The organism is Pseudomonas sp. 3B-A001-10F (assembly GCF_056313565.1).
The window spans coordinates 1-57671 of record NZ_JBQYFW010000028.1; the positions used below are offsets into that span (position 1 = coordinate 1).

A 57671-nucleotide genomic window follows, 5' to 3' on the forward strand; every position below is an offset into this window, starting at 1 on the left:
GCAGTGTGACAGTCAACATTTTCGTTACTGATGAACCGCTATCGCGAGCAGGCTCACTCCTACAGGGGATCGCGGTGAATCAGAGAAATTACAGGCACAAAAAAACGGCCCGCCTCCTATAGGAAACGGGCCGTTTTCCGGTGAGCCTCAGCTCAGAACAATCACTTGTTCAAGTGGAAATCTTTTTCCGCCGCGTCGAAGCGCTGCACCATGCCTCTGGTCGGCTCGCCCATCTTGCTGACGATGTAGATGGCCAGGCTGGCGAAGATGAAGCCCGGGATGATTTCGTACAGACCCAGCAGTTCGAAATGCTTCCAGACCACCACGGTGATCGCGCCGACCAGAATACCGGCCAGTGCGCCGTCGCGAGTCATGCCTTTCCAGATAACCGAGATCAGCACAACCGGACCGAACGCAGCACCGAAACCGGCCCAAGCGTAGGACACCAGACCCAGTACGCGGTTTTCCGGGTTGGCCGCCAAGGCGATCGCGATCAGTGCCACCAACAGCACCATGGCGCGGCCGACCCAGACCAGCTCAACCTGGGAGGCGGATTTGCGCAGGAAGGCTTTATAGAAATCTTCAGTCAGGGCGCTCGAGCACACCAGTAACTGGCAGCTCAGGGTGCTCATGACGGCAGCCAGAATCGCCGACAGCAGGACACCGGCCACCCACGGATTGAAGAGGATCTTCGCCAGTTCGATGAACACGCGCTCAGGGTTCTCGGTCACGGGACCGGCCACTTCCGGGTGTGCCGAGAAATACGCGATACCGAAGAAGCCCACCGCCACGGTGCCACCCAGGCACAGGATCATCCAGGTCATGGAGATGCGACGCGCCTTAGCGATCGATTTCACCGAATCCGCCGCCATGAAACGCGCGAGGATGTGCGGCTGACCGAAGTAGCCCAGACCCCAGCCCATCAGCGAGATGATGCCGATGAAAGTGGTGCCTTTGAGCATGTCGAAGTTGCTTGGATCTTGCGCTTCGATGGCCAGGAACGTGGTGTCGACACCACCGGTGGCCAGCAGCACGATGATTGGCGTAAGGATCAGCGCGAAAATCATCAGGGTGGCTTGTACGGTGTCGGTCCAGCTCACTGCCAGGAAACCGCCGATAAAGGTGTAGGCAATTGTCGCCGCAGCACCGGCCCACAGCGCGGTCTCGTAGGACATGCCGAAGGTGCTTTCGAACAGACGGGCACCGGCCACAATGCCGGAAGCGCAGTAGATGGTGAAGAACACCAGAATCACGATCGCCGAGATGATCCGCAGCAGGCCGCTTTTGTCTTCAAAACGGCTGGCGAAGTAGTCCGGCAGGGTCAGGGCGTCGCCGTTGTGCTCGGTCTGCACGCGCAGACGGCCGGCAACGAACAGCCAGTTGAGGTAGGCACCGATGACCAGACCGATGGCGATCCAGCTTTCAGACAGACCGGACATATAGATGGCGCCCGGCAGGCCCATCAACAACCAGCCGCTCATATCGGAAGCACCGGCCGACAGTGCGGTGACGACGCTACCGAGGCTTCGACCGCCGAGGATATAGTCAGAAAGGTTGTTGGTGGAGCGATAGGCCATCAAGCCAATCAGCACCATTGCTGCGATGTAGATCACGAACGTGATCAGGGTTGGATTGCTTACGCTCATTGAGTTACGCCCTGGCTTTGTTTTTATGTAGCGGCGGTAGTGAACCGCTCGCAAACGACGACGTTTGGCAGACGATCCGGGATCCCGCGCATTTAGGACTGATGTTTCCCCAGGAAAGCCATCAGCCGGTACACCGGGTTATTCCCGGTTGCACCTAGGGCGCGAATGCTATGCAACAAATCAAATAAGGTGCAACCAGTTTCGTGAGAATAAGTTGCACCCAGTCGGATTTATCGACAATCACCCCGTTTTTGCTCCCTTTTGTGGCAGTCATGGCCCTTTGCTAGAAGCAAAAGCACCAAGCAGGAGCAGCACTTTCGTACCAGAAAATAATTCCTGACGAGTTGCCTATTATTCCGACAAAAAAAGGGTTGCACCCGGTTGCACCTCTTTCGGCGCACGGCTAATCTTGCCGCCAGCTGATGCCACGCAACTGTGGCAACCATGAGGATAAAAATATGGCTACCACCACCCTTGGGGTCAAACTCGATGACCCGACCCGCGAACGCCTGAAGGCCGCCGCAACCTCGATTGATCGCACGCCGCACTGGCTGATCAAGCAGGCAATTTTCAATTACCTGGAAAAACTCGAGGGTGGTGCAACCCTGACCGAGCTGAACGGTTTGACCGCCAAGGACGCCGATGAGGCGGGCGAAGTGCACACCGATCACGCCCACCAGTGCTTCCTTGAATTCGCCGAAAGCATCCTGCCGCAATCCGTACTGCGTGCTTCGATCACTGCCGCTTACCGTCGCCCTGAGCCGGAAGTGGTGCCGATGCTGATCGAGCAGGCTCGCCTGCCAGCGCCGATGGCAGAAGCCACCAACAAACTCGCCGCTTCCATCGCGGAAAAACTGCGTAACCAGAAAAGTGCCGGCGGTCGTGCAGGCATTGTTCAGGGTCTGCTGCAGGAATTTTCCCTGTCGTCCCAGGAAGGCGTAGCGCTGATGTGTCTGGCCGAAGCGCTGCTGCGTATCCCGGACAAAGGCACTCGCGACGCACTGATCCGCGACAAGATCAGCACCGGCAACTGGCATCCGCATTTGGGCAACAGCCCGTCGCTGTTCGTCAACGCCGCCACTTGGGGCCTGCTGTTGACCGGCAAACTGGTGTCCACCCACAACGAAGCTGGCCTGACGTCGTCCTTGAGCCGCATCATCGGCAAGAGCGGCGAGCCGATGATCCGCAAGGGCGTCGACATGGCCATGCGCCTGATGGGCGAGCAGTTCGTCACCGGCGAAACCATCGCCGAAGCCTTGGCCAACGCGAGCAAGTTCGAAGCCAAGGGCTTCCGTTATTCCTACGACATGCTCGGTGAAGCGGCCCTCACCGAACACGACGCGCAGAAGTACCTGGCGTCGTACGAACAAGCCATTCACTCGATCGGCAAAGCGTCCCACGGCCGTGGGATTTATGAAGGCCCGGGCATCTCCATCAAGTTGTCGGCACTGCACCCGCGTTACAGCCGTGCACAGTACGAGCGTGTGATGGACGAGCTGTACCCGCGCCTGCTGTCGCTGACCTTGCTGGCCAAGCAATACGACATCGGCCTGAACATCGACGCCGAAGAAGCCGACCGTCTCGAACTGTCGCTGGATCTGCTTGAGCGCCTGTGCTTCGAGCCGCAACTGACCGGCTGGAACGGCATCGGTTTCGTCATCCAGGCTTACCAGAAGCGTTGCCCGTACGTGATCGACTACGTGATCGATCTGGCCCGTCGCAGCCGTCATCGCCTGATGATCCGCCTGGTAAAAGGCGCGTACTGGGACAGCGAAATCAAGCGCGCCCAGGTCGAAGGCCTGGAAGGCTATCCGGTCTACACCCGCAAGGTGTACACCGACGTTTCCTACATCGCTTGCGCACGCAAACTGCTGTCGGTGCCGGAAGTCATCTACCCGCAGTTCGCCACGCACAACGCCCACACCCTGTCGGCCATTTATCACATTGCCGGTCAGAACTATTACCCGGGCCAGTACGAATTCCAATGCCTGCATGGCATGGGCGAACCGCTCTACGAACAAGTTGTAGGCAAGGTTTCCGAAGGCAAGCTGAACCGTCCGTGCCGCGTGTACGCTCCGGTCGGTACTCACGAAACCCTTCTGGCGTACCTCGTACGTCGCTTGCTGGAAAACGGCGCGAACACCTCGTTCGTCAACCGCATCGCCGACCAGTCGATTTCGATTCAGGAACTGGTGGCCGATCCGGTGGCGCAGATCGAGCAGATGGCGACCGTGGAAGGTGGTTTCGGCCTGCCGCACCCGCGCATTCCGCTGCCGCGTGATCTGTATGGTGCCGAGCGTGCCAACTCCAGCGGCATCGACATGGCCAACGAACATCGTCTGGCCTCATTGTCCTGCGCCTTGCTCGCCACTGCGCACAATGACTGGAAAGCCGCGCCGATGCTCGGTTGCGCTTCCAGCAACGAAACGCCGGCAGCGGTTCTGAACCCGGCTGATCACCGTGATGTGGTCGGTCATGTTCAAGAAGCCACGGTTGAAGACGTCGACAACGCCATCCAATGCGCACTGAACGCCGCACCGATCTGGCAGGCTACCCCGCCGGCCGAACGTGCGGCGATTCTGGAACGTGCCGCTGACTTGATGGAAGGCGAGATTCAGCCACTGATGGGCCTGTTGGCTCGTGAAGCCGGCAAGACCTACGCCAACGCCATCGCCGAAGTCCGCGAAGCGGTCGACTTCCTGCGTTATTACGCGGTGCAGGCTCGCAACGATTTCAGTAATGACGCCCACCGCCCACTGGGTCCGGTGGTGTGCATCAGCCCGTGGAACTTCCCGCTGGCAATCTTCAGCGGCCAGGTCGCTGCTGCACTGGCTGCCGGTAACCCGGTACTGGCCAAACCGGCCGAACAAACCCCACTGGTGGCGGCTCAGGCTGTTCGCCTGATGCTTGAGGCCGGCATCCCGGAAGGCGTGCTGCAACTGCTGCCGGGTCGCGGTGAAACCGTCGGCGCCGGTCTGGTCGGCGATGAGCGCGTCAAAGGCGTGATGTTCACCGGTTCCACCGAAGTCGCGCGCCTGCTGCAACGCAACATTGCCGGTCGCCTCGACAACCAGGGCCGTCCGATTCCGCTGATCGCCGAAACCGGTGGCCAGAACGCGATGATCGTCGACTCCTCGGCTCTGACCGAACAAGTCGTGATCGACGTAGTTTCGTCGGCCTTCGACAGCGCCGGTCAGCGTTGCTCGGCGCTGCGCGTACTGTGCCTGCAGGAAGATTCCGCCGATCGCGTCATCGAGATGCTCAAAGGTGCCATGGCGGAAAGCCGTCTCGGCAACCCAGAGCGCCTGTCCGTGGACATCGGCCCGGTGATCGACGCCGAAGCCAAGGCGGGCATCGACAAGCACATCCAGGGCATGCGCGACAAAGGTCGCAACGTCTACCAAGTGGCGATTGCCGACACCGAAGAAGTCAAACGCGGCACCTTCGTCATGCCGACCCTGATCGAACTGGAAAGCTTCGACGAACTGCAACGCGAGATCTTCGGCCCGGTGCTGCACGTGGTTCGCTACAAGCGCAAAGAGATCGATCAACTGATCGGCCAGATCAACGCTTCCGGTTATGGCCTGACGCTGGGCGTGCACACGCGCATCGACGAGACCATCGCCAAGGTGATCGACAACGTCAACGCCGGTAACGTCTACGTCAACCGCAACATCGTTGGCGCTGTGGTCGGCGTGCAGCCATTCGGCGGCGAAGGCTTGTCGGGTACCGGTCCGAAAGCCGGTGGCCCGCTGTACTTGTACCGCTTGCTGTCGACGCGCCCTACTGATGCCATCGAACAATCCTTCGCTCGCGGTGATGCTGCCGTGGCACCGGACGTTCGTCTGCGCGACGCCATGAGCAAACCGCTGACCGCGCTGAAAGCCTGGGCCGACAGCAACAAGTTTGCCGACCTGAGCACTCTATGCGTGCAGTACGCTGCGCAATCGCAGAGCGGCATCACCCGCGTGCTGGCCGGCCCGACCGGTGAGAAAAACAGCTACGCGATCCTGCCGCGTGAGCACGTGTTGTGCCTGGCCGAGGTTGAAGGTGATTTGCTGACGCAACTGGCGGCGGTGCTGGCGGTAGGCGGTTCGGCGGTATGGCCGGAGTCCGACATCAGCAAGGCCTTGTTCGCACGCCTGCCGAAGGAGATTCAGGCGCGGATCAAGCTGGTTGCCGACTGGAATAAAGACGACGTGGTGTTTGATGCGGTTCTGCATCACGGCCATTCCGACCAGTTGCGCGGCGTTTGCCAGCAGATTGCCAAGCGTGCCGGTGCGATCGTTGGGGTTCAGGGCTTGTCCCAGGGCGAGACCAACATTGCGCTCGAGCGCCTGGTGATTGAGCGGGCGTTGAGTGTTAACACCGCTGCGGCGGGGGGTAATGCCAGCTTGATGACTATCGGCTAAACCGGTCTAAATCCAGGCGACCGCAATAGTCGCCTGGAATGCAATTCCTTGTAGGAGTGAGCCTGCTCGCGATAGCGATCTATCAGACACATTTATTTGACTGACAGACCGCTATCGCGAGCAGGCTCACTCCTACATTTGATTAGTGTCGCCCTCACCTCTGCATCACTCTCATCAATCATCCTATCCAGCCTCTATTCCCCCACCTTAGACTCGGCCCAACCCCAACTTCAGGTAGGCCGCCATGTCCGAGACGCTGCTCAGTTCCCGCAATCTGGCTTTCGAGCTGTATGAAGTCCTTGATGCCGAGGGCCTGACCCGGCGTGAGCGCTTTGCCGAGCACAATCGCGAAACCTTCGACGCCGCCATTGGCACCGCGCGCAATATTGCCGAGAAGTACTTCGCACCGCACAACCGCAAGGGCGACGAGAACGAGCCGCGCTACGAGGACGGTAAGGCGATTCTGATTCCTGAAGTGAAACCGGCTGTGGATGCTTTCCTCGAAGCCGGATTCCTCAATGCCGCGCGCAGCTTCGACGCTGGCGGCATGCAACTGCCGACGCTGCTGTCCCAAGCCTGCTTCGCCCATTTTCAGTCGGCCAACGCTGCGTCGACTTCGTACCCGTTCCTGACCATGGGCGCGGCGAACCTGATCGAGAGCTTTGGCACTGAGGAGCAGAAACAACGCTTCCTGCAGCCCATGATCGATGGTCGCTTCTTCGGCACCATGGCGCTGACCGAACCGCATGCAGGTTCATCGCTGTCGGATATTCGTACGCGCGCCGAGCCGGCGTCCGACGGCACTTATCGCCTGAAGGGCAACAAAATCTTCATCTCCGGCGGCGATCACCCGCTCTCGGAAAACATCGTGCACATGGTCCTGGCCAAACTGCCGGACGCACCTGCGGGCGTTAAAGGCATTTCGCTGTTTATCGTACCGAAGTTTCTGGTTAACGATGACGGCAGCCTCGGCCCACGCAATGACGTGCTGCTGGCCGGGCTGTTCCACAAGATGGGCTGGCGCGGCACCACCTCCACGGCGCTGAACTTCGGCGATAACGGTGAGTGCGTCGGTTATCTGGTCGGTGAGCCGCATCGCGGTTTGAGCTACATGTTCCAGATGATGAACGAGGCGCGGATCGGCGTCGGCATGGGCGCAGTGATGCTCGGTTATGCCGGTTATCTGTATTCGCTGGAGTACGCCCGCGAACGCCCGCAAGGCCGGGTGCCGGACAGCAAGGATCCGACCACAGCGCCGGTGGCGATCATTCAGCACGCCGATGTACGACGCATGCTGTTGACGCAAAAGTCCTACGTTGAAGGTGCATTTGACCTCGGCTTGTATGCCGCACGCTTATTCGACGACACCACCACGCTTGAATCTGAAACCGAGCGCAAACAGGCGCATGAGTTGCTGGATCTGCTGACGCCGATCGTCAAATCCTGGCCGTCGGAGTTCTGCTTGAAGGCAAATGAACTGGCGATCCAGATCCTTGGTGGCCACGGTTATACCCGCGAGTATCCGGTAGAGCAGTATTACCGCGACAACCGCTTGAATCCGATTCACGAAGGCACCCACGGCATTCAGTCGCTGGACTTGCTCGGGCGTAAATTGGCGCAGAACGGTGGCGCTGGACTGAAGCAATTGATTCGACTGATCGCCACCACCGCTGAACGCGCTACAGCATACGAATCACTGACCGCACTGCGTGAGCCTTTAGAGAAACTTGTAGCTCGCCTGCAAACGGTGACCATCGGCCTGCTGACCGATCTGGCACAGGGCAAGGTCAATAGCAGTCTGGCGAATTCGGCGCTGTACCTGAAGGTGTTCGGCCACACGGTGATTGGCTGGCGCTGGCTGGAGCAGGCGATTCGAGCCGAGGAAGGGCTGGCCAAAGGGAATGCAGCGGATGCCGACTTCTATAAGGGCAAGTTGCAGGCGGCGCGGTATTTCCTGACGTGGGAAGTACCGGGCTGCCACCATGAGCTGGCGTTGCTGGAAGCGCGGGATGATACGTGCCTGGCGATGCAGGATGCGTGGTTCTGAAGCGCAACCCTCACCCCAGCCCTCCCGAAACGTCGGACCGCCCAGAGGGAGAGGGGGCCGACCGAGGTGTCTGGCGCTATACATCGGCCTGAAAAACCGTGTCGATTATGGATTCGGTAAAGCACTTTCAGGTCGGCGTACTTCTCAAGCATCCCACATTCAGTCCCCTCTCCCTCCGGGAGAGGGCTAGGGTGAGGGGCTTTTCTGGTTTAACACTCAGCTGAGTTTGAACCCACCCATCTGCCGCGCCAGATCGTCCGCCAACCTCTGCAACATCTGACAATCCTCACGACACGCCCGAACCTCCCCAGCCGTCGCCCGCGCCAAATCAGAAATCCCCTGCACGTTACGATTGATCTCTTCCGTCACCGCCGACTGCTCTTCCGTCGCCGTCGCCACTTGATGGTTCATGTCACTGATGCGCTCGACCTGACCAGTAATCGCGGTCAACGATGCCCCGGTGCGCTGACTCGATTCAACGCCAGTCCCGGTCGCGGCCTGACCGGTGCGCATCGACGACACGGCGTTTTCCGCGCCCTGCTTGAGGCTGCCGATCATCTGCTGAATTTCATCGGTAGATGCCTGAGTGCGGCGCGCCAAAGTGCGTACTTCATCAGCGACTACTGCAAAGCCGCGCCCCATATCACCGGCGCGCGCCGCCTCGATGGCGGCATTAAGTGCCAGCAGGTTGGTCTGCTCGGAAACTCCGCGAATCACCGCCAGCACCGAATCAATCGACGCCACTTGATGCGCCAGCTCGCCGACCGCACCCGCCGCTACGCCAATCTCATCGGACATGCTTTCAATATGCTTGATCGAGCCGCCGACCACTTCCCGCGCCTGCATCGCTTCATCTCGCGCGGTTTGCGAGGCCAACGCAGCATTACCAGCGTTCTGCGCAATCTCCTGCACGGTCAGGCCCATCTCGTGAACCGCAGTTGCGACCATGTCGGTCATTTCCTGCTGACGGCCGGAACGTTCAGCGGTGTTCTCGACGACTTTCGCCACTTGCCCCACAGCAGTGCGCAAACGCTCGCTGGTGGTCAGTACCTCAGCGATCATCCCGCGCTGACTGTCGAGGAAACGATTGAAGCCCCGGGCAAGGTCACCCAACTCATCAGCACGACTGGAATCTAACCGTTGGGTCAAATCTCCACCGCCGCTACCAATCGCTACCAGCGCCGCTGTTACCTGGCGGATCGGCCGCACCAGACCTTGCGCCAGCCACACCACCAAGGCCAGGCACACCAGCGCCACCGCAAGGCCGATGCCGCCGCTCATCCACATGGCTTTGCGCGCCTCGGCATAGATCTGCGATTGCGGCACTTCGGCCACCAAGGTCCAGCCCAGATCACGCAGAGGCAGGCTGAAGGCGAGAAAGTCTTCGTTGTCTCTTTTGAAGCTGCTGCTGACAGCGTTTTTTTGACCCATGACGGACTGCGCCGCATTGGCGCCAATCTGCTCGCTCAAGGTGCGTTTGCCGCTGAACTGCGCCTCCGGATGCACCTGGATCAAACCGTCGGAACGCACCAGATAGACCTTGCCGCGCTCACCAAAGCTGAAGTTGTGAATCAGCTCCGACAGCTCTTTCATACTCAAACCGAGCCCGGCCACACCGACCACCTTACCGGCCTGCTCGACCTTCAAATCGATAAACAGCGCCAATTCTCCGGTCGCACCGTCGTTGTCGATATTGAGGGTGCGCGGCTGGTTGCTGTCGAGGAAGGAATAGAACCAGGCATCGGCCGGTTTGGCACGACTGAGGGTGCGGTCCAGGCCTTTTTCGGTGATGTAGTGATTGGATTCGGTGCCGATGATCAAAGCAGTGAAGGCTTTATGTTCGGCGCGGATGCCTTCCAGATACTGCGCGAAGCCCGCTGTTTTGCTGCTGTCTTCGCCCGAGGCGAGCCAGTCGCGCACCATCGTGTTGCTGGCAATATCCTTGGCCGCCGTCAGCGGTTGCACAAGGATGCGTTCGATATCGTTGCGCGTCGCTTCAATGCTCGACGGCAGGGCTTGTTCGACCAGATAGCTCTGGGCGAGGCGGTTGACCACCAGGGTATAAATGCCAACCACGATCAGGATGCTGACCAGCAGGGCGGTGCCCATGCTGAGAATCAGCTGCCATTGAATACTGCGTCGCCACAACTGCATGGAGCACCCCCAAAGAATAAGTGGCCGAAACAATGCAACAGCCGTGCCGATTGTATACAACCAAGTCGACAATCTATTCTTTGGTTGTGCGCACCTCCATCAACCCTGATTGATGGTCTTGGCGATGGTGTCGACCGTGGCGCTGACTTGCTCTTGGTAACGGTCGAGTTCTTCTTTGTGCTGCTTCTTCATTTCAATCTGCTGCGAGCACAGATTCATCGCCGCCAGCACCAGCAAACGGTCACCGATCAATGTCGGGTATTTGCGCTTGGTGTCATCCAGCGCTGCCTTGAGCATCATGGCCGCGTCCAGCAGGGTCTGTTCTTCCCCGGCCGGTGCCTTGATCGAATAGTCCTCCCCGAGAATGGAGACGACTTTTACCCCTGCTGTATGGTGGTTCATGCGCTGACAGGACCTGCGTTGACGCGATCAACCAGGGCTTGAATGCGTGCAGCGGTGGCGCCGTGCTTTTCTTCCTGCTCCATCAGGTTCAGTTGCAGGCTTTCGTTTTCATCCTTGGCCTGAGCCAGTTCCGTGGACAGGGTCTGGTTGGTTTGCGCGAGGGTCTGGTTCTGTTGCACCAGGTCGCTGACGAGCTGTTCCAATTGGCTGAGGGATGCTTCCAACATTTTGATCTTCCAAGCGTTTTTCAAAGGGCGCGTACGATAAAGAAAAGTCATCACGGATGCCAGGGTTAAACCGGCGCAAAGCCTTGATTTTCCTGGTGGCCGACCGTTCTCGCGAGTTTTAAAGACTGTGATCTGCCGATCTGGTTCCTGCACTTCGTCGCCCAGGCCCTTCTGCGACAAATACGCACAGTGCCTCAAGACTTTAGTCGCATGACCGATAAGTCATCCATACAGCAGTCTCAGCCCGCATGGATGCGGCCCTCTCTTGGTATCCGCCCCATGTCCCTTCGCAATATGAATATCGCCCCACGGGCGTTTACCGGCTTTGCCCTGATCGGCGGCCTGATGCTGATTCTGGGCGTGTTCGCCCTGAACCAGATGAGCAAAATCCGCTCAGCGGGCGAGGACATCGCGACGGCCAGCGTGCCGTCGATCAAGGCCCTCGATGAATTCACTCAACTGACGCTGCGCCTGCGAGTGCTGTCGTATCGGTTGCTGATCAACCGCGAACCGGACGTGCAGCAAAAAACCATCGAGCTGTTCGACATGCGCAACCGCCAGATCACCGAGGCGCAGCGTGCCTACGAGCCGCTGATTTCAAGCCCCGACGAACGTACGGCGTACGATCAGTACGTACAACTGCTGGCGCAATACCGTCAGCTCGAAGAACGCATGAAAACCCTGTCGCGCAACAACCAGATCGACGAATTGCGGCAGATGCTCAACAGCGATCTGCTGAGCAACTCTGAAGCGGTAAACACCGCCCTGGCGCGCTTGCTGGAGATCAACACCCAGCAAATCGCCGAGACCGATCAAGGCGCCAAAGATCAGTATTCGATGTCGTTCGATCTGGTGGTCACCCTGCTGGTGATCGCCAGCGGCTTGACCCTGCTGTTCGCCTGGCTGCTGACCGTCAGCATCACCAAGCCGATTTCCAAAGCACTGGACGCTGCGGAAACCATCGCCGAAGGCAACCTGACCCAGCCGATCCACGTTGACGGTGAAGACGAGGCAGGACGTCTGCTGGCAGCGATGGCGAAGATGCAATCGAAACTGCGTGACACCCTGCAACGCATTTCCGGCTCGGCCACTCAGTTGGCTTCAGCGGCTGAAGAGTTGAACAGCGTCACCGACGAAAGCGCGCGCGGCCTGACCCAGCAGAACAACGAGATCGAACAAGCGGCCACTGCGGTCAACGAAATGACCAGCGCCGTAGAAGAAGTCGCCCGCAATGCGGTGAGCACCTCCGAAGCCTCGAAGAACGCCACCACTTCGGCTGGCGACGGTCGTGACCTGGTCCAGGAAACGGTCAGCGCGATTGAACGCATGAGTGCCGATGTACAGAGCACTGCCAGCCTGATCGGCGATCTGGCCAATGAATCCCGTGACATCGGCAAGGTGCTCGACGTGATTCGTGGCTTGGCCGACCAAACCAATCTGCTGGCACTGAACGCGGCGATTGAAGCGGCGCGTGCCGGTGAAGCCGGGCGTGGTTTTGCCGTGGTAGCGGATGAAGTGCGTGCCCTGGCGCACCGTACTCAGCAGTCGACCAGCGAAATCGAGCGGATGATCGGCAGCATTCAGAGCGGCACCGAACACGCCGTGGATTCGATGCGTAACAGCACCGAGCGTGCCGAGTCGACGCTGAACATTGCCCGTGGTGCCGGCATGTCGCTGGACACCATCAACACCGCCATCGTCGAGATCAACGAGCGCAACCTGGTGATCGCCAGCGCCGCCGAAGAGCAGGCACAAGTGGCGCGGGAAGTGGATCGTAATCTGGTGAATATTCGTGATCTGTCGGTGCAATCGGCGACAGGCGCGAATCAGACCAGTGCGGCGAGCAATGAGCTGTCGCGGTTGGCGCTGGACCTGAACAACATGGTTGGGCGGTTTAGCCTGTAAATTTTGAGATCAAGATCAAAAGCCCCTCACCCCAGCCCTCTCCCAGAGGGAGAGGGGGAAAGGGAGCAGATCTTCATGCCTTTCAAAACCTGCGCTCGACTCGGAATTTCAGGTCGGTGCAACTTGAACAAACACCGCGCTCGGTCCCCCTCTCACCCCGGGAGAGGGGGAAAGGGAGCAGATCTTCATGCTTTTCAAAACCTGCGCTCGACTCGGAATTTCAGGTCGGTGCAACTTGAACAAACACCGCGCTCGGTCCCCCTCTCACCCCGGGAGAGGGGAAAGGGGGCAGATCTTCGTGTTTTCAAAACCTGAGTTCGACTCAGGATTTTCAGGTCGATGTACCTTGCACAAACACTGCGATCAGTCCCCTCTCCCTCCGGGAGAGGGCTAGGGTGAGGGCAGCAACCGACAGTCGAACCCAAACCTCGAATCCCCCAGCGCAAAAACCTTTTTGACAGCATCACATTTCAACAGGTTAGAATCGCTGGCACGCAGACTGCATGGTCAGTTTGTGCCCGTCTTTACGCTTCTGGAGTACTGCCTTTGAATGCGACGACCATCAACAGCCTGTTCTTGATCGGCGCGTTGCTGGTAGGTGCAAGCATTCTCGTCAGCTCACTCTCTTCCCGCCTCGGCATCCCGATTCTGGTCATTATTCTTGCGGTCGGCATGGCCGCCGGGGTTGATGGCGGCGGGATCATCTTCGATAACTACCCCACGGCCTATCTGGTCGGCAACCTCGCCCTGGCGGTGATCCTCCTCGACGGTGGTTTGCGCACGCGGGTGTCGAGTTTCCGCGTGGCGTTATGGCCGGCGTTGTCGCTGGCCACGGTCGGGGTGTTGATCACCACCGGGCTGACCGGCATGGCCGCCGCGTGGCTGTTCGATCTCAATCTGATTCAAGGCCTGCTGATCGGTGCCATCGTTGGCTCGACCGACGCCGCAGCGGTGTTCTCGCTGCTCGGCGGCAAAGGCCTGAACGAGCGGGTGACCGCCAGTCTGGAAATCGAATCCGGCAGCAACGACCCGATGGCGGTGTTTCTCACCGTGACCCTGATCGACATGCTCGCCAGCGGCCAGACCGGTTTGCACTGGAGCCTGCTGACCCACCTGATCCGCGAGTTCGGCATCGGTGGCGTGATCGGTCTCGGTGGCGGTTGGTTGATGTTGCAACTGGTCAACCGGATCAATCTGGCGGCGGGCCTGTATCCGATTCTGGTGATCGCTGGCGGTCTGGTGGTATTCGCCCTGACCAACGCCCTGCATGGCAGCGGCTTCCTCGCGGTTTATTTGTGCGGGCTGGTGATCGGCAACCGTCCGGTGCGCAGCCGTCACGGCATTCTGCATATGCTCGACGGCATGGCGTGGCTGGCGCAGATCGGTATGTTCCTGGTGCTGGGGCTGCTGGTGACGCCGCATGATTTGCTGCCGATCGCCCTGCCCGCTCTCGGTCTGGCGCTGTGGATGATTCTGTTTGCGCGACCGCTGTCGGTGATGGTCGGCCTGCTGCCGTTCAAAGCGTTCCATGGGCGTGAAAAAGCCTTTATTTCCTGGGTTGGCCTGCGCGGCGCGGTGCCGATCATTCTCGCGGTGTTCCCGCTGATGGCCGGGCTGCCGAATGCGCAGCTGTACTTCAACCTCGCCTTCTTCATCGTGCTGGTGTCACTGCTGGTGCAAGGTACGAGCCTGCCGTGGGTCGCCAAGCTGTTGAAGGTGACCGTGCCGCCAGAGCCGGCGCCGATTTCCCGCGCAGCGCTGGAAGTCCACGTCACCAGCGAGTGGGAGCTGTTCGTGTACAAGCTGGGCGCGGAGAAATGGTGCATCGGTTCGCCCCTGCGCGAACTGAAAATGCCCGAAGGTACACGTATCGCTGCGCTGTTTCGTGGCCAGCAACTGCTCCATCCGTCGGGTAGTACAGTGCTGGAAGTCGATGATTTACTGTGCGTTATCGGCCATGAACACAACCTTGGCGCCCTCGGAAAACTGTTCAGCCAGGCGCCGCAACGCGGCCTCGATCTGCGTTTCTTCGGCGATTTCGTACTCGAAGGAGACGCCCAGCTTAAAGCGGTTGCAGCGCTGTATGGCCTGCCGGCCGAGGGCATCGATCCGGACATGACCCTGGGCGCGTTCATTGCCCACAAGGTCGGTGGTGCACCGATCGTTGGTGACCAAGTGGAGTGGAACAACACTCACTGGACGGTTGCGGTCATGGACGGGAACAAGATCGGCAAAGTGGGCGTCAGATTCCCCGAAGGAAGTCGCCCGGGCCCCGGGCTCTTCCTCTAAACTGCGTCCACTATCACTTGCTTGACCGGTCTCTATGCCTACCCTGCGCTCCTTTTTCGTCGCGGCCCTGCTGGGCCTGAGTCTCACTGTCGGCCCGCTTTACGCCGCCGAACCGCCGTCCAGCGACGCCGTGCAGGCCAGCCTGGACAAACTCGCCGACAGCAAACTGCCGGATGCCGATAAAAAGACCCTGCAGACCGTCCTGCAGAACACGCTCAATCAGTTGAACAATCAGCGTGATTACGAACAGAAACTGATCGATCTCAAGCAGCAACTGGCGACCGCCCCCAAGCAGACCATTGAAAACACCCGCGAGCTGGCCCGCCTCAAAGCCAATGCGGTGGTGTCGGTGGCGCAGCGTTTTCCCAAGGAGTCGATTCAGCAACTGGAGCAAATCCTCACCGATCGCTCGACTCAGCAAAGTGACCTGCAAAAAGCCCTCGCCGACGCTAACAGCCTGATCATCACTGCGCAGACTCGCCCCGAGCGCGCGCAAGCGGAGATATCCGCCAGCCAGACGCGCATCCAGCAGATCAACAACATCCTCAAATCCGGCAAGGACGCGGGTAAAACCGTCACCGCCGAGCAGCGCGACCAGTTGAACGCCGAACTGGCGGCGCTGAATGCGCTGATTCCGCTGCGTCGTCAGGAGCTGGCCGGCAACAGCCAGTTGCAGGATCTGGGCAATGCTCAGCATGACTTGCTATCGGAGAAGTCCGACCGCCTCGACCGCGAGATCCAGGAACTGCAAACCCTGATCAACCAGAAGCGTCTGGCGCAGTCGCAGGAAACCGTTACCCAACAGTCGATCGAAGCGCAGAAGGCGGGGAGCAGCAGTCTGCTGGCCATCGAAAGCACGGCGAACCTCAAGCTCTCCGACTATCTGCTCAAAAGCACTGACCGCCTCAACGAAGTCACCCAGCAGAATCTGCAGACCAAACAACAGCTCGACAGCCTGACCCAAAGCGATTCAGCGCTGGACGAGCAGATCAGCGTGCTCAAGGGCAGCCTGCTGCTGTCGAAGATTCTCTATAAGCAGAAACAAGCCCTGCCGCGCCTCAAGGTCGACCGCGATCTGGCCGATCAGATCGCCGACATTCGCTTGTGGCAATTCGACGTCAGCCAGCAGCGTGAGCAACTGAGTAATCCCGTCGCCTATGTCGACAACCTGCTATCGACGCAGCCGCCGGAGCAGGTCACCCCGCAATTGCGCAAAAACCTGCTGGATCTGGCCAACACCCGCGCCGATCTGCTGGAGCGGCTGAACCGCGAACTGAGCGCCATGCTCAACGAGTCGATCACCCTGCAACTCAATCAGAAACAATTGCTGAGCACCGCGCAGGGTCTGCGTGCGACGCTCGATGAGCAGATGTTCTGGATTCCAAGCAACAAGCCGCTGGATCTGGAATGGATGCGCGCGGTGCCGGAGCGCCTGAAACGTCAGGTCGACACCTTGCCATGGGCATCCAGCCTCAGTGAACTGACTGACGGCCTGACTCAGCGACCGTTGCTGTTCCTGCCCTTGGCCTTGTTGATCGGCGCCCTGCTGTGGCGGCGCAAGAATCTGTACGCGCGGCTTAACAAGGTTCACCAGGACATCGGTCACTTCAAGCGTGACAGCCAATGGCACACCCCGCAGGCGATCCTGATCAATATTCTGCTGGCGATGCCGGTGGCGCTGGGCTTGGCGCTCTGCGGTCTGGCGTTGCAAATCGATGCCCGTGGACAGAACGCCAATATGGGCGCGGCTTTGCTGCAAATGGGTCAGGCGTGGCTGGTGTTCTACACCGCTTACCGGATTCTGGCGCCGGGCGGCGTGGCGGAACTGCACTTCCGTTGGGAAAAGCCGCAGGTCGAGTTCCTGCAAGGCTGGATCCGTCGACTAGGCCTGGTGGTCATGGCGCTGGTGACCATTGTTGCCGTCGCCGAATTGCAGCCGGCCGCACTGGCAGACGACGTGCTCGGCATGCCGGTGGTGCTGACCTGCTATGCCCTGATGGCCTGGCTGCTGAGCCGCCTGCTGATCAGCAGCCCGGCCCACGAAAACACTTCGCTGTTCCGCAAAGCCGTCGGCGTGATGTTCACCTTGCTGCCGATCGCGTTGTTCGTGGCGGTGTGCTTCGGCTACTACTACACCGCGCTGAAGCTCAGCGACCGCTTGATCAACACCCTGTACCTGCTGATGTTCTGGCTGGTGATCGAAGCCACCTTCGTGCGCGGTCTGAGCGTTGCCGCGCGACGTCTGGCCTACCAGCGTGCCCTGGCCAAACGGCAAGCGGCGAAAGAGGCCGGCGACGGCGAAGCGGTGATCGAAGAGCCGACGCTGGACATCGAAAAGGTCAACGAACAGTCCCTGCGCCTGATCCGTCTGGCCCTGCTCGGCGGCTTCATCGCGGCGCTGTACTGGGTCTGGTCGGACCTGATTTCGGTGTTCTCGTACCTCGACAACATCACCCTCTACGAATACACCAGCGGCACCGGCGCCAACATGAGCATGGTGCCGATCAGCATCGGCGACATGCTCGGCGCGCTGATCATCATCGGCATCACTTTCGCCCTCGCGCGCAACTTGCCCGGTCTGCTCGAAGTATTCGTGCTGTCCAAGCTCAATCTGGCTCAGGGCAGTGCCTACGCAACCACGACGTTGCTGTCGTATGTGATCGCCGGTGTCGGCTTCGTCTCGACCCTGTCGACCCTCGGCGTCAGCTGGGACAAGTTGCAATGGCTGGTGGCGGCGCTGTCGGTGGGCCTCGGTTTCGGTATGCAGGAGATCTTTGCGAACTTCATCTCCGGCATCATGATTCTGTTCGAACGCCCGGTGCGGATCGGTGACACCATCACCATCGGCAACCTGTCGGGCACGGTGAGCAAGATCCGCATCCGCGCCACGACCATCACCGACTTCGACCGCAAGGACATCATTGTCCCGAACAAGACGTTCATTACCGGGCAACTGATCAACTGGTCGCTGACCGACACCATCACCCGCGTGACGCTGAAACTTGGCGTCGACTACGGCTCCGATCTGGATCTGGTCAAGGAGCTGCTGCTCAAGGCTGCCCGCGAGAACCCGCGTGTACTCAAAGAGCCTGAGCCGCACGTGTACTTCCTCAACTTCGGCGAAAGCACCCTCGACCACGAGTTGCGCATGCACGTGCGCGACCTCGGTGACCGCAACCCGGTGCTTGATGAGGTCAACCGCTTCATCAACCGTGAGTTCAAGAAGCAGCACATCAACATCTCGTTCCGCCAGATGGAGGTTTACCTGAAGAACCTTCACGGTCAGGAATACAAGATGGTGCCGATCGAGCCGGAAACCAAAACCATCGTGCCGATCGCCGACGATCAGAAACCGCTGCAAGAGCCACCGCCGGCCAAACTCGACTAACCGGTTTATTCCCAGCAGAATGCTCGGACATTCTGCTGGAGCCGGCCCTTGAAAGCCCTCGACGAACTGACCTTCGACAATCGCTTCGCCCGCCTGGGCGATGCGTTCTCCGCCCATGTGCTGCCTGAGCCGATCGATAATCCACGTCTGGTCGCCGCCAGCCCGGCGGCCCTGGCCTTACTCGATCTCGATCCGGCCGCAGCCGAAACTCAGGAATTTGCCGAACTGTTTGGCGGCCACAAGCTGTGGGCTGATGCCGAACCGCGGGCAATGGTCTATTCCGGACATCAGTTCGGCGGCTACACGCCGCAACTGGGCGATGGCCGTGGTCTGTTGTTGGGCGAGGTGTACAACGCGGCCGGCGAGCATTGGGACCTGCACCTGAAGGGCGCCGGGCAAACGCCGTTTTCGCGCATGGGCGATGGCCGAGCGGTACTCCGTTCGTCGATCCGTGAATTCCTTGCTTCCGAAGCCTTGTACGCGTTGAACATTCCTTCGTCGCGCGCGGCTTGTGTGATTGGCTCCGACACCCCGGTCTGGCGCGAAAAGCAGGAACGCGCGGCGATGGTCCTGCGTCTGGCGCCGAGCCATATCCGCTTCGGTCATTTCGAATACCTCTATTACACCAAGCGCCCCGAGCAGCAGAAGCAGCTAGGCGAACACGTTCTGGCGATGCATTTCCCTGAGTGCCTGGAACAGCCGGAACCGTATCTGGCGATGTTCCGCGAGATCGTCGAGCGCAACGCCGAGCTGATCGCCAAGTGGCAGGCCTACGGCTTCTGCCACGGCGTAATGAACACCGACAACATGTCGATCCTCGGCATCACCTTCGACTTCGGCCCGTTCGCCTTTCTCGACGATTTCGACACCAACTTCATCTGCAACCATTCGGATGATCAGGGCCGTTACTCGTTCAGCAATCAGGTGCCGGTCGGACAGTGGAACCTCAGCGCGCTGGCTCAGGCACTGACGCCGTTCATTAGTGTTGAAGCCCTGCGTGAAACCCTCGGCTTGTATCTGCCGCTGTTTCAGGCGCATTACCTCGACCTGATGCGCCGCCGTTTAGGCCTCACCACAGCTGAAGATGACGACCAAACACTGGTGGAAAACCTGCTGCAATTGATGCAGAACAGCGGCGTTGATTACACGCTGTTCTTCCGCCGACTCGGTGCAGAGTCCGCCGTAGAAGCCGTCGCCCGTTTGCGCGACGACTTCGTCGACATCAAGGGCTTTGACGCCTGGGGCGAACGCTACATCGCCCGCGTTGCCCGCGATGGCGACGCCGATCAGGAACAGCGCCGCACCCGCATGCACGCGGTCAATCCGCTGTACATCCTGCGCAACTATCTGGCGCAAAAGGCCATTGATGCGGCAGAGCAAGGGGATTACTCGGAGGTACGCCGGCTGCATGCAGTGCTGAGCAAACCGTTTGAAGAGCAGCCGGGGATGGAGGCTTATGCCGAGCGGCCACCGGAGTGGGGCAAGCATTTGGAGATCAGTTGTTCGTCTTGAACCAGCATCAGGTAAACACATCGATTGGCACATTGAAGCGCTCTGCCAACCAACGAATCTGGCGCAAGTTAAGCTTGCGCTTGCCGTTCAAAATCTCCGAAACAACCGACTGAGTACCAACACCCGGCAAGTCGCTCTGAGTCAGGCCGTGCTCACGCATCATGTAACCGAGAACCTCTTCGCCACTTGCCTGGGCCATGGGGTGATGGGTGTGATCCCATTCTTCGATCCAGTCACCGATGATGTCGACCAAGCTCATCAACGGGTGCGACTCATCATCGCCGGTAATTTCCAGCAGTTCGTCGACTGCCAATACCAAAGCATCGTAGTCGTCTTCGTTTTTCGGTTTCCGAACCACTGGAGAGACAAATTCCCAGTGCTCGACAACCGTTTTAATCAAAGCATTCATACCCTACCCTCCTTCCATTTACCGCGGTCATATTCGCGGTGATCCATCACATGCTTTATGTAGAGTCTCTGAGAGCGGTAACTGACAAAAGCAATCAGTCTCAATTTATTGCCACCGATATCGAAGACATGAAACTCGCCAACCTTGTCGGTCGCAGGAAATATCGATTTCATCGCAGAAAAATCCTTTGGATAAATTCTGCTCGCCAAACGAAACCACTGCGCCAGAGCACTTGCTGCTTGTGGCCATTGCTCCTTGGCCTGTCGAATGGGTTTTTCACTGAACACATGCATGCAACATCCTTATCGCATTCTGCTATGGGGAGTTAATCACAAACCAAAAATATCGCAAGTTGCGATAACACTAGGCAGACCGATGGATTGGCCTGCTGCGTCTTCAGCCTAGGCACAACGCGAGAGCCTGCACGATTGAAAATATGAGCAAACGTCTCCAACTAGGTGTTATCAGCTCAATTCCGGATTTCGCTCATGACCACCCCACTCCTCATCCCCTGCCCCTCCTGCAACGGCCTCAACCGCATCCCCGCAGAGCGCCTCGCCGACCAGCCCAAGTGCGGACGCTGCAAATCCGCCGTGCTGCTGAAAAAACCCTTCGAACTCAAGCAAGGCGATTACGCCAGTCAGATCAAGGGTGATCTGCCGTTGCTGGTGGATGTCTGGGCGGACTGGTGTGGGCCGTGCAAGTCGTTTGCGCCGGTGTTCGAGCAAGCGGCGGCGCAGTTGGCGGGTAAGTGCCGCTTGGCCAAGCTTGATAGCGAAGCGAATCAGCAGTTGTCGGCGCAGTTGGGGATTCGCTCGATTCCGAGTCTGATTCTGTTCAAGAACGGCAAAGAGATGGCGCGGCAGAGTGGCGCGTTGCCGTTGCCGCAGTTGATGGCGTGGCTGCGTAGCCAAGGCATCTGACACACCGTAAAGCAATGTAGGAGTGAGCCTGCTCGCGATAGCGTCCTGTCAGCCAACACTTGAGTGACTGAAAGGGTGCTATCGCGAGCAGGCTCACTCCTACAGGGTTCTGCGTAGCTCAGAAGATCAGTGATCTTCGAGCAAGTTGTGCAGTTCGACGAATTGCTGGGTCAGCTTATGGCGCGGGTCGAGGTGGATCAGCGGCATGCTGGCCTGATGCGATTCGCGCATGCGCACCGAACTGGTCAGGTACACCGGCAGCACCGGTAGACCTTCGGCAATCAGCTCATCGAGAATTTGCTGTGGCAGGCTCGCCCGGGCCTGGAACTGGTTGACCACAATGCCTTCGACTTCCAGGCCTTCGTTGTGGTCGTCCTTCAACTCCTCGATCTCCGCGATCAGCCCGTACAGCGCCTGACGGGAAAAGCTGTCGCAATCGAAAGGGATCAGCACGCGATCGGCAGCAATCAACGCCGATACTGCATAAAAATTCAGCGCCGGCGGCGTATCAAGGTAAATCCGGTCGTAATCCTCGGACAGCTCATCAAGCAACTTCCGTAGCTTGTTGATCTTGTGTTTGGCCTCAAGCTTGGGCTGCAGGTCGGCCAGCTCCGCCGTGGCGGTGATGATGTGGAGGTTGTCGAACGGCGTTTCGTAGATGTCCGCCTGATTCTTCTTCGAGAACGGCCCGGAAGACAGGGTCTGCTTGAAGAAGTCGGCAATACCCATCGGAATGTCGTCGCCGGTGAGCCCGGTCAGATACTGAGTGGAGTTGGCCTGGGCATCGAGATCGACCAACAGCGTGCGATAACCCTCGCTGGCGCTGACCGCCGCCAGATTGCAGGCAATGCTGGACTTGCCTACCCCACCTTTCTGATTGAACACCACGCGCCGCATGACAAAACCTCCGTGTATCAAAGAATGACCGAGTGTAGATGCGCGCGACCTCGCTTCGCTACCTTCATGGACATGGACTACAGAGTCAGGTGCAAATATCCGCGGACAGATAGCGCAATAACCGCCATTGATCGCCGAGATCCCCGACAGACAAACCGCTGGGAATCTGGATAATGGCAAATTGACAGCTCTCTTGCGAACCGTTCGGTACATTTCGTTGCGCAAAATGTAACCAGCATTTGCTACACACTCGTCGCACCGGGATAATGCGCGCCACCCGGCGCCAAGCGCCACGTCAAGCCTGCTGCGGCTTTGGCGATTCAACGCGTCAACAAAAGCCTGCAGGGGCGGGATGAATGTCCGTGATCAACTTCAACATCGCCCAATGGCGCGCGTGGGCCCCTGGCCTCGACAGCGTGGACGCCTGGCAGGCCTGGAGCCGACAACCGGTCGTGCTCCAGCGCAGTGATGCCGCGCCCGATGTGTCGTTTTTGCCGGCCATGCAGCGCCGCCGCCTCAGTCGTCTGGCACGCATGGCGTTCAGCGTTGGCTGGCCCCTGGCCGACGGGCGGGACAGCCTGCCGCTGGTGTTCGTCTCGCGCCACGGTGAAACCCCACGGACTTACGACATCCTCAGTGATCTGGCGACCGAACAGCCGCTGTCGCCGACCCAGTTCAGCCTGTCCGTACATAACGCGATCATCGGTCTGTGGTCGATCATGCGTGGCGAAACCAGTGAGATGACCGCCCTCGCCGCGGCCGGCGACGGCCTTGAGCACGGCATGCTCGAAGCAGCGGCGCTACTCAATGAAGGCGCCCCGGCGGTGCTGTTGGTAATCACCGAAGAACAACCGCCCGAAGCCTATTCAGCGTGGATCGATGACGTGCCGTTTCCCTACGCACTCGGCCTTTTGCTCACCCCCGGTACCGACTGGCGGCTGACCCTGAACAGCACCACAGAAACACGGTCAAAAGCTCACTGGCCCCACGCGCTCAATCTGTTGCAAACCCTGCTCGGCCAGCAAACCCATTGCCAACATGCCTGGAAAAATCGTGTATGGACCTGGCAACGCAACCCGTGACCGAAAAAAACCGCGATGCCTATTACTGGCGCCTGCTGGCCACCGCCGCAAGCTTCGCCCTGTTCGGGCTTGGCGGGCTGTGCCTGCGTGTGCTGGTGTTTCCGCTGTTGGCTTGCCTGCCCGGTGACGCCGTTGCGCATCGCCAACGCGCGCGGCAGACCGTCAGCCGGCTGTTCTGGTTTTTCGTCCGGTTCATGGCCCGCACCGGTGTGCTGACCTATGACATCCAGGGCGCCGAACGTCTCGGGCGACCCGGACAGATGATCATCGCCAATCACCCGTCGCTGATCGACGTGGTGTTCCTCATCGGTCTGGTGCGCCAGGCCAATTGCGTGGTGAAGAAAAGCCTGTGGGAAAACCCCTTCACCCGTGGCCCGTTGCGCAGCACTGAATACATCAGCAACGACGGCAGCATGGACATGCTCGATGCTGCCGCCCAATCCCTGCAAAACGGCCAGACCCTGATCATTTTCCCGGAAGGCACGCGCACCCAGCCCGGTCAGGCGCCGGCCTTTCATCGGGGCGCTGCGGCGATTGCCCTGCGCGGTGCGAAAATCCTCACGCCGGTGATTATCAAGGTCAGCCCGACCACGTTGACCAAAGCCGAACCCTGGTACCGGATCCCCAGCCGCCGCGTGCACTTCAGTTTTCGCGTCGGGGCCGATATAGACCCACAAGCCTTCGCCGCGCAAGGCCCTGCACCACAAGCCTCGCGCAAGCTCAACGATTATTTGCACACCTACTTCATTAAGGAGCTCGCCGAAGATGAGCGATCTGAATCGTGACATCAAACTGCTGATCATCGACGCCCTCGGCCTCGAAGACATCAGCGTCGACGACATCGAAGACGAGCAAACACTGTTCGGCGAAGGCCTGGGCCTGGATTCCGTCGACGCGCTGGAACTGGGTCTGGCCATCCAGAAAAAATACGGCATCAAGATCGATGCCGACGCCAAAGACACCCGTAACCATTTCACCAACGTGGCGAGCCTTGCGGCGTTCGTCACGGCAAAACAGGCAGCTTGAGACCGGACCATGCAAACTCGTGACGATATTTTCAACACCCTGCGCGATGCCTTGGTCGAGCTGTTCGAACTGGATCCGGCCCGTGTTAGCCTGGACTCCAACCTGTATCAGGATCTGGAAATCGACAGCATCGACGCGGTCGATCTGATCGATCACATCAAACGCCAGACCGGCAAGAAAATCGCCGCCGAAGAATTCAAATCGGTGCGCACTGTCGGTGACGTGGTCGAGGCGGTTTACCGTCTGGTTCAACCGGCCGCATGAGCCGATTGATCGGCCTCGGGCTGCTGCTGGCCGGTCTGCTGTACCCCTTTGCGGTGTATTTCGGCATGGAGCATTTTGCCCCGTGGCAGTTCGGTCTGCTGCTGGGCAGCCTGTGGCTGGCGCGGGCACTGACCGGCGAGCGCAATCCCGGCAGCCTGTGGATGGCCTGTGTGGCGATCGCCTTTTGCCTGCTGCTGGCGCTGTTCGACAGTCCGCTGTTGCTGCGTTGGTACCCGGTGCTGATCAGCGGCTTCATGCTGGTGCTGTTCAGCCTGAGCCTGAAATACGGCCCGCCGATGGTCGAGCGCCTGGCGCGCTTGCGTGAGCCAGAACTACCGGATATTGCGATTCGCTATACGCGCAAGGTCACCGTGGCCTGGAGCGTGTTTTTCTTCTGCAACGGTTTATGCGCCGCCCTGCTGACCCTGTGGGCGCCGCTGAATTGGTGGATGTTGTACACCGGCCTGATCTCCTATGGATTGATCGGCCTGATGTTTGCCATTGAATGGCTGATACGACAACGGGTAAGAGGCCGTACATGAACTGGATAAAACTTGAGCAGCTGTTGCTCAAGCCTGTGCCGGCGCGGGCCATCAGCCACGCACCGGCCCTCGAACATGCGCAACTGTGCGAGCAGGCGCTGAGCGTTGCCGCCGGTCTGCAAGCGCAAGGCGTGAAACGTCTGGCTGTGCACCTGGAAGATGCCGCCGAACTGGCCATCGCATTGCTAGGTGCATGGCGTGCAGGTGTGAGTGTTCTGCTGCCCTCGGACCTGCAAGCGCAAACCCGCCAGCGCTGGTCGGCTGAGGTCGACCTGTGGCTGACGGATCAAACCGATGACACGCAACTGAGCGATGTTCAGCAGCCGCCGCTAGCAGGCGCCGCACTGGACCTCGACCAGTGCCGCCTCAGCCTGTGCACGTCCGGCTCCAGCGGCGAGCCGAAGCGCATCGACAAAACCCTGCGCCAACTGGCCAACGAGGTCGAAGCACTGGAACAGTTGTGGGGCGCGGATCTCGGTGAGGCCTGCATCATCGGCAGCGTCGCCACCCAGCATATTTACGGTTTGCTGTTTCGCGTGCTGTGGCCGCTGTGTGCCGGGCGCCCGTTTGTGCGCAAGCAACTGGCGTTCCCCGAAGACTTGCAGCGTGCCAGCCGCGAACATCCGGCCTTTGCGTGGGTGGCCAGCCCGGCGTTGCTCAAACGCATGGGCGATAACCTCGACTGGCCGGCCCTGAGCGCCGTGCGCCGGGTGTTTTCCTCCGGCGGTGCGTTGCCGTTCGACGCTGCGCAAAGTCTGCAGCAACGCTTGCAGCAATGGCCGACGGAAATCCTCGGCAGCTCGGAAACCGGCGGCATTGCCTGGCGTCAGGGCCAACTACTGTGGCAACCGTTCGCCGGTGTCCAACTGAGCCAGGACAGCGACGGCGCGCTACTGATCGCTTCAACTTACCTGCCTGCCGGACACGTCGAGCACACCGCTGATGCAGCACGCATCGCCGCCGATGGTCGTTTTGAACTGTTGGGGCGGCTGGACCGGATCGTCAAACTCGAAGAAAAACGCATTTCTCTGCCCATGCTCGAACAAGCGCTGGTGACCCATGACTGGATCGCCGAAGCACGTCTCGGCGTAGTGCAGGAAAACCGCGCCTCACTGGGTGCTCTGTTGGTCCTCAGCGAGTCGGGCCTGTTTGCCTTGCGTGAGCACGGCCGCCGCAGTCTGACCGAAACCCTGCGCCAGCATTTGCGCCAACACTGCGAAGCCCTGGCGCTGCCCCGACGCTGGCGACTGGTGCGGCAATTGCCGTTGAATAGCCAAGGCAAGCTGCCGCAGGCCGATATCGAAGCGCTGCTGATGGCCCCGCGAGCGAAAGCGCCGGAAGTGCTGTCGCAGCTCGAGACCGAGGGCGAATGGAGTCTGCAACTGAGCGTGCCACCGGATCTGGCTTATTTCAGTGGTCACTTCCCTAAAGCCCCCGTATTGCCCGGCGTGGTGCAGGTGGAATGGGCGCTGAACCTCGGTCGCCAACTGCTCAATCTGACCGGTCCGTTTGCCGGGATGGAAGTGCTGAAGTTCCAGCAACTGGTGCGCCCGGGGGATGAAATTCAGCTGCATCTGCGCTTTGATGCGGAGCGCAGCAAGTTGTATTTCGCTTATCGCAATGACACGGCGACCTGTTCCAGTGGGCGGATTCTTGTGGGTGTAGAGCATGATTGACCTTGGTGAGTGCTGCGCACTCAATCGCGAGCAGGCTCACTCCTACAGGGATCGCGGTCTTCCAGTGGAGAAAACGTATGCATAACCCTTGCGCCGTGATCCCGGTCTACAACCACGAAACTGCGATCGGCACCGTGGTCGACGCCCTGCTCGCGCAAGGCCTGCCGTGCATTCTGGTGGACGACGCCAGCACGCTCTCTTGTGCCAGAGTGCTCGACGCACTGGCCGAGCGCGACAACGTGCATCTGGTACGCCTGACCGCGAACCAGGGCAAGGGCGGCGCGGTAATGACCGGTTTGCGCGAAGCCTCGCTGTTGGGCTTCAGCCATGCGCTACAGGTTGATGCCGACGGCCAGCACGACTTGCACGATGTGGAGCGTTTTGTCGCCGAGTCCCGCGCTCATCCCGAGGCGATGATCTGCGGTTATCCGCTGTTCGACGAGAGCGTGCCGAAAGGTCGTTTGTACGCGCGCTACCTGACCCACGTGATGGTCTGGATCAACACGCTGTCGCTGCAGATCCGCGATTCAATGTGTGGTTTCCGCGTTTATCCGCTCGCCCCGACGCTGGCGGTGATTGATTCGGCGAAAGTCGGCAAGCGCATGGATTTCGACTCGGACATTCTCGTGCGCCTGTCGTGGCGCAATCAGCCGATGCGCTGGCTGCAAACCAGCGTGCATTATCCGCTGGACGGTGTGTCGCACTTCCGTCTGTTCCATGACAACGCACTGATTTCCAGCATGCACACACGGCTGTTTCTCGGCATGTTGCTGCGCTTCCCGGTGATCCTCTGGCGGCGGTGGCGAACATGACCGGCGAAGCCGACAAAAAGCACTGGGCTGACCGCGAAGAGCGCGGCAGCTTCCTGCTGATGAAATTCACCGCGTTCGCCGCCAAGGTCCTGGGCCGACGCCTGCTCAGTCCGTTGCTGTACGGCATCGTCCTGTACTTTTTCCTGTTTGGCCGCACCGCACGGCGCAGTGCTTGGCAATACCAGCAACGCCTGGCCGCATGGAGTCAGCGCGACGTGTTGCGCCCGACGCATTGGCGGGTGTTCGGCCAGTTCATGGCATTCGCCGATTCGATGCTCGACAAGCTCGACGTATGGAACGGCAAGCTGCGCATCGAACAGATCGAAATCATCGACCCGGCCCTGCTGCGCAATCAGCTGCGCGGCAGTCGCGGACAACTGCTGGTCGGCGCGCACCTGGGCAATCTGGAAGTCTGTCGCGCATTGGCGGAGATCGGCGAAAAGGTCACCATGAACGTGCTGGTGCACACCAAGCACGCCGAACAATTCAACCGTTTGCTGGGTGAGGCTGGGGCGACCAATCTGCGCCTGATTCAAGTCAGCGAACTGGACCCGGTGATCATGCTGCAACTGCACGAACGCCTGGAGCGCGGTGAGTGGCTGGCGATTGCCGGCGACCGCGTCCCCCTGCATGGCGGGCGCAGCGTAACCGTGGACTTTCTCGGCCATCCGGCGCCGTTCCCGCAAGGCCCGTGGCTGCTCGCCGGCCTGCTCAAATGCCCGGTCAATCTGCTGATGTGCCTCAAGCAACCGGACGGTCACTATCGCCTGACTCTCGAGCCCTTCGCCGACGCCGTGGTGTGGAAGCGCAGCGAGCGCGAGCAGGTCATTCATCAGTGGGCCACCCGCTATGCGCAGCGCCTGAGTCACTATTGCCTCGAAGCGCCGCAACAATGGTTCAACTTTTACCCTTTCTGGAAGACCGATGACGACGCCAACCCATGAGCCGGTAACCTTCGGCGAACGCCCTTTGCGCATCGAAGACGTGCTGGCCCTGGCCAACCGTCAGGCGCCCGTGCAGTTGCAGAGCGACGCCGACTATCGCGAGCGCATCGCCAAGGGCGCGCGGTTCCTCGATTCGCTGCTGGACAAGGAAGGCGTGATCTACGGCGTAACCACCGGTTACGGCGACTCCTGCGTGGTCGCGGTGCCGCTGCATCACGTAGAGGCGCTGCCGCGTCACCTCTACACCTTCCACGGTTGCGGGCTGGGTAAACTGCTCGACGCGCAAGCCACCCGCGCGGTGTTGGCGGCGCGTCTGCAGTCGTTGTGTCACGGCGTCTCCGGGGTGCGCGTGGAATTGCTGGAGCGTCTGCACGCGTTCCTCGAATACGACATCCTGCCGCTGATCCCTGAAGAAGGCTCGGTCGGCGCCAGCGGTGATCTGACGCCGCTGTCCTACGTCGCTGCAACGCTGTCCGGTGAACGTGAAGTAATGTTCCGTAGCGAACGTCGCCAGTCTGCCGATGTGCATCGTGAACTCGGCTGGACACCGCTGGTACTGCGCCCGAAAGAAGCGCTGGCGCTGATGAACGGCACCGCCGTAATGACCGGTCTCGCCTGCCTCGCTTTCGCCCGTGCCGACTATCTGTTGCAACTGGCCACGCGCATCACCGCGCTCAATGTGGTCGCGCTGCAAGGCAACCCGGAGCACTTCGACGAACGTCTGTTCGCCGCCAAACCACATCCAGGGCAAATGCAGGTCGCCGCGTGGCTGCGCAAGGATCTGGCGATCGACGCGCCGACCGCACCGCTGCATCGCCTGCAGGATCGCTATTCGCTGCGCTGCGCACCGCACGTGCTCGGCGTGTTGGCCGACAGCCTGAACTGGCTGCGTTCGTTCATCGAAACCGAGCTGAACAGCGCCAACGACAACCCGATTATCGACGCCGAAGCCGAGCGCGTTTTGCACGGCGGGCACTTCTACGGCGGCCACATCGCGTTCGCCATGGACAGCCTGAAAAACCTCGTGGCCAACGTCGCTGACCTGCTGGACCGCCAGCTCGCGCTGCTGGTCGACGAGCGTTACAACCACGGCCTGCCGAGCAACCTGTCCGGTGCTCCGGCGGATCGAGCGATGATCAACCATGGCTTCAAAGCCGTGCAGATCGGCACCAGCGCGTGGACCGCCGAAGCGCTGAAAAACACCATGCCGGCCAGCGTGTTCTCGCGCTCCACCGAGTGCCATAACCAGGACAAAGTCAGCATGGGCACCATCGCTGCTCGCGATGCGATCCGCGTGCTGGAGCTGACCGAACAGGTCGCTGCCGCGACATTGCTCGCCGCCAACCAGGGCGTGTGGCTGCGTGCTCAAGCCGAAGATGCCCGGCCGTTGCCGCCATCCCTGGCGGCGATGCACGCAGAACTGGCCAAGGATTTCCCGCCGGTCATCGAAGACCGCGCCCTGGAAGGCGAACTGCGTCTGTGCCTGCAACGCATCGCCGCACAACACTGGAGGCTGCATGCGTAGCGCCGGAGTGCTTCACGCCGACACGGAAATCCTCGTACCGTTTTTCGACGTCGACACCATGCACGTCGTCTGGCACGGCCATTACGTCAAATACCTCGAAGTGGCGCGTTGCGCGCTGCTCGACAAGATCGGCCACAACTACACGCACATGGTCGAGGCCGGTTATGCCTGGCCGATCATCGACCTGCAACTGCGCTACGTGCGTGGCGCGGTGTTCGGTCAGCGCCTGAATGTGCGCGCCAGTCTGGTCGAATGGGAAAACCGTCTGAAGATCAATTACCTGATCACCGACCTGCACAGCGGCGAACGCCTCACCCGTGCCAGCTCGGTGCAGGTTGCCGTCGAAGTGAGCAGCCGCGAGATGCAGTTGGCTTCACCGAAGGTCTTCACCGATGCCGTGGAAAGGATGCTGCAATGAATGTTTTTGTTAAAGGCTTGAGTGTACTGGCGCTGCTGGTGATGTCCTCTCTGGCCAACGCCTTCGACCTGCAACAACTGAGCGAGCAACTGGCGAAACCGGACGTGATCCACGGTCAGTTCATTCAGGAAAAACACCTGCGTGCATTACCGCAGCCGCTGATCAGCAAGGGCAGTTTTGTTCTGGCGAAAAACCACGGTCTGCTCTGGCTGCTGAAGACCCCGCTGCAACAGGACTACCGCATCACCGCCAAGGGCATCGCCCGGCGTGACGGCAACGGCTGGCAACTGCTGCCGAACAAGAGCGCCGGGGCCGAGCAGAACCGCCTGTTCCTCGCCGTGCTGCAAGGTGACAGCAGTGGCCTGCAACGCGACTTCGAACTGGCCCTGAGCGGCGATGCACAGCAGTGGAAACTCACGCTGACCCCGCGCTCGCTGCTGCTCAAGCAAGTGTTCAACCAGATCAATATCGACGGCGGCGCGCTGGTGCAAACCATCGAACTGCTGGAAACCCAGGGCGACAGCACCGTGCTGCGCATGCAGGACAGCACCGCCGGGCAACCGTTGAACGACGCGGAGCAACATGACTTTGCCGAGTGAACGCAGGCTGCCCTGGCTGTTTCTGATTCTGCTGCTGGCGGTCGTCGCTCTGGCCGGTTGGCAGTGGCGTGACGGTGCGCCATTGTCGGCGAACCTGATGGAACTGGTGCCCGGCACCCACCCCGACGCCCTCGAACAGCGCGCCGAGCAGCGCATGCAGGAACCGCTCAACCGCGAAATGCTGGTGCTGGTCGGCCACGCCGATCGCCAGCACGCGGTGGCCATGGCGCAGACGCTGGGCGAGCAATGGCAGGCCAGCGGTCTGTTCGAGAAAGTGCAGTGGAACCTGCAGGCGGATCTGCCAGCGCTGCGCACGCAACTGCTGCAGGGTCGACTGGCGATGCTCTCGGAGGACGACCGGCAACTGCTGATCGAACACCCCGACGCATTCATTCAACAACGCGTGCAGGCCCTGTTCGATCCGTTCAGCGGTTTTAGTCTGGTGCCGAGTCAGGACGACTGGCTAGGCCTGACCGGGCGCATCCAGAACAGCCAACCGCAGCACGGCTCGGTGCAACTGGACATCGGCAGCGGCGCGTTGATCGCCGATGCCGACGGCAAGAGCTGGGTGCTGCTGCGTGCACGCACCACCGGCAATGCTTTCGATATGAACTTGCCGCTGCAAGTCGCGGCACTGCTGCAAGCCAGCCGCGAGCAGGCGGCGAAATCCGACGTGCAATTGCTGGCCGCCAGCGGCTTGCTCTACGCGGCCAACGGTCAGCAGCAAGCCACGCGCGAAATGACCTGGGTCGGCGGCGGTGCCACGGTCGGCATTCTCTTGCTGCTGTTGCTCGCTTTCCGCCGCTGGCGCGTGTTGCTGGCGTTCGTGCCGGTGCTGGTCGGCATGCTGTTCGGCGCGGTGGCGTGTGTGGCGCTGTTCGGCCATATGCACGTGATGACGCTGGTGCTCGGCTCCAGCCTGATCGGCGTGGCCGTGGATTACCCGCTGCACTATTTGTCGAAGAGCTGGAGCCTGAAGCCTTGGCGCAGTTGGCCGGCGTTGCGTTTGACGCTGTCCGGGCTGACCCTGAGCCTGATCACCAGCGCCATCGGTTATCTGGCACTGGCGTGGACGCCGTTCCCGGCGCTGACGCAAATCGCGGTGTTCTCCGCCGCTGGCTTGCTCGGTGCCTATTTGTCGGCGGTGTGCCTGTTGCCGGCGTTGCTGAAAAACGTCGAACTGCGCCCCGCGCAATGGCCGCTGCAGCTGGCCGAGCGCATGGTTGCGCTGCGTGAAAAACTGCTCGAGCACGTGCGCACGCCGGTGTTGCTGGCGCTGCTGATCGCCTTCTGTGTGGGTGGTCTGGTACAGCTGCAAAGCAAAAATGACATTCGCCAATGGGTCGGCGCACCGCAACATCTGACTGAAGAAGCGCAGACCATCGCGCGCATCACCGGCTATCAGCCGACCAGCCAGTTTTTCCTCGTGCGCGCCGACAATCAGCAGCAATTGCTCGAGCGGCAGGCCGCGCTGAGCGAGCGTCTGCAGCAACTGGTCAACCTCGACAAGCTGCAAGGCTATCTGGCCCTCGATCGACTGCTCAGCCCACCGAACCAGCAAGAACAGGTACGTCAGGCGCTGAACAAACTGCCGCAATACTGGCAGCCACTGCTCGACCTCGGCGTACCGCTCGCCGCGCTGCAAACCGAACTACAGCAATTGCAGGCCGTGCCCGCCGAAGACATCGACGCGGCACTGGCCGGCCCGCTCGGTGAGCCTTATCGCACGCTCTGGCTCGGCCCCAGCGAAGACGGCGTAGCGGCAATGACCAGCCTGCAAGGCCTGAACAACCCGGCATTGTTGCGCGTGCAGGCGCTGGATTTGCCGGGGGTGACGCTGGTCGATCGCCTCGGTGAGTTGAACGAGGTATTCGCCGCGACGCAGATCAGCGCCGCTGAACTGAAACTCGCTTCTTGTGCGTTGATCGTGCTGGTGCTGATGCTGCCGTTCGGTCTCGGCGGGGCGCTGCGCATCGTTGCCCTGCCGTTGCTCGCCGCGTTGTGCAGCCTCGCCAGCCTCGGCTGGCTCGGTCAGCCGCTGACCCTGTTCAGCCTGTTCGGCCTGCTGCTGGTCACAGCGATCAGCGTCGACTACGCGATTCTCATGCGCGAACAGGTCGGCGGTGCGGCGGTGAGCCTGCTCGGTACCTTGCTGGCCGCTGTGACGACATGGTTGTCGTTCGGTTTGCTGGCGGTTTCCAGCACCCCGGCGGTGAGCAACTTCGGGCTGTCGGTGAGCCTCGGTCTGGCGTTCAGTTTCCTGCTCGCACCGTGGGCCGGGCGCCACGAACACACGGCAGCCGTCGCGGAGCCAGCGGCATGATGGTCTTCGGTTTCTGGCTGCTGGTCCTGGCGTTGTTCGCCGTGGCCACGCGCATCGGGCGCCACTTCGGCCTGATCCCGATCGTCAGCCAATTGCTGCTGGCGAGCTTCGGCTTGCCGCTGCTGATGTACTTCTGGATCGAGCCGGGCTGGCAGCTCAGTGGCGCGCAACTGATTGCGCCTGACTGGCTGAAAAACCTCTACAGCCTGAGTTTTGCCCTGCTGCTCGGGCATATCCTCAGTGATGTGATCGATCTGAAACTCGATCGCCAGAGCGTGAAAATCGCCGTGCCGAGTTTCCTCGTGCCGTTTGCCTGTGGCCTGGCCGCTGCCTATTGGCTGCTGCCGGCGCAACCGTGGCTCAACTCGCTGGTCATCGGCCTGGTGTTCGCGATTACCGCGATCCCGGTGCTGTACCTGTATCTGCGCCACATCGATTATCCGCCCGCCGCCACTCGCCGGTTGGTGCAGACCGCGATCCTCATCGATCTGACCTGCTGGACGCTGTTCGGCCTCGCCCAGGGCAGTCTGCATCTGAGCAGTCTGCTGCTGCCGCTGGCTCTCGCCCTGGTGCCGTTGCTGTTGCATCTGTTGCGTGCGCGTCGACCGCTGACCTACAGCCTCGGTTTCTTTGCGCTGTTGGTAATGGCCGAGCACTACAAACTCAACGCGCTGATCTTCGGCATCGGCTACCTGCTATGCATGGCCGCGCTGAAAGTGCCGCTGGTGCTGCCATTACCGGCGCGCTGGATGAGCCGTTTGCAGACGTGGCTGGCGATCCCGCTGATCCTGACGTTCGGCATCGTCCAGATCGACGTGCACAGTGCCCTCGCAAGCCTTGGTCCGCTGCAATGGGCGGCGCTGTTGCTGTTGCCGATTGCCAGTAAACTGCTCGGCAACTGGCTCGGCCTCGGCTGGGCCGGCGCCTCGTTCGAAGGCGCCAGCCGCTGGCGCGAAAGTGTGCTGCTGAATATTCGCGGCCTGAGCGAAATCGTCTTTCTCAATTTGTTGTTGCAACAACAGCTCATCACCCCGGCGCTGTACTTCGCGCTGATGCTGATGGGCCTGATCGCGACGCTGCTACCGGCCCTGATCGGCCTGCATCGCGCGCCATTGAATCTGCAACATCCTTTACCCCGGAGCTCACGTGCCAATCGTTGAAATGGAATCCCGTCAGGTCGTGATCATCGGCGCCGGTCCCTCCGGCGCCATCGCTGCGGCGTTGCTCAAGCGCAAGGGCCACGATGTGCTGGTGATCGAGCGCCAGCATTTTCCGCGCTTTTCGATCGGTGAAAGCCTGCTCAGCCATTGCCTGGATTTCGTCGAAGAAGCCGGCATGCTCGACGCCGTCAATGCCGCCGGATTCCAGCGCAAGACCGGCGCCGCATTCGCCTGGGGCGAGCGTTACAGCGCCTTCGATTTCGGTGACACCTTTACCGGCGGCAAACCGACCACGTTTCAGGTGCAACGCGCCGATTTCGACAAACTGCTGGCCGATCAAGCGGCGCTGCAAGGCGCGGAAATCCGCTACGGCGATGCCATCGTCAGCGTCGATTTCGAGCGGACGAAACCGCAGCTGAATGTACGTCGCGAGGACGGCAGCGACTATCGCGTCGAAGCGGATTTCGTCCTTGATGCCAGCGGCTACGGCCGCGTGTTGTCGCGGCTGCTGGATCTGGAAGCGCCGTCGAACTTCCCGGTGCGCCAAGCGGTGTTCACCCACGTCGAAGATCACATCGACAACCCGGCGTTCGACCGCGAAAAAATCCTCGTCACCACCCATCCAGAGCATCGCGATGTCTGGTTCTGGACGATCCCGTTCAGTAATGGACGCTGTTCGGTGGGCGTGGTCGCCGCCGAGGAACATTTCAAGGGTCGCGACAACGATCTGGATGCCTGTCTGCGCAGCTTCATCGCCGAAACCCCGAGCCTTGCCGGCGTTCTGAACAATGCTGTGTGGGACACCCCCGCACGCACGCTCGGCGGTTACGCCGCCAATGTGAAATCCCTGCACGGGCCGGGCTTCGCCTTGCTCGGCAACGCGGCAGAATTTCTCGACCCGGTGTTCTCCTCCGGCGTGACCATCGCCATGCGCTCGGCGAGCATGGCGGCAGCGGTTTTGCACCGTCAGTTGCAGGGCGAAACCGTCGACTGGCAAAGCGAATTCGCCGAGCCGCTCAAGCGCGGCGTCGACACCTTCCGCTGCTACGTCGAGGGCTGGTACGCCGGCACCTTTCAGGACGTGATTTTTTACGAAGACAGCCAGGCGGAAATCCGTCGGATGATCTGTTCGATCCTCGCCGGCTACGCCTGGGATGAACGCAACCCGTTCGTCAGCGAAGCCCGCCGCCGCTTGAAGATGATTTCCGAACTCTGTGCAAAGGACGCCACATGAACTACTTGAGCGACAGCTACGTCGAGGAAACCCGCTTCGGTTTCTGGTTCCTGCGCAGCCACACCTGGCAGCACCACGTCTTGCGCGTGGCGATCAATGATTTGCGTGGTTTGTTCAGTGAAGCACTGCCGCCAAACCCGGTGTTGCTGGACGCCGGTTGTGGCCAGGGCAAGTCGTTCGGTCATCTGCGCCATATCTTCGCGCCACAGCGTTTGATCGGTGTTGACGCCGATCCGCACAGCCTGGAGTTGAGCGCTGAAGAAGCGACGCGTCTGGGCCTCGATGTAGAGCTGATCGGCAGTGATTGCGCGACGCTCAATGTGGCGGACGCCAGTGTCGATCTGCTGTTCTGCCATCAGACGTTCCATCATCTGGTCGAGCAGGAAAAAGCCCTCGCCGAGTTTTATCGAGTGCTGAAACCGGGTGGCTATCTACTGTTCGCCGAATCCACCGAGGCTTACATTGATACGTGGGTGATCCGCTGGTTGTTCCGTCATCCGATGCACGTGCAAAAGAGTGCGGCGCAGTATCTGCAGATGATTCGCGGGCAGGGTTTCGAATTTGGCGAAGGCAATGTTTCCTACCCGTATTTGTGGTGGAGCCGGTCGAAAGATTTTGGCTTGCTGGAACGGTTCGGGTTGCGCAAGCCGAAGCCGTTTGGTGAGCGAGAAGAGACGTTGGTCAACGTTGTCGCGCGTAAACCGCTTGAAGGTGATCGTTGATGCTACACATAACCTGTGGGAGCGAGCCTGCTCGCGAAAGCGGTGGGTCAGCCAGCCTCTTTGTTGAATGTGCCGGCGCCTTCGCGAGCAGGCTCGCTCCCACAGTGTCCGCGGTGTGGCGATTTTTTGTGGTCGGCGTGATGCTTCTGTTGAGCGCCTGCGCCAGCCAGGCGCCGTTGCCTGCGGGCAATCCAACACTCCCGCTGCCTCTGCAACTGCACATCGAACGCCAACAAGCCGAACAACGCCAGGACTGGCTGCTGGTGATCCAGCGCGAAGGCCCGGGTATCCGCTGGTCGATGATGGACCCGCTGGGCATTCCCCAAGCGCGGCAGCAACTGATCGACGGCCACTGGCAGGCCGATGGGCTGCTGCCACCGAACCCAGAAGCCCGAGAGCTGTTTGCCGCGCTGTTGTTCGCCCTGACCCCGTCCGGCGAGCTGCTGCGCAATTACCCCGCTGCACTGCAACAGGGCCAGCAACGCGCCCTGCCGGCGCGCTGGGATATCCGTTATTCACAACCGTTGAGCTTCGAATTGAACCTGCCTCAAGGCCCGCACTACCGCGTTTCTCCGTTGGGTGAACCGACGCCATGACCGCTTACCTGAATGCCCTCGGCGTGATCTGCGCGCTGGGCCGCGACAAACAAGCCGTCGCGCGCAACCTGTTCGCCGGCGACTGCTCGGGCATGCGCCGCGAGTCCGGCTGGGTGGCGGAGCGTGAGTTGCCCGTCGCGGCCGTCCAGGGCGAACTGGCGCCGATCCCGGCAGAACTCGCCGATCAGCGCAGCCGCAACAATCAGCTGTTGCTGGAAGCGGCGTTGCAGATTCGCGATGACATCGATCAAGCGATCCAGACCTTCGGCCGTGAGCGCATCGGGGTGGTCCTCGGCACCAGCACTTCGGGCATCGACGAGGCCAGCCGAGGTCTGGCGCACTACATCCGCGAGCAGCAGTTCCCGGCGGAATACGATTATCGTCAACAGGAACTCGGCGCCCCGGCCAATTTCCTCGCCGACTGGCTGCAACTGAGCGGCCCGGCCTATGTGATTTCCACGGCGTGCACCTCCAGCGCCCGGGCACTGATGAGCGCTCAGCGTTTGCTCGATCTGGGCCTGTGCGACGCGGTGCTGTGTGGCGGCGTCGACAGCCTGTGCAAACTGACCCTCAACGGTTTCTCGTCACTCGAAGCGATGTCCGACGAGTGCTGCAATCCGTTCTCGGCCAACCGCAGCGGCATCAATATCGGCGAAGCGGCGGTGCTGTTTGTCATGAGCAAACAACAGGGCAAAGGCCCGGCCATTGCCTTGCTCGGCGCCGGCGCCAGCTCCGACGCCCATCATATTTCCGCCCCTGAACCGACCGGGCGCGGCGCCCTGCAAGCGATGCAGAAAGCCTTGAGCCGCGCTCATCTGCAAGCAGCGCAGATCAACTACCTGAACCTGCACGGCACCGCCACCCAACACAACGACGCCATGGAAAGCCTGGCGGTTGCCGCGCTGTTTCCCGAAGGCGTCGCGTGCTCGTCGACCAAACCGATGACCGGCCACACCCTTGGCGCGGCCGGTGCGCTGGAAGCAGCGTTTTGCTGGTTGAGCCTGAGCACCGACAACCCCGACCACGCCTTGCCGCCACACGTCTGGGACGCTCAGCCCGATCCTGCGCTGCCACCGCTGAAGTGGGTGACCGCGAGCGAGCGCCTGACGTCCATTGCACCCCGCTACCTGATGAGCAACTCGTTTGCCTTCGGCGGCAACAACGTCAGCCTGATTATCGGAGACGCCCCATGATCCCCTGGCCGCTCGCCGAACTGCTGCCCCATGCGGGCGACATGATTCTGATCGACAGCATCTCAAGCTTTGACGAGGAGCAGATCTACACCCGTCTGACGGTCCAGCCTGATGGCCTGTTCAACCTGCCCGACGGCAGCCTGCCGGCCTGGGTCGGCATCGAACTGATGGCGCAGAGCGTCGCCGCATTTGCCGGTTGCCACGCGCGGCAGAAAGGCAATCCGGTGGAGCTGGGCTTTCTGCTCGGTACGCGCAAGTTCGAGTGCAACGTCGAAGCGTTTCCCGCCGGCAGCGAACTGACCATCCATGGTCTGCGTTCGCTGGAAGATGACAACGGCATGGGCGTCTTCGAATGCCATATCAACGGCGCCGGCATTCACGCCAGCGCACGCCTGAACGTGTTCCGTCCGCCTCAGGTCAATCAATATCTGCAACAGACACAGGAGTCGAACCATGACTGAATCCGTACTGGTCACCGGCTCCAGCCGTGGCATCGGCCGCGCCATTGCCTTGCGCCTCGCAAAGGCCGGGTACGACATCGTCCTGCACTGCCGCAGCGGCGTAGCCGAAGCGCAAGGCGTTCAGGCAGAAATCGAAGCACTGGGGCGCAAGGCGCGCACCCTGCAATTCGACGTTGCCGATCGCGAAACCTGCAAAACCATTCTGGAAGCCGACGTCGAAAGCCACGGCGCCTATTACGGCGTGGTGTTGAATGCCGGGCTGACCCGCGATGGCGCATTTCCAGCTCTGAGTGACGACGATTGGGACGTGGTGTTGCGCACTAACCTCGACGGTTTCTACAACGTCCTGCACCCGGTGATGATGCCGATGATCCGCCGCCGTGCCGCTGGTCGCATTGTCTGCATCACCTCGGTGTCGGGGCTGATCGGCAACCGTGGCCAGGTCAACTACAGCGCCTCCAAGGCCGGCGTGATTGGCGCGGCAAAGGCGTTGGCGATCGAGCTGGGCAAGCGCAAAATCACCGTTAACTGCGTCGCACCGGGCCTGATCGACACGGCGATGCTGGATGAAAACGTGCCGGTGGAAGAGTTGATGAAGATGATCCCCGCGCAACGCATGGGCACCCCGGAAGAGGTCGCCAGTGCGGTGAATTTCCTGATGTCGGCGGAAGCCTCGTACATCACCCGCCAGGTGCTGGCGGTCAACGGAGGCTTGTGCTGATGAAGCGCGTCGTCGTCACCGGCATGGCCGGCATCACCTCGCTGGGCAGCGACTGGGAGACCATCGCCGGCAACTTCGCGGCTAACCGCAGCGGCATCCGCCGGATGGACGAGTGGGATCGTTTCAGCGAACTCAACACACGCCTGGCCGGGCCGATCGATGACTTTGCAGTGCCTGCGCACTGGACGCGCAAGCAATTGCGCAGCATGGGCCGGGTGTCGCGACTGGCGGTCGGCGCAGCAGAAAAAGCCCTGGCTGACGCCGGTCTGCTCGGCGATGAATCGATCAAGGATGGGCGCATGGGCGTCGCCTGTGGTTCGTCCACCGGCAGCACCGACGAGATCAAAGCGTTCGGCAACATGCTGCTCAACTCTGTCGCCGAAGGCCTCAACGCCAACTCCTACGTGCGGATGATGCCGCACACCACCGCCGCCAACATCAGCATCTTCTTTGGTCTCACCGGGCGGCTGATCCCGACGTCCAGCGCCTGCACCAGCGGCAGCCAAGGCATCGGTTACGCCTACGAGGCGATCAAGTTCGGCCGCCTGCCGTTGATGCTCGCCGGCGGCGCCGAAGAACTGTGCCCGACCGAAGCCATGGTCTTCGACGCGCTCTACGCCACCAGCCTGAAAAACGATGCGCCGCAGACCAGTCCACGCCCGTACGACAAGGGCCGCGATGGCCTGGTGATCGGTGAAGGCGGCGGCATGCTGGTGCTTGAAGAGCTGGAGCATGCTCTGGCGCGCGGTGCGCATATCCACGCCGAGATCGTCGGTTTCGGCAGTAACGCCGACGGCCAGCACACCACACGCCCGGAACGAGTGACCATGCGCCGTGCCATGGAACTGGCGCTGGAAGACGCCGGCCTGACGCCGGAGGCCATCGGTTATGTAAATGGCCACGGCACCGCTACAGAACAGGGCGACATTGCCGAAACACTGGCAACCAGCAGTTTGTTCGGTGAACGCATGCCGATCAGTTCGCAGAAGAGTTTCCTCGGCCACACCCTCGGCGCCTGCGGTGCGCTGGAGTCGTGGTTCAGCATCGAGATGATGAACCGCGACCTGTACGTGCACACGTTCAACCTCGACGAGGTCGATCCGCACTGCGGCAAGCTCGATTACCTGCGCGGCGAATTCCGCCAGATGCATCACGACTACGTGATGAACAACAATTTCGCTTTTGGTGGCGTCAACACCTCGTTGATTTTCCGCCGCTGGCACTGACCGCAACACCTTTGGAGTGAAGGGAATGACTCAGTTTCACCGCATCGCCGCTCTGTTGGCACTGGCTCTTGTGCTCGGCGGTTGCACCAGCAAACCGGTTTACAACGCCAAGGAAGAGTTCTCGCCCAACCTAGGTTTCACCCAGCAACAGATGAGCCGCGCCATCGTCACTGCGCTGAACGATCGCCAGTGGGTCGTGCAATCGGTACGTCCGGGCATGATCAAAGCGGCGATCACCGTACGCGGTCGCCATCACGCCGAAGTCGATATTCCGTTCACCCCGACTTCGTTCGAAATCGACTACCGCAGCAGCTACGGCCTCGATGCCAAGGACGGCAAGATCCACGGCAACTACAACCGCTGGGTCAACCGCCTGCGCGACAACGTGCTCAAAGAGCTGTCGATCAACCCGGACATCGAGTTCGTCAACGACCTGGGCATCGTCAAACAAGGCGCTGACGAGCCGACTTACCTGAGCTTCCGCGAAGGCGTCAAACGCGCCACCGACGCCGGCCTGCTCGACGGCAGCGTGAAGTTCTACCTGGCTGGCGAAACCCTGCCCAAGCAAGTGCGCAAACTCGACACCGTGAGCAGCAGCCGCAAAACCAACGGCTCGAACAAATCCGACGAAGACGCCTGCTTCTGGGCCCTGCAGTCGGCCTTGGCGACTCTGCAGAACGCCGCAAAAAAAGCCGACGCCAACGCGGTGATCAACATCGCCAGCGTCGACCAGCGCGACCTGTACAAAGACACCGAAAAATTCCAGTGCCGTGCCGGGCTGGTGGTGTCGAGCGTGGCGTTGCGCGGAGATCTGGCGCACGTGGATTGATGGGATTGCAGAAACGACAAAGGGCGCCATTCGGCGCCCTTTCACAAACAGGTTGGCTTGTCATCGCCGATTACCTGTCTGGCTCTGCGATGGCTGGTCACCCAGGATCCTCAGAGTCTCACAAGCCCCTTGCGGGAACATTTTGGGGCGTTGCCCAACATCCTGAGGCGGGCACGGGCAATCGTCCCATGCACTTTGGCGATGAACCGAAGATCTCCCCCTGCTTCATCCAGGCAAATCTCAAGATAGGTCACCAAGTCCTCTTCAGTTTTCAAATAATCGATTGAGTCCCAGTTCGTGAATTTTTCGATCATGTTTTTTCTTGATGATTTCTGGCGTTAAGAAAATTAACGTCCTTAGGTTATTCACACAAGGCACTCACTTCTGAAGTTTTCGTAGGGAATGCACTGACCTTGTGTAGTCCAGATCGCAATCACCTCAAATCCGCGATCAAGCGAAGATAAATTTTCTCGCCACAAGGGCACCATTCGGCGCCCTGCTCATTTCAGCTCTACACTCGTCCGGACAGGCCGTCGCACCGCGCCTGATGGAACGGCGAGCCTATCAGCCCTGCACTCGCGGTTCTCTTTCACCGTCAAGGAGATGACTATGCAAGTGAAAGCCCTGATCGCCGCTGCGCTTTTCGCACTACTGCCCAGCGCCAGCCACGCCACCAACCTGATGTACATGCCCTTCGAAACCGTGCTGTCGGACGCGATTCGCGCCGGACGGCTGGATGGCAGTGTGAAGTTCTATCTGCTCGGCAATGGGCCGCAGGGCACTCAGCAGTTACTGCGCCGGGGGGTGGTCAGTGATTTGAAGACCAACGGGTTCAACAAGAGCGACCACAACTCCTGCGAGTGGGTGTTGCAGTCGAATCTGATCAAGCTGCAGGCCGATGCCAAACGGGTCGGGGCGAATGCGGTGGTCAATATCGTCAGTTACTACGACCAGCATGTGCGCAAGGATTTGAATACGTACGAGTGTCGGGCGGGGATTTTTGTCACGCGGGTGGCGTTGAAGGGGGATTTGGTGCGGTTGCCCTAACGGCAAGATCAAAAGATCGCAGCCTTCGGCAGCTCCTACAATGGAATTCGCGTTTCCCTGTAGGAGTTGCCGAAGGCTGCGATCTTTTAAGCGGACTCGACCTTGCGTGTGAGCAGGTCGACAAACGCCTTGGCCATCGGCGATTTCTGATCTTTGCGCTGCACCAGCCACACCGCAGACACCGCTTCCGGATCGAGCAACGGGCGGTAGACCACGCCGTCGATGCGCATCCGCTGATAGGACGCCGGCAGCACCGAAACCCCCAACCCCGCGGCGACCAGACCGATGATGGTCATCGCCTCCCCCGCCTCTTGGGCGAAGTGCGGGCTGAACCCGGCATCGCGCGCCAGGCTCAGCAATTGCGCATACAGCCCGCTGCCGTAACTGCGCGGAAAAAACACGAACGGCTCCAGCGCCAGCGCCGAGAGGAACAAGCCCTCCTCCGATCCCTGGGCCAGTGGATGCTTGGAACCGAGCACCGCAACCAACGGCTCGCGCATCAACTCGACCACGCTGAGCGAATCCGGCAAACCCAGCGGGCGCATGATGCCAACCTCTATCGACTCATCCACCAAACCCTCGGCGACTTGCGTGCTGCTCATCTCCCGCAGATTGAGGTGCACCGCCGGAAAACGCTGGCGAAAGGAAAAAATCGCCTGGGGAATGGTCGAGTTGAACGGTGCCGACGAGGTGAAGCCAATCTTCAACTCGCCCAATTCACCGAGTTGCGCACGTCGGGCAACATCCGCCGCTTTATCAACCTGCGCCAGCACCAACCGCGCCTCCTCCAGAAACAATCGCCCCGCCTCACTCAGCTCGACCCGACGATTAGTCCGTTCGAACAGTCGCGCGCCAACCTCTTGCTCCAGCGCCTGAATCTGCTGGCTCAGCGGCGGCTGAGAAATCCCCAGCACTTGTGCGGCGCGGCCAAAATGCAGCTCTTCGGCGACGGCGATGAAGTAGCGCAGATGACGCAATTCCATGGAAACCCCATTAGGTCGTTAAAGCTATCAAACAGGTCGAACAATATATTGGATAGAAACATTAGCCAGCTATATGATTTTTTCATTGCCTGCCTGGCCGTGCCCTCCGAGGTCTGAAGTGAAAATTGCTGTCGCGCCCCTAGCCCATGAAGTCCCGCCTGCTGCGGCGGACGATGTCGTCGCCGAGCTGCAAGAGATCTACATCGAAAAAGGCACGCCGATGTTCATGCGCACGGTGCTGGCGCTGTTCAGCGGCGGATTCGCGACGTTTGCCCTGCTCTACTGCGTGCAGCCGATGATGCCGCTGCTGTCCCACGAGTACGGAATCAACGCCGCGCAGAGCAGCCTGATCCTCTCGGTGGCCACCGGCATGCTCGCCATCGGCCTGCTGATCACCGGGCCGATTTCCGATCGGGTCGGGCGCAAACCGGTGATGGTGACCGCTCTGTTCGCAGCAGCGCTGTGCACCATGGCCAGTGCGATGATGCCGAGTTGGGAAGGCGTGCTGATCATGCGCGCGCTGATCGGGCTGTCGTTGAGTGGGCTGGCAGCGGTGGCAATGACCTATCTGAGTGAAGAGATCCATCCGCAACACATCGGTCTGGCGATGGGTTTGTACATCGGTGGCAACGCCATTGGCGGGATGAGCGGGCGCTTGATCACCGGAGTACTGATCGACTTTGTCAGCTGGCATACGGCAATGCTAGTGATCGGCGGTCTGGCGATGATTGCCGCAGCGGTGTTCTGGAAGATCCTTCCCGAGTCGCGCAACTTCCGTTCACGCTCGCTGCACCCGCGCAGTCTGCTCGACGGCTTCACCATGCACTTTCGCGATGCCGGTCTGCCGCTGCTGTTTCTTGAAGCGTTCGTGTTGATGGGCGCGTTTGTCACGCTGTTCAACTACATCGGTTATCGCTTGCTGGCTGCGCCGTACAACCTTGATCAGGTGTTCGTGGGCTTGCTGTCGGTGGTGTACCTGTCGGGGATCTACAGTTCGGCGAAGATCGGTTCGCTCGCCGACAAACTGGGACGGCGCAAAGTGTTGTGGGCGACCATTGCGCTGATGTTTGCCGGCCTTGCCTTGACGATGTTTACGCCGCTGTTGCTGGTGATTGTCGGCATGTTGATTTTCACCTTTGGCTTCTTTGGCGCGCATTCGGTGGCGAGCAGCTGGATCGGCCGTCGCGCGACCAAGGCCAAGGGACAGGCGTCGTCGCTGTATCTGTTCAGCTATTACGCCGGGTCGAGCATTGCCGGCACGGCAGGCGGGGTGTTCTGGCATCTCGGAGGCTGGAACGGGATTGGTTTGTTTATTGGTGCGCTGTTGCTGATCGCGCTGTTGGTGGCGTTGAAACTGGCGAAATTGCCGCCACTCAGCGGTGTCAAAGCCTGAAGCGCAACCCATGTAGGAGTGAGCCTGCTCGCGATAGCGGTGTGTCAGCCAACATATTGGGCGACTGGCTCACCGCTATCGCGAGCAGGCTCACTCCTACAATTGATCTGCGTACGACGTTGAATCGTGGAAACAAAAACGCCCGGCATTTAGCCGGGCGTTTTTTATGGTGTGGCGATCACTCGTGATACTGCGCCGACAATTCATGCACCGCCCGCAGGAACGCACCGGCATGTTCCGGATCAACCTCAGGCGTGATGCCGTGACCCAGGTTGAACACGTGCCCGCTGCCCTTGCCATAGCTGGCCAGAATGCGCCCGACTTCAGTACGGATCGCTTCCGGTTTGGCGTAGAGCACGGTTGGGTCCATGTTGCCTTGCAGTGCAACCTTGTCGCCAACGCGGGCGCGGGCGTTGCCGATGTCGCAGGTCCAGTCCAGGCCCAATGCGTCGGCACCCGCCTCGGCGATGCTTTCCAGCCACAGGCCGCCGTTTTTGGTGAAGAGGATCACCGGCACTTTGCGACCGTCGTGTTCGCGGATCAGGCCGCTGACGATTTTCTTCATGTAGGCCAGCGAGAACTCCTGATACGCCGCCGCCGACAGGTTGCCGCCCCAGGTGTCGAAGATCTGCACCGCTTGCGCGCCAGCCATGATCTGGCCGTTGAGGTACGAGGTCACCGACTGCGCCAGTTTATCCAGCAGCAGGTGCATGGCCTGCGGGTTGTCGTAGAGCATGGCTTTGGTCTTGCGGAAGTCTTTCGACGAGCCGCCTTCAACCATGTAGGTCGCCAGGGTCCACGGGCTGCCGGAGAAACCGATCAGCGGCACACGACCGTTCAGTTCGCGACGGATGGTGCTGACTGCGTCCATCACATAGCCGAGGTCTTTGTGCGGATCAGGGATTGGCAAGGCTTCGATGTCAGCGAGGGTGCTGACGACTTTCTTGAAGCGCGGACCTTCACCGGTCTCGAAGTACAGGCCTTGGCCCATCGCGTCGGGGATGGTGAGGATGTCGGAAAACAGGATCGCCGCGTCCAGTTGTGGATAGCGGTCGAGCGGTTGCATCGTGACTTCGCAGGCGAATTCCGGATTCATGCACAGGCTCATGAAATCACCGGCGTGGGCACGGCTGGCGCGGTATTCCGGCAGGTAGCGGCCGGCCTGGCGCATCATCCACACCGGGGTGACGTCAACGGGTTGCTTGAGCAGGGCGCGGAGGAAACGGTCGTTCTTCAGGGCAGTCATGTCGGCATCCGGAAAAAAAGTGCGGGCATTTTCTCAGAGCGCGACGCAAAAGGCACGGATGCAGGTCAGCCTTTTGTCTATCGGGTCAATTTATTGCGCAATGATCGTTCCCACGCTTTGCGTGGTAACGCCTCCTGTGACGCTCTGCGTCAAGCTTTTTGGGACGCAGAGCGTCCCCGGCTGCATTCCCACGCAGAGCGTGGGAACGATCAATTGCGTTGGAATGCTGATTTTGCAGCACCCAAAAACAACTGTGGGAGCGAGCCTGCTCGCGAAAGGGCCGGTACATCCAACATTACAGTTGGCTGATAGACCGCTTTCGCGAGCAAGCTCGCTCCCACAGGGGTGTTGCTTTGGCTCAGGAGCCGGGATCAGACGCCCAGGTAATCGAGGATCCCTTCGGCGGCGTTGCGACCTTCGAAGATCGCCGTCACCACCAGGTCGGAACCGCGCACCATGTCGCCACCGGCAAAGATTTTCGGGTTGCTGGTCTGGTGCTTGTACTGACCTTGCTCAGGCGCAACAACGCGGCCCTGGCTGTCGGTCTGGATTTCGAACTGTTCGAACCACGGCGCCGGGCTCGGGCGGAAACCGAACGCGATAACCACGGCATCAGCCGGGATGATCTCTTCGGAACCCGGGATCGGCTCTGGGCTGCGACGGCCACGGGCGTCCGGTTCGCCGAGACGGGTCTCGACCACTTTCACGCCTTCAACCTTGTCTTCGCCGACGATAGCGATCGGCTGGCGGTTGTAGAGGAATTTCACGCCTTCTTCCTTGGCGTTCTTCACCTCTTTGCGCGAGCCGGGCATGTTCGCTTCGTCGCGACGATAAGCGCAGGTCACCGACTTGGCGCCCTGACGGATCGACGTGCGGTTGCAGTCCATCGCCGTGTCGCCGCCGCCGAGTACCACAACCTTCTTGCCTTTCATGTCGACGAAATCTTCCGGCGACTTTTCAAAGCCCAGGTTGCGATTGACGTTAGCGATCAGGAAGTCCAGCGCGTCATAAACGCCCGGCAGATCCTCACCGGCAAAACCGCCCTTCATGTAGGTGTAGGTGCCCATGCCCATGAACACTGCGTCGTATTCGGCGAGCAGTTGTTCCATGGTCACGTCTTTGCCGACTTCGGTATTCAGACGGAACTCGATGCCCATGCCAGTGAAGACTTCGCGACGATTGCTCAGCACGGTCTTTTCCAGCTTGAACTCGGGGATGCCGAAGGTCAGCAGACCGCCGATTTCCGGGTTCTTGTCGAACACCACAGGGGTCACGCCGCCGCGTACCAGCACGTCGGCACAGCCCAGACCCGCCGGGCCCGCGCCGATGATGGCGACACGCTTGCCGGTCGGTTTGACCTTGGACATGTCCGGGCGCCAGCCCATGGCGAACGCGGTGTCGGTGATGTACTTCTCGACCGAACCGATGGTCACCGCGCCGAAACCGTCGTTAAGGGTGCAGGCACCCTCGCACAGACGATCCTGCGGGCACACCCGGCCGCAGACTTCCGGCAGGGTGTTGGTCTGGTGCGACAGCTCGGCGGCCTGAAGGATGTTGCCTTCGGCCACCAGCTTCAGCCAGTTGGGAATGAAGTTGTGCACCGGGCACTTCCATTCGCAATACGGGTTGCCGCAACCCAGGCAGCGGTGGGCCTGATCGGCCGACTGCTGGGGTTTGAACGGTTCGTAGATTTCGACGAACTCTTTTTTGCGTTGACGCAACAGTTTCTTCTTCGGATCTTTGCGCCCGACATCGATGAACTGGAAGTCGTTATTCAGACGTTCAGCCATTGTTAAAACCTCATCAAACTCTTCAGGCGCATATCACTGCGGGTTGGCACGAGTGCTGGAAAGCAACGACTTCAGGTTGGCAGCCTTAGGCTTGACCAGCCAGAAACGGCGCAGGTAGTCATCGAGGTTTTCAGCGAGTTCACGACCCCACTCGCTGTCGGTTTCCGCGACGTACTCGTTCAGCACGTTTTGCAGGTGGCTGCGATAGGCTTCCATCGCCTCGCCGCTGATCCGCTGGATTTCCACCAGTTCGTGGTTGACCCGGTCAACGAAGGTGTTGTCCTGATCGAGCACGTAGGCGAAACCACCGGTCATGCCAGAGCCGAAGTTGTAACCGGTCTTGCCCAGAACGCAGACAAAACCACCGGTCATGTACTCACAGCAGTGATCGCCAGTGCCTTCCACAACCGTGTGGGCACCGGAGTTACGCACGGCGAAACGCTCGCCTGCGGTGCCGGCGGCGAACAGCTTGCCGCCAGTGGCGCCATACAGGCAGGTGTTGCCGATGATGGCGCTTTCCTGAGTTTTGTAAACGCTGCCCTTCGGCGGCACGATGGTCAGCTTGCCACCGGTCATGCCTTTGCCGACGTAGTCGTTGGCGTCGCCTTCGAGGTACATGTTCAGACCGCCGGCGTTCCACACGCCGAAGCTCTGACCCGCCGTGCCCTTGAAGCGGAAGGTGATCGGCGCTTTCGCCATCCCTTGGTTGCCATGCTTGCGGGCGATTTCGCCGGAGATCCGCGCGCCGATCGAACGGTCGCAGTTGCAGATGTCCAGATCGAACTCGGCGCCGCTCATGTCGTTGATCGCCGACGAGGCCATCTCGACCATTTTCTCGGCCAGCAAACCTTGGTCGAACGGCGGGTTGCGCTCAACACCGCAGAACTGCGGTTTGTCTGCCGGGATGTGATCGCTGCCCAACAGTGGCGTCAGATCCAGGTGGTTCTGCTTGGCGGTCTGGCCCTCGAGAATTTCCAGCAGATCGGTACGACCGATCAGCTCTTCGAGGGAGCGTACGCCGAGCTTGGCCAGCCACTCACGGGTTTCCTCGGCGACGTAGGTGAAGAAGTTCACCACCATGTCGACGGTACCGATGTAGTGATCCTTGCGCAGCTTCTCGTTCTGCGTCGCGACGCCGGTGGCGCAGTTGTTCAGGTGGCAGATACGCAGGTATTTGCAGCCCAGGGCGATCATTGGCGCAGTACCGAAGCCGAAGCTTTCGGCGCCGAGAATCGCTGCCTTGATCACGTCGAGGCCGGTTTTCAGGCCGCCGTCGGTCTGCACCCGGACTTTGCCGCGCAGGTCGTTGCCGCGCAGGGTCTGGTGGGTTTCAGCGAGGCCGAGTTCCCACGGCGCGCCGGCGTATTTGATCGAGGTCAGCGGCGAAGCACCGGTGCCACCGTCGTAGCCGGAGATGGTGATCAAGTCCGCATAGGCCTTGGCCACACCGGCGGCGATGGTGCCGACGCCTGCTTCGGCTACCAATTTGACCGACACCAGTGCTTTCGGGTTGACCTGCTTCAGGTCAAAAATCAGCTGCGACAAGTCTTCGATCGAATAGATGTCGTGGTGCGGCGGCGGCGAAATCAGGGTCACGCCCGGCACTGCGTAACGCAGCTTGGCGATCAAACCGTTCACTTTACCGCCCGGCAGTTGCCCGCCCTCGCCCGGCTTGGCGCCTTGCGCGACCTTGATCTGCAGCACTTCAGCGTTGACCAGGTATTCCGGGGTTACCCCGAAACGGCCAGTCGCGACTTGCTTGATTTTCGAGCTCTTGATGGTGCCGTAACGCGCCGGATCTTCACCACCTTCGCCGGAGTTGGAACGCGCACCGAGGCGGTTCATAGCTTCGGCCAGGGCTTCGTGAGCTTCCGGCGACAAGGCGCCCAGCGAGATACCGGCGGAGTCGAAGCGCTTGAGCACCGATTCCAGAGGCTCGATTTCACTGATGTCCAGCGGCTTGTCGAGGGTCTTGACCTTGAACAGGTCGCGAATCATCGACACCGGACGGTTGTCCACCAGCGAGGTGTATTCCTTGAACTTGGCGTAGTCGCCCTGCTGCACGGCAGCTTGCAGGGTGTTGACCACGTCCGGGTTGTAGGCGTGGTATTCGCCACCGTGGACGAACTTCAGCAGACCGCCCTGCTGGATCGGCTTGCGCGGACTCCAGGCTTCGGTGGCCAGCGCTTTCTGCTCGGCTTCGATGTCGACGAAACGCGCACCCTTGATGCGGCTCGGCACGCCACGGAAGCTCAGGTCGCACACTTCTTCGGACAGGCCGATGGCTTCGAACAACTGCGCACCGCGGTACGAAGCGATGGTCGAGATGCCCATTTTCGACAAGATCTTCAGCAGACCTTTGGTGATGCCTTTGCGGTAGTTCTTGAACACCTCGTAGAGGTCGCCCAGTACTTCACCGGTGCGGATCAGGTCGCCCAGCACTTCATAGGCCAGGAACGGATACACCGCCGAGGCGCCGAAACCGATCAGCACCGCAAAATGATGCGGGTCACGGGCGGTTGCGGTTTCAACCAGGATGTTGGAGTCGCAGCGCAGGCCTTTTTCGGTCAGGCGGTGGTGTACCGCGCCGGTCGCCAGCGAAGCGTGGATCGGCAGTTTGCCCGGGGCAATATGGCGGTCGCTCAGAACGATCTGGGTCCGACCGGCGCGCACGGCTTCTTCAGCCTGATCGGCAACGTTGCGGATCGCCGCTTCGAGGCCAACGCTTTCGTCGTAGTTGAGGTCGATGATCGCCCGTTCGAAACCCGGGCGGTCGAGGTTCATCAGCGAGCGCCACTTGGCCGGCGAGATCACCGGCGAGCTGAGGATCACGCGCGAAGCGTGTTCCGGCGACTCCTGGAAAATGTTGCGCTCGGCACCGAGGCAGATTTCCAGCGACATCACGATCGCTTCACGCAGCGGGTCGATCGGCGGGTTGGTGACCTGCGCGAACTGCTGGCGGAAGTAGTCGTACGGCGTGCGCACACGCTGCGAGAGCACGGCCATCGGCGTGTCATCGCCCATCGAGCCAACGGCTTCGTAGCCTTGCTCGCCGAGCGGACGCAGGACCTGATCGCGCTCTTCGAACGTGACCTGATACATCTTCATGTATTGCTTGAGCTGATCAACGTCGTAAAACGCCGAACCGTGGTCGTTGTCTTCCATGGTCGCCTGGATGCGCAGGGCATTCTTGCGCAGCCATTGCTTGTACGGATGACGGGATTTCAGACGGTTGTCGATCGCATCAGTGTCGAGGATCTGCCCGGTTTCGGTGTCCACGGCGAAGATCTGGCCTGGGCCGACACGGCCCTTGGCAATCACGTCTTCCGGTTTGTAGTCCCACACGCCGATTTCCGAGGCGAGGGTGATGAAACCGTTGGTGGTGGTGACCCAGCGTGCCGGACGCAGACCGTTACGGTCGAGCAGGCACACCGCGTAGCGACCGTCGGTCATTACTACGCCGGCCGGGCCGTCCCACGGCTCCATGTGCATCGAGTTGTACTCGTAGAACGCACGCAGATCCGGGTCCATGGTTTCAACGTTCTGCCACGCTGGCGGAATGATCATCCGCACACCACGGAACAGGTCGATGCCACCGGTGACCATCAGCTCGAGCATGTTGTCCATGCTCGAGGAGTCGGAACCGACACGGTTGACCAGCGGGCCAAGTTCTTCCAGATCCATCAGATCGTTGGTGAACTTGGTCCGACGGGCCTGCGCCCAGTTACGGTTACCGGTAATGGTGTTGATCTCGCCGTTGTGGGCGAGGAAGCGGAATGGCTGGGCCAGCGGCCATTTCGGCAGGGTGTTGGTGGAGAAGCGCTGGTGGAACACGCAGATCGCGGTTTGCAGGCGCTCGTCGCTCAGGTCTGGATAGAACGCGGCCAGATCGGCCGGCATCATCAGGCCTTTATAGATGATGGTCTTGTGCGAAAAGCTGCAGATGTAGTGGTCGGAGTCGACGGCGTTGGCCACCGACGAACGACGACGCGCACTGAACAGCTTCACGGCCATGTCCTGATCACTCAGGCCTTCGCCGCCGATGTACACCTGCTCGATTTGCGGCAGACGCTCAAGGGCCAGGCGGCCGAGGACGCTGGTGTCGATCGGCACTTTGCGCCAGCCGATCAGTTGCAGGCCTTCAGCGAGGATCTCGCGGTTCATGTTCTCGCGAGCGGCTTCGGCCTTGGCCGGATCCTGGTTGAAGAAGACCATGCCCACCGCGTATTGCTTGGGCAGCTCGACGCTGAAGGTTTCCTGGGCAATGGCGCGCAGGAACGCATCAGGTTTTTGAATCAGCAGACCGCAACCGTCACCGGTCTTGCCGTCGGCATTAATCCCACCGCGGTGGGTCATGCAGGTCAGGGCCTCGATGGCCGTTTGCAAAAGGGTATGACTGGGCTCGCCCTGCATGTGGGCTATCAGGCCGAAACCGCAGTTATCCTTGAATTCATCTGGTTGGTACAGACCTGCTTTCATAGACACTTTCTCACCAGGCTGCCTCTTTTCGAGGCAAATTTCTTTTCAATTCAACCACTTGCGTCCTGCGCCGAACGTACGCCGGCTTGGCGGGGGCAAAAGGGTGGTCATTGTACACAGCGACACAGAGGCTCACAAATTTGACGACGAAATGTCGCAAATTCATGTCGCATTTGTGAAAGGTTTAAAGCGATCTGCTGTGCTAGTCAAAACTTTTTTAATTTTGACCGCAACGACTCAAAGACTACTGTGACGCAGACACCACAAGGCACGCGACCTGAGAAGGCGGCGCGCACTCGTAGAAATTTTGAGGTGCTTGGAGAGGCGGCCTGGGTAAGGCCGCCGAATCTTCAGCGAGTTGTTGCCAGTTCCTGTTGGACGCTGGCGACAGTGCGAGGCCAAGGTTTACCAGCCTGAACCTTCGCTGGCAAGGCCTTGATGGCAGAAACGGCTGCATCACGATTGGCGAAGTTGCCGTAGGTGATCACGTAAAGCGGTTTGCCGTTGAGGACTTTTTTGAAATAACGGTACTCGCCGCCCTGCTCTTTGACGAAGTTTTGCGCTGCCGCTTCAGAGCTGGTGCCGAGGATCTGCACCACGTAATTGCCGGTCGGCTGACCGGCATACCAGCTGCCACCGGCGGCTTTGGCGACGGTCACAGGCTTCTCGGCCGGTTTCGTCGCGGCGACGGGCTTGGCCGGCGCTGGAGCCGGTTTCGTCGCTGGCGCTGCCGGAGCAGGCTTGGCGGTGGCGACTTGTGTTGGCGCAGGAGTCGGTTTGGCCGCCGGAACTGGCACCGGTGTCGGCGCAGGACCTGCGGGAACACCTGCCGGTGGCGCCGAAGTGGTCACGGTTGGCGGTGTAGCGCTGGAGCCTTCCAGAGGCACACCGTCGTCGCCTTCGGTAATACCGCCAGCGGCTTCAGCCAGCGGGCCGCGCATGACCGGTTGCGAGTTACCGACCAGCGGCAACGGCATCGGTTGCGTATTGCCGGCGAACTCGACGTTCGGTGCGCCGCCATTGGCACCCTGCCCCAATGGCAACTGTGCCTGTTCATTGGCAGGAGCGCCGGTGGTTGGCGCCTTATTGCGACCCGGCATCAACCAGGCGGCGGCGACCGCGACCACAACGACGGCGGAAATCGCCAATACGTGTTTCTTCGGCATGTTGAACCCCATACTTGGACGCTTGACCGCAGAGCGGCTGGCAATCATGACTTCGATCAGAGCATCGCGAGCGACCTGGTTGATGTTGCCCGGCCAACCCTCGGCACTTTCGTGAATATCAGAGATCTGATCCGCGGTGAAAAGTTCGACACCCCGGCCGGCACCTTCGAGCCGTTGGTCGAGATATTCGCGGGTCTCTTCTTCGGTGTACGGCTGCAGCTCGATGACGTGGAAACGCTCTTCCTCAAGGTGCAAAGCCTCGAGCTGAGCGATCAGCGACGATTCACCGAACAGGAACACATGCGGGCGACCTTCCGGTGCGCCGGCACCCAGCGCCATCAGCGCTTCGAGAGCGGACTCGTCGAGTTGCTCAGCGTCGTCCACCAACAGATAGACTTCCTGGCCGGTCAGTGCGAGTTGCACCACTTGATCGAGAATCGCGCCAACTTCGGCCTGAGCGACGTTCAGCGCCTGCGCCACCTGGCGCAACACACCGGCAGCATCACCGGCGCCACGGGCGGAAACCACCACGCTCTGTACCGACTGCTTGTTGGTGCTGGCGACCAGCGCCTGACGCAGCAACGTCTTGCCGCTGCCTTGCGGGCCGGTGACCACCAGCAGCAACTGGCTGTAACGCGCCAGATGATGCAGTTGACCCAGCACCGGTTTGCGCTGAGCCGGGAAGAACTTGAAGCCCGGCACGCGTGGCGCGAACGGGTCGTGACTTAACTGGAAATGGCCGAGGAACGCCTCGTCGGCATGCAAACTAGTCATTGGAATCTTTTCAACCTTTAAGCTGAGCCAGGGCGCGGTAATCCGCTCCCAGCGTGGCCTGTAGAACCTCTTTCGGATAATCGTCGGTCACTACCGCTTCGCCCATCCGGCGCAGCAGCACCAGGCGCAGACGACCGTCGATCACTTTTTTGTCGATTGCCATGTGTTGAAGAAAATCGGCTTCGGTCATTTCAGTCGGCGGCACCACTGGCAAGCCGGCGCGCTGGAACAGACGAATACCGCGATCACGCTCCTCGTCACTGATCCAGCCCAGACGCGCGGACATCTCCAGCGCCATCACGGTGCCAGCCGCGACCGCTTCCCCGTGCAACCAGACACCATAGCCCATGTGGGTTTCGATGGCGTGGCCGAAAGTGTGGCCGAGGTTGAGCGTGGCACGTACGCCGGTTTCTTTCTCATCGGCGCCAACCACCGCAGCCTTGGCCGCGCAAGAGCGCTCGATCGCGTAAGTCAGGGCTTTCTGGTCCAGCGCGCGCAGGGCATCGACGTTTTCTTCGAGCCAGGTCAGGAACGGCTCGTCGCAGATCAGCCCGTACTTGATGACTTCGGCCAGACCGGCAGACAGCTCGCGCTCTGGCAGGGTTTTCAGGGACGCCGTATCGATCAGCACCACGTTCGGCTGGTAGAACGCGCCAACCATGTTCTTGCCTAGTGGATGGTTGATACCGGTCTTGCCGCCCACCGAAGAATCGACCTGGGACAGCAATGTCGTCGGAATCTGGATGAAGTCGACGCCGCGCTGGTAACAGGCAGCGGCAAAACCGGCCATGTCACCGATCACACCGCCGCCAAGAGCGATCACGGTGGTGCGGCGGTCATGACGAGCGGTCAGCAGACCGTCGAAGATCAGTTGCAGGGTTTCCCAGTTCTTGAAGGCTTCGCCGTCCGGCAACACCACGGAGATCACCGAGAACTGCGCCAGGCTGCGGGTCAGACGTTCAAGATAGAGCGGCGCAACGGTCTCGTTGGAGATGATTGCCACCTGCCGCCCATGGATATGCGGAGCCAGCAGCTCGGGCTGATCCAACAAACCTTCGCCAATATGAATCGGGTAGCTGCGCTCGCCTAGATCGACCTTGAGTGTCTGCATGTGTCCCCACAGTGAAGATGGAAGCAGGCGTCCTGCCCTGAATTATTGGTTATCTGCGGCCTATAGCGGGTATGACGCCGCTTGCACGCCATCCGCCACAACCTCGGCGGACTGTGACAGGACGCCGAGGATAGCGCATTTCGAGCGCTGCTTTAACGGGGAGGAAGCTGCGCCAGACGATCGAGAATGTCGAGCACCACCATACGTGGCGGCCGCTCGTCGGTTTCCACCACCAGATCGGCAATTTCCCGATAAAGCGGATCGCGGATCGCCAGCAGGTCACGCAGGGTTTTTTCCGGGTTGGCAGTACGCAGCAACGGCCGGTTGCGATCGCGCGACGTGCGGCCGACCTGCTGCTCCACAGAGGCGTGCAGATACACCACTCGCCCACCCTCATGCAGGGCCTTGCGATTGGCATCGCGCATGACTGCGCCACCGCCGGTCGCCAACACCACGCCATCGAACGCGCACAGCTCGGCGATCATCGCCTGCTCACGGTCACGAAAGCCGGGTTCGCCTTCCTTGTCGAAGATCCACGGGATATTGGCGCCCGTGCGCAATTCAATTTCCTTGTCGGAATCTTTGAACGGCAGGCGCAGCTCTTTGGCCAGTAACCGGCCGATGGTGCTTTTGCCAGCACCCATCGGTCCTACAAGAATCAAATTTCGCACAGAATCAACGACTCACAGCAATCGCCTGGTTATTCATGATACGTGGTGTGAGAAATACCAGCAGCTCGGATTTTTTCTCCGATACCACATCACGCCGGAAAAGGCGGCCAAGATACGGCACATCGCCAAGAAATGGCACCTTATCTACGACCTTGCTTTGAGTATTTGAGAAAACACCGCCAATCACGATGGTTTCGCCGTCATTGACCAGCACCTTGGCGTTGACCTCGTTTTTCTTGATCGGCGGCACATCCTGCACTTTGTTCAGGTAATCCGGTTCGTCCTTGGTGACCTTGACCTCCATGATGATGCGGTTGTCCGGGGTGATCTGCGGGGTGACTTCCAGCGACAGCGAGGCCTCCTTGAACGACACCGACGTCGCGCCGCTGGAGCTGGCTTCCTGATACGGAATCTCGGTGCCTTTGAGGATTTTTGCGGTTTCCTTGTCGGAGGTGACCACCTTCGGCTGCGAGACGATTTCGCCGTTGCCGGTCTTCTCCATGGCAGTCAGCTCAAGATCAAGCAGGACATTGTCGGTAATGAAGGCAATGCCGATCCCCGATGTATTACCCACAGTGCCCATGTCGACGAACGGCGAATTGGTGCTGGTACTGCCCGGCGTACCAATGGTGGTCGATGAACCGTTGACCCCGGAAGCGTTCCAGTTGCCCTTGTTCTGGATCGAGCCGCCCCAGCGCACGCCCAGACTTTTGTCGTAATCGACGTTGGCCTCGACAATCCGCGCTTCGATCATCACCTGACGCACCGGAATATCCAGTTGCGCCACGATCCGCCGCAGTTCGTCGAGGCGATCCTGAGTCTGGTAGGCAATGATGTTGTTGGTGCGCTCGTCGACGGTAATCGAACCGCGCTCGTCGATTTTCGCCTCGGCACTGGTCACCGACTGGAACAGCTTGGCGATGTCCGCGGCTTTGGCGTAATTCACTTGCAGCAACTCACGACGCAACGGCGCCAGTTCGGCGATCTGCTTCTGCGACTCCAGTTCCTGACGCTCGCGGGCAGCGATTTCATCGGCCGGCGCCACCAGCAACACATTGCCGATCTTGCGCTTATCCAGGCCCTTGGTTTTCAACACCAGATCCAGGGCCTGATCCCACGGCACATTTTGCAGGCGCAAGGTGATGCCACCCTGCACCGTGTCGCTGGCAACCAGATTGAGGTTGGTGAAGTCGGCGATCAGTTGCAGCACCGAGCGCACATCAATGTCCTGGAAGTTCAGCGAGAGCTTTTCGCCGACGTACGCCTGGCGGTCAGCGTTACGCTTTTGCAGGTCATCGACAGTCATCGGGCGGATGCTGACGGTCAGTTTGTTGTCGGTCTGGAAGGTGGAGTACTCGTAGGTGCCACTGGGTTCAACGGTAATGACTGTGCGATCAGCGGTTACTCCGGCATTGACGAACTGCACCGGGGTGGCGAAATCCTTGAC

At 60.4% G+C, this 57671-nt stretch carries 45 protein-coding genes and 2 pseudogenes (1 of these 47 running past the window's edge); 31 read left to right on the plus strand and 16 right to left on the minus strand.

The window, feature by feature from the left end; translation table 11 throughout:
• Positions 1-161 precede the first annotated feature (161 nt).
• A complete protein-coding gene (gene putP, locus AC0ZWN_RS21900) occupies positions 162-1646 on the minus strand; it encodes a sodium/proline symporter PutP (protein WP_093430114.1) in 1485 nt (494 codons plus the stop codon).
• A 458-nt stretch (positions 1647-2104) separates the two neighbouring features.
• Here putP and putA point away from each other — a divergent pair, with 458 nt between their 5' ends.
• Positions 2105-6058 (plus strand): trifunctional transcriptional regulator/proline dehydrogenase/L-glutamate gamma-semialdehyde dehydrogenase, encoded by a 3954-nt coding sequence (gene putA / locus AC0ZWN_RS21905; RefSeq protein ID WP_476336470.1) that lies wholly within the window; start codon positions 2105-2107, stop codon positions 6056-6058.
• Between the two features lie 244 nt (positions 6059-6302).
• On the plus strand, positions 6303-8105 hold the full coding sequence (locus AC0ZWN_RS21910) for an acyl-CoA dehydrogenase (RefSeq protein ID WP_414927371.1): 1803 nt from the start codon (positions 6303-6305) through the stop codon (positions 8103-8105).
• A gap of 216 nt (positions 8106-8321) precedes the next feature.
• Here the strand turns inward: AC0ZWN_RS21910 and AC0ZWN_RS21915 are convergent, their stop codons facing one another.
• The 3 genes from AC0ZWN_RS21915 to AC0ZWN_RS21925 form a co-directional block, all read right to left on the minus strand.
• A complete protein-coding gene (locus AC0ZWN_RS21915; RefSeq protein ID WP_476336471.1) occupies positions 8322-10259 on the minus strand; it encodes a methyl-accepting chemotaxis protein in 1938 nt (645 codons plus the stop codon).
• A 99-nt stretch (positions 10260-10358) separates the two neighbouring features.
• A complete protein-coding gene (locus tag AC0ZWN_RS21920) occupies positions 10359-10661 on the minus strand; it encodes a cell division protein ZapA (RefSeq protein ID WP_064117128.1) in 303 nt (100 codons plus the stop codon).
• Positions 10658-10888 (minus strand): hypothetical protein, encoded by a 231-nt coding sequence (locus tag AC0ZWN_RS21925; protein WP_007909525.1) that lies wholly within the window; start codon positions 10886-10888, stop codon positions 10658-10660. Before AC0ZWN_RS21925 ends, AC0ZWN_RS21920 begins: the two co-directional genes overlap by 4 nt.
• Positions 10889-11233: 345 nt before the next feature.
• Between AC0ZWN_RS21925 and AC0ZWN_RS21930 the strand changes: the two are divergent.
• The 5 genes and pseudogenes from AC0ZWN_RS21930 to selO form a co-directional block, all read left to right on the plus strand.
• Positions 11234-11890 (plus strand): annotated as a pseudogene (locus tag AC0ZWN_RS21930) (MCP four helix bundle domain-containing protein); the annotation flags it as partial.
• A gap of 303 nt (positions 11891-12193) precedes the next feature.
• Positions 12194-12793 (plus strand): annotated as a pseudogene (locus AC0ZWN_RS21935) (methyl-accepting chemotaxis protein); the annotation flags it as partial.
• Positions 12794-13339: 546 nt separating this feature from the next.
• Complete coding sequence (locus AC0ZWN_RS21940; protein ID WP_007909521.1) at positions 13340-15082, plus strand: potassium/proton antiporter; 1743 nt, start codon at positions 13340-13342, stop codon at positions 15080-15082.
• 34 nt (positions 15083-15116) lie between these two features.
• On the plus strand, positions 15117-18470 hold the full coding sequence (gene mscK, locus AC0ZWN_RS21945; RefSeq protein WP_476336472.1) for a mechanosensitive channel MscK: 3354 nt from the start codon (positions 15117-15119) through the stop codon (positions 18468-18470).
• 48 nt (positions 18471-18518) lie between these two features.
• Positions 18519-19982: a protein adenylyltransferase SelO gene (gene selO / locus AC0ZWN_RS21950; protein WP_476336474.1), complete on the plus strand. Its 1464-nt coding sequence runs from the start codon at positions 18519-18521 to the stop codon at positions 19980-19982.
• 7 nt (positions 19983-19989) lie between these two features.
• Here the strand turns inward: selO and AC0ZWN_RS21955 are convergent, their stop codons facing one another.
• On the minus strand, positions 19990-20391 hold the full coding sequence (locus AC0ZWN_RS21955) for a helix-turn-helix domain-containing protein (protein WP_095047236.1): 402 nt from the start codon (positions 20389-20391) through the stop codon (positions 19990-19992).
• Entirely contained in the window at positions 20388-20684 is a 297-nt protein-coding gene (locus AC0ZWN_RS21960) for a type II toxin-antitoxin system HigB family toxin (protein WP_095047235.1), read from the minus strand. The genes AC0ZWN_RS21955 and AC0ZWN_RS21960 overlap by 4 nt, the downstream gene beginning before the upstream one ends.
• Before the next feature lie 195 nt (positions 20685-20879).
• Here AC0ZWN_RS21960 and trxC point away from each other — a divergent pair, with 195 nt between their 5' ends.
• Positions 20880-21314 (plus strand): thioredoxin TrxC, encoded by a 435-nt coding sequence (trxC, locus tag AC0ZWN_RS21965; protein WP_476336476.1) that lies wholly within the window; start codon positions 20880-20882, stop codon positions 21312-21314.
• A gap of 126 nt (positions 21315-21440) precedes the next feature.
• Here trxC and AC0ZWN_RS21970 read toward each other — a convergent pair whose 3' ends face one another.
• Positions 21441-22211: a ParA family protein gene (locus AC0ZWN_RS21970; protein WP_034152927.1), complete on the minus strand. Its 771-nt coding sequence runs from the start codon at positions 22209-22211 to the stop codon at positions 21441-21443.
• Positions 22212-22567: 356 nt separating this feature from the next.
• Between AC0ZWN_RS21970 and AC0ZWN_RS21975 the strand changes: the two genes are divergently transcribed.
• The 21 genes from AC0ZWN_RS21975 to AC0ZWN_RS22075 all read left to right on the plus strand — a co-directional run bounded on the left by AC0ZWN_RS21975 (position 22568) and on the right by AC0ZWN_RS22075 (position 41564).
• The gene (locus AC0ZWN_RS21975; RefSeq protein ID WP_095047233.1) at positions 22568-23293 is read left to right on the plus strand and encodes a beta-ketoacyl synthase chain length factor; all 726 of its coding nucleotides are present in this window, start codon (positions 22568-22570) and stop codon (positions 23291-23293) included.
• Positions 23269-24078, plus strand: a complete 810-nt coding sequence (locus AC0ZWN_RS21980) for a lysophospholipid acyltransferase family protein (RefSeq protein WP_476336477.1) — start codon at positions 23269-23271, stop codon at positions 24076-24078. The genes AC0ZWN_RS21975 and AC0ZWN_RS21980 overlap by 25 nt, the downstream gene beginning before the upstream one ends.
• Complete coding sequence (locus AC0ZWN_RS21985; RefSeq protein ID WP_320335946.1) at positions 24059-24319, plus strand: phosphopantetheine-binding protein; 261 nt, start codon at positions 24059-24061, stop codon at positions 24317-24319. The genes AC0ZWN_RS21980 and AC0ZWN_RS21985 overlap by 20 nt, the downstream gene beginning before the upstream one ends.
• Before the next feature lie 9 nt (positions 24320-24328).
• On the plus strand, positions 24329-24583 hold the full coding sequence (locus tag AC0ZWN_RS21990; RefSeq protein ID WP_064388843.1) for an acyl carrier protein: 255 nt from the start codon (positions 24329-24331) through the stop codon (positions 24581-24583).
• Positions 24580-25125 carry a COG4648 family protein gene (locus AC0ZWN_RS21995; RefSeq protein ID WP_476336478.1) on the plus strand — a complete coding sequence of 182 codons (546 nt, stop codon included), beginning with the start codon at positions 24580-24582 and terminating at the stop codon, positions 25123-25125. The genes AC0ZWN_RS21990 and AC0ZWN_RS21995 overlap by 4 nt, the downstream gene beginning before the upstream one ends.
• Positions 25122-26801, plus strand: coding sequence for an ApeI family dehydratase (locus AC0ZWN_RS22000; protein ID WP_476336479.1), 1680 nt, complete (start codon positions 25122-25124; stop codon positions 26799-26801). The genes AC0ZWN_RS21995 and AC0ZWN_RS22000 overlap by 4 nt, the downstream gene beginning before the upstream one ends.
• A gap of 77 nt (positions 26802-26878) precedes the next feature.
• Positions 26879-27613, plus strand: a complete 735-nt coding sequence (locus AC0ZWN_RS22005; protein ID WP_476336480.1) for a glycosyltransferase family 2 protein — start codon at positions 26879-26881, stop codon at positions 27611-27613.
• Positions 27610-28557, plus strand: coding sequence for an LpxL/LpxP family acyltransferase (locus AC0ZWN_RS22010; RefSeq protein WP_095125315.1), 948 nt, complete (start codon positions 27610-27612; stop codon positions 28555-28557). Before AC0ZWN_RS22005 ends, AC0ZWN_RS22010 begins: the two co-directional genes overlap by 4 nt.
• Positions 28538-30082 (plus strand): HAL/PAL/TAL family ammonia-lyase, encoded by a 1545-nt coding sequence (locus AC0ZWN_RS22015; protein ID WP_095125314.1) that lies wholly within the window; start codon positions 28538-28540, stop codon positions 30080-30082. The genes AC0ZWN_RS22010 and AC0ZWN_RS22015 overlap by 20 nt, the downstream gene beginning before the upstream one ends.
• The gene (locus tag AC0ZWN_RS22020; protein WP_476336481.1) at positions 30075-30500 is read left to right on the plus strand and encodes an acyl-CoA thioesterase; all 426 of its coding nucleotides are present in this window, start codon (positions 30075-30077) and stop codon (positions 30498-30500) included. Before AC0ZWN_RS22015 ends, AC0ZWN_RS22020 begins: the two co-directional genes overlap by 8 nt.
• Positions 30497-31099 (plus strand): outer membrane lipoprotein carrier protein LolA, encoded by a 603-nt coding sequence (locus tag AC0ZWN_RS22025; protein WP_476336482.1) that lies wholly within the window; start codon positions 30497-30499, stop codon positions 31097-31099. Before AC0ZWN_RS22020 ends, AC0ZWN_RS22025 begins: the two co-directional genes overlap by 4 nt.
• Positions 31083-33422, plus strand: coding sequence for an MMPL family transporter (locus AC0ZWN_RS22030; protein ID WP_476336483.1), 2340 nt, complete (start codon positions 31083-31085; stop codon positions 33420-33422). Before AC0ZWN_RS22025 ends, AC0ZWN_RS22030 begins: the two co-directional genes overlap by 17 nt.
• Positions 33419-34582 (plus strand): cation:proton antiporter, encoded by a 1164-nt coding sequence (locus tag AC0ZWN_RS22035; protein WP_476336485.1) that lies wholly within the window; start codon positions 33419-33421, stop codon positions 34580-34582. Before AC0ZWN_RS22030 ends, AC0ZWN_RS22035 begins: the two co-directional genes overlap by 4 nt.
• A complete protein-coding gene (locus tag AC0ZWN_RS22040; RefSeq protein ID WP_476336486.1) occupies positions 34569-35816 on the plus strand; it encodes an NAD(P)/FAD-dependent oxidoreductase in 1248 nt (415 codons plus the stop codon). The genes AC0ZWN_RS22035 and AC0ZWN_RS22040 overlap by 14 nt, the downstream gene beginning before the upstream one ends.
• Positions 35813-36538 (plus strand): class I SAM-dependent methyltransferase, encoded by a 726-nt coding sequence (locus AC0ZWN_RS22045; RefSeq protein ID WP_476336488.1) that lies wholly within the window; start codon positions 35813-35815, stop codon positions 36536-36538. Before AC0ZWN_RS22040 ends, AC0ZWN_RS22045 begins: the two co-directional genes overlap by 4 nt.
• Complete coding sequence (locus AC0ZWN_RS22050) at positions 36538-37134, plus strand: hypothetical protein (RefSeq protein WP_476336489.1); 597 nt, start codon at positions 36538-36540, stop codon at positions 37132-37134. Before AC0ZWN_RS22045 ends, AC0ZWN_RS22050 begins: the two co-directional genes overlap by 1 nt.
• A complete protein-coding gene (locus AC0ZWN_RS22055) occupies positions 37131-38327 on the plus strand; it encodes a beta-ketoacyl-[acyl-carrier-protein] synthase family protein (RefSeq protein ID WP_476336490.1) in 1197 nt (398 codons plus the stop codon). Before AC0ZWN_RS22050 ends, AC0ZWN_RS22055 begins: the two co-directional genes overlap by 4 nt.
• Positions 38324-38788 (plus strand): hotdog family protein, encoded by a 465-nt coding sequence (locus AC0ZWN_RS22060; protein ID WP_476336492.1) that lies wholly within the window; start codon positions 38324-38326, stop codon positions 38786-38788. Before AC0ZWN_RS22055 ends, AC0ZWN_RS22060 begins: the two co-directional genes overlap by 4 nt.
• On the plus strand, positions 38781-39509 hold the full coding sequence (fabG, locus tag AC0ZWN_RS22065; RefSeq protein ID WP_476336493.1) for a 3-oxoacyl-ACP reductase FabG: 729 nt from the start codon (positions 38781-38783) through the stop codon (positions 39507-39509). The genes AC0ZWN_RS22060 and fabG overlap by 8 nt, the downstream gene beginning before the upstream one ends.
• Positions 39509-40735, plus strand: coding sequence for a beta-ketoacyl-ACP synthase (locus AC0ZWN_RS22070; RefSeq protein WP_476336495.1), 1227 nt, complete (start codon positions 39509-39511; stop codon positions 40733-40735). Before fabG ends, AC0ZWN_RS22070 begins: the two co-directional genes overlap by 1 nt.
• Before the next feature lie 25 nt (positions 40736-40760).
• Positions 40761-41564 carry a hypothetical protein gene (locus tag AC0ZWN_RS22075; RefSeq protein ID WP_476336496.1) on the plus strand — a complete coding sequence of 268 codons (804 nt, stop codon included), beginning with the start codon at positions 40761-40763 and terminating at the stop codon, positions 41562-41564.
• A gap of 110 nt (positions 41565-41674) precedes the next feature.
• Here AC0ZWN_RS22075 and AC0ZWN_RS22080 read toward each other — a convergent pair whose 3' ends face one another.
• A complete protein-coding gene (locus AC0ZWN_RS22080) occupies positions 41675-41878 on the minus strand; it encodes a helix-turn-helix domain-containing transcriptional regulator (RefSeq protein ID WP_093430087.1) in 204 nt (67 codons plus the stop codon).
• A gap of 295 nt (positions 41879-42173) precedes the next feature.
• Here AC0ZWN_RS22080 and AC0ZWN_RS22085 point away from each other — a divergent pair, with 295 nt between their 5' ends.
• Positions 42174-42611 carry an excinuclease gene (locus tag AC0ZWN_RS22085; RefSeq protein ID WP_095120715.1) on the plus strand — a complete coding sequence of 146 codons (438 nt, stop codon included), beginning with the start codon at positions 42174-42176 and terminating at the stop codon, positions 42609-42611.
• 86 nt (positions 42612-42697) lie between these two features.
• Here the strand turns inward: AC0ZWN_RS22085 and AC0ZWN_RS22090 are convergent, their stop codons facing one another.
• The gene (locus AC0ZWN_RS22090) at positions 42698-43594 is read right to left on the minus strand and encodes a LysR family transcriptional regulator (protein ID WP_034152950.1); all 897 of its coding nucleotides are present in this window, start codon (positions 43592-43594) and stop codon (positions 42698-42700) included.
• Positions 43595-43712: 118 nt separating this feature from the next.
• Between AC0ZWN_RS22090 and AC0ZWN_RS22095 the strand changes: the two genes are divergently transcribed.
• Complete coding sequence (locus AC0ZWN_RS22095) at positions 43713-44987, plus strand: MFS transporter (protein WP_476336499.1); 1275 nt, start codon at positions 43713-43715, stop codon at positions 44985-44987.
• 178 nt (positions 44988-45165) lie between these two features.
• Here AC0ZWN_RS22095 and hemE read toward each other — a convergent pair whose 3' ends face one another.
• The 7 genes from hemE to AC0ZWN_RS22130 form a co-directional block, all read right to left on the minus strand.
• On the minus strand, positions 45166-46233 hold the full coding sequence (gene hemE, locus AC0ZWN_RS22100; RefSeq protein WP_100846503.1) for a uroporphyrinogen decarboxylase: 1068 nt from the start codon (positions 46231-46233) through the stop codon (positions 45166-45168).
• A gap of 371 nt (positions 46234-46604) precedes the next feature.
• Complete coding sequence (locus AC0ZWN_RS22105; protein WP_007909438.1) at positions 46605-48023, minus strand: FAD-dependent oxidoreductase; 1419 nt, start codon at positions 48021-48023, stop codon at positions 46605-46607.
• 33 nt (positions 48024-48056) lie between these two features.
• Positions 48057-52502: a glutamate synthase large subunit gene (gene gltB / locus AC0ZWN_RS22110; protein WP_476336500.1), complete on the minus strand. Its 4446-nt coding sequence runs from the start codon at positions 52500-52502 to the stop codon at positions 48057-48059.
• Positions 52503-52852: 350 nt separating this feature from the next.
• Positions 52853-54442: an AAA family ATPase gene (locus AC0ZWN_RS22115; RefSeq protein ID WP_476336501.1), complete on the minus strand. Its 1590-nt coding sequence runs from the start codon at positions 54440-54442 to the stop codon at positions 52853-52855.
• A gap of 10 nt (positions 54443-54452) precedes the next feature.
• A complete protein-coding gene (gene aroB / locus AC0ZWN_RS22120; RefSeq protein WP_093430081.1) occupies positions 54453-55553 on the minus strand; it encodes a 3-dehydroquinate synthase in 1101 nt (366 codons plus the stop codon).
• A gap of 152 nt (positions 55554-55705) precedes the next feature.
• Positions 55706-56224 (minus strand): shikimate kinase AroK, encoded by a 519-nt coding sequence (aroK, locus tag AC0ZWN_RS22125; RefSeq protein WP_011332081.1) that lies wholly within the window; start codon positions 56222-56224, stop codon positions 55706-55708.
• Positions 56225-56228: 4 nt separating this feature from the next.
• On the minus strand, positions 56229-57671 hold the 3' portion of the coding sequence (locus tag AC0ZWN_RS22130; RefSeq protein ID WP_476336503.1) for a type IV pilus secretin PilQ. 636 nt of this gene lie beyond the right edge of the window; only the last 1443 of its 2079 coding nucleotides appear in the window; its start codon lies beyond the right edge, outside the window; it ends in the stop codon at positions 56229-56231.

Bases quoted from the DNA above. Each gene is read 5' to 3' on its own strand.
- putP (WP_093430114.1), bottom strand. From the start codon at position 1,646: ATGAGCGTAAGCAATCCAACCCTGATCACGTTCGTGATCTACATCGCA.
- putA (WP_476336470.1), top strand. From the start codon at position 2,105: ATGGCTACCACCACCCTTGGGGTCAAACTCGATGACCCGACCCGCGAA.
- AC0ZWN_RS21910 (WP_414927371.1), top strand. From the start codon at position 6,303: ATGTCCGAGACGCTGCTCAGTTCCCGCAATCTGGCTTTCGAGCTGTAT.
- AC0ZWN_RS21915 (WP_476336471.1), bottom strand. From the start codon at position 10,259: ATGCAGTTGTGGCGACGCAGTATTCAATGGCAGCTGATTCTCAGCATG.
- AC0ZWN_RS21920 (WP_064117128.1), bottom strand. From the start codon at position 10,661: ATGAACCACCATACAGCAGGGGTAAAAGTCGTCTCCATTCTCGGGGAG.
- AC0ZWN_RS21925 (WP_007909525.1), bottom strand. From the start codon at position 10,888: ATGTTGGAAGCATCCCTCAGCCAATTGGAACAGCTCGTCAGCGACCTG.
- mscK (WP_476336472.1), top strand. From the start codon at position 15,117: ATGCCTACCCTGCGCTCCTTTTTCGTCGCGGCCCTGCTGGGCCTGAGT.
- AC0ZWN_RS21955 (WP_095047236.1), bottom strand. From the start codon at position 20,391: ATGAATGCTTTGATTAAAACGGTTGTCGAGCACTGGGAATTTGTCTCT.
- AC0ZWN_RS21960 (WP_095047235.1), bottom strand. From the start codon at position 20,684: ATGCATGTGTTCAGTGAAAAACCCATTCGACAGGCCAAGGAGCAATGG.
- trxC (WP_476336476.1), top strand. From the start codon at position 20,880: ATGACCACCCCACTCCTCATCCCCTGCCCCTCCTGCAACGGCCTCAAC.
- AC0ZWN_RS21970 (WP_034152927.1), bottom strand. From the start codon at position 22,211: ATGCGGCGCGTGGTGTTCAATCAGAAAGGTGGGGTAGGCAAGTCCAGC.
- AC0ZWN_RS21975 (WP_095047233.1), top strand. From the start codon at position 22,568: ATGTCCGTGATCAACTTCAACATCGCCCAATGGCGCGCGTGGGCCCCT.
- AC0ZWN_RS21980 (WP_476336477.1), top strand. From the start codon at position 23,269: ATGGACCTGGCAACGCAACCCGTGACCGAAAAAAACCGCGATGCCTAT.
- AC0ZWN_RS21985 (WP_320335946.1), top strand. From the start codon at position 24,059: ATGAGCGATCTGAATCGTGACATCAAACTGCTGATCATCGACGCCCTC.
- AC0ZWN_RS21990 (WP_064388843.1), top strand. From the start codon at position 24,329: ATGCAAACTCGTGACGATATTTTCAACACCCTGCGCGATGCCTTGGTC.
- AC0ZWN_RS21995 (WP_476336478.1), top strand. From the start codon at position 24,580: ATGAGCCGATTGATCGGCCTCGGGCTGCTGCTGGCCGGTCTGCTGTAC.
- AC0ZWN_RS22000 (WP_476336479.1), top strand. From the start codon at position 25,122: ATGAACTGGATAAAACTTGAGCAGCTGTTGCTCAAGCCTGTGCCGGCG.
- AC0ZWN_RS22005 (WP_476336480.1), top strand. From the start codon at position 26,879: ATGCATAACCCTTGCGCCGTGATCCCGGTCTACAACCACGAAACTGCG.
- AC0ZWN_RS22010 (WP_095125315.1), top strand. From the start codon at position 27,610: ATGACCGGCGAAGCCGACAAAAAGCACTGGGCTGACCGCGAAGAGCGC.
- AC0ZWN_RS22015 (WP_095125314.1), top strand. From the start codon at position 28,538: ATGACGACGCCAACCCATGAGCCGGTAACCTTCGGCGAACGCCCTTTG.
- AC0ZWN_RS22020 (WP_476336481.1), top strand. From the start codon at position 30,075: ATGCGTAGCGCCGGAGTGCTTCACGCCGACACGGAAATCCTCGTACCG.
- AC0ZWN_RS22025 (WP_476336482.1), top strand. From the start codon at position 30,497: ATGAATGTTTTTGTTAAAGGCTTGAGTGTACTGGCGCTGCTGGTGATG.
- AC0ZWN_RS22030 (WP_476336483.1), top strand. From the start codon at position 31,083: ATGACTTTGCCGAGTGAACGCAGGCTGCCCTGGCTGTTTCTGATTCTG.
- AC0ZWN_RS22035 (WP_476336485.1), top strand. From the start codon at position 33,419: ATGATGGTCTTCGGTTTCTGGCTGCTGGTCCTGGCGTTGTTCGCCGTG.
- AC0ZWN_RS22045 (WP_476336488.1), top strand. From the start codon at position 35,813: ATGAACTACTTGAGCGACAGCTACGTCGAGGAAACCCGCTTCGGTTTC.
- AC0ZWN_RS22050 (WP_476336489.1), top strand. From the start codon at position 36,538: ATGCTACACATAACCTGTGGGAGCGAGCCTGCTCGCGAAAGCGGTGGG.
- AC0ZWN_RS22055 (WP_476336490.1), top strand. From the start codon at position 37,131: ATGACCGCTTACCTGAATGCCCTCGGCGTGATCTGCGCGCTGGGCCGC.
- AC0ZWN_RS22060 (WP_476336492.1), top strand. From the start codon at position 38,324: ATGATCCCCTGGCCGCTCGCCGAACTGCTGCCCCATGCGGGCGACATG.
- fabG (WP_476336493.1), top strand. From the start codon at position 38,781: ATGACTGAATCCGTACTGGTCACCGGCTCCAGCCGTGGCATCGGCCGC.
- AC0ZWN_RS22070 (WP_476336495.1), top strand. From the start codon at position 39,509: ATGAAGCGCGTCGTCGTCACCGGCATGGCCGGCATCACCTCGCTGGGC.
- AC0ZWN_RS22075 (WP_476336496.1), top strand. From the start codon at position 40,761: ATGACTCAGTTTCACCGCATCGCCGCTCTGTTGGCACTGGCTCTTGTG.
- AC0ZWN_RS22080 (WP_093430087.1), bottom strand. From the start codon at position 41,878: ATGATCGAAAAATTCACGAACTGGGACTCAATCGATTATTTGAAAACT.
- AC0ZWN_RS22085 (WP_095120715.1), top strand. From the start codon at position 42,174: ATGCAAGTGAAAGCCCTGATCGCCGCTGCGCTTTTCGCACTACTGCCC.
- AC0ZWN_RS22090 (WP_034152950.1), bottom strand. From the start codon at position 43,594: ATGGAATTGCGTCATCTGCGCTACTTCATCGCCGTCGCCGAAGAGCTG.
- hemE (WP_100846503.1), bottom strand. From the start codon at position 46,233: ATGACTGCCCTGAAGAACGACCGTTTCCTCCGCGCCCTGCTCAAGCAA.
- AC0ZWN_RS22105 (WP_007909438.1), bottom strand. From the start codon at position 48,023: ATGGCTGAACGTCTGAATAACGACTTCCAGTTCATCGATGTCGGGCGC.
- gltB (WP_476336500.1), bottom strand. From the start codon at position 52,502: ATGAAAGCAGGTCTGTACCAACCAGATGAATTCAAGGATAACTGCGGT.
- AC0ZWN_RS22115 (WP_476336501.1), bottom strand. From the start codon at position 54,442: ATGACTAGTTTGCATGCCGACGAGGCGTTCCTCGGCCATTTCCAGTTA.
- aroB (WP_093430081.1), bottom strand. From the start codon at position 55,553: ATGCAGACACTCAAGGTCGATCTAGGCGAGCGCAGCTACCCGATTCAT.